This window comes from Nocardia sp. NPDC058705 (assembly GCF_042749305.1).
Lineage (GTDB): Bacteria > Actinomycetota > Actinomycetes > Mycobacteriales > Mycobacteriaceae > Nocardia.
Genome location: NZ_JBHYRN010000003.1, coordinates 57,672 through 114,394, shown reverse-complemented (window position 1 = coordinate 114,394; position 56,723 = coordinate 57,672). Strand labels below are relative to the sequence as shown.

Annotated in this window: 58 protein-coding genes (2 of these 58 cut by a window edge); 20 read left to right on the top strand and 38 right to left on the bottom strand. The window is 66.6% G+C overall.

Features of this window, described 5'->3' with window-relative positions; translation table 11 throughout:
* The 5 genes from ACFW6D_RS06000 to ACFW6D_RS05980 all read left to right on the top strand — a co-directional run.
* On the top strand, window positions 1–2,806 hold the 3' portion of the coding sequence (locus ACFW6D_RS06000; RefSeq protein WP_379325236.1) for a DUF6531 domain-containing protein. The gene continues 1,250 nt to the left of window position 1, outside the view; only the last 2,806 of its 4,056 coding nucleotides appear in the window; its start codon lies beyond the left edge, outside the window; its stop codon occupies window positions 2,804–2,806.
* Between the two features lie 938 nt (window positions 2,807–3,744).
* Window positions 3,745–4,620 (top strand): DUF6301 family protein, encoded by an 876-nt coding sequence (locus ACFW6D_RS05995; protein WP_379325234.1) that lies wholly within the window; start codon window positions 3,745–3,747, stop codon window positions 4,618–4,620.
* Window positions 4,584–5,066, top strand: coding sequence for an Imm50 family immunity protein (locus ACFW6D_RS05990; protein ID WP_379325232.1), 483 nt, complete (start codon window positions 4,584–4,586; stop codon window positions 5,064–5,066). Before ACFW6D_RS05995 ends, ACFW6D_RS05990 begins: the two co-directional genes overlap by 37 nt.
* Window positions 5,067–5,678: 612 nt before the next feature.
* Window positions 5,679–6,125 (top strand): hypothetical protein, encoded by a 447-nt coding sequence (locus tag ACFW6D_RS05985; protein WP_379325230.1) that lies wholly within the window; start codon window positions 5,679–5,681, stop codon window positions 6,123–6,125.
* A 53-nt stretch (window positions 6,126–6,178) separates the two neighbouring features.
* Window positions 6,179–6,637 carry a hypothetical protein gene (locus tag ACFW6D_RS05980; protein ID WP_379325228.1) on the top strand — a complete coding sequence of 153 codons (459 nt, stop codon included), beginning with the start codon at window positions 6,179–6,181 and terminating at the stop codon, window positions 6,635–6,637.
* A gap of 26 nt (window positions 6,638–6,663) precedes the next feature.
* Here the strand turns inward: ACFW6D_RS05980 and ACFW6D_RS05975 are convergent, their stop codons facing one another.
* Together ACFW6D_RS05975 and ACFW6D_RS05970 are read right to left on the bottom strand one after the other, a co-directional pair.
* Window positions 6,664–7,371, bottom strand: a complete 708-nt coding sequence (locus ACFW6D_RS05975; RefSeq protein WP_379325226.1) for a hypothetical protein — start codon at window positions 7,369–7,371, stop codon at window positions 6,664–6,666.
* Window positions 7,372–7,471: 100 nt separating this feature from the next.
* Complete coding sequence (locus ACFW6D_RS05970; protein WP_379325224.1) at window positions 7,472–7,846, bottom strand: hypothetical protein; 375 nt, start codon at window positions 7,844–7,846, stop codon at window positions 7,472–7,474.
* A 119-nt stretch (window positions 7,847–7,965) separates the two neighbouring features.
* Between ACFW6D_RS05970 and ACFW6D_RS05965 the strand changes: the two genes are divergently transcribed.
* Window positions 7,966–10,158, top strand: coding sequence for a dehydrogenase E1 component subunit alpha/beta (locus ACFW6D_RS05965; RefSeq protein ID WP_379325729.1), 2,193 nt, complete (start codon window positions 7,966–7,968; stop codon window positions 10,156–10,158).
* Window positions 10,159–10,161: 3 nt separating this feature from the next.
* On the opposite strand, the gene ACFW6D_RS05960 is transcribed toward ACFW6D_RS05965, so the two are convergent.
* Both ACFW6D_RS05960 and secG read right to left on the bottom strand, forming a co-directional pair.
* Complete coding sequence (locus ACFW6D_RS05960; RefSeq protein ID WP_379325222.1) at window positions 10,162–10,722, bottom strand: hypothetical protein; 561 nt, start codon at window positions 10,720–10,722, stop codon at window positions 10,162–10,164.
* Between the two features lie 56 nt (window positions 10,723–10,778).
* The gene (gene secG / locus ACFW6D_RS05955; protein WP_101468684.1) at window positions 10,779–11,012 is read right to left on the bottom strand and encodes a preprotein translocase subunit SecG; all 234 of its coding nucleotides are present in this window, start codon (window positions 11,010–11,012) and stop codon (window positions 10,779–10,781) included.
* Window positions 11,013–11,260: 248 nt separating this feature from the next.
* Between secG and ACFW6D_RS05950 the strand changes: the two genes are divergently transcribed.
* Window positions 11,261–12,127 (top strand): RNA-guided endonuclease InsQ/TnpB family protein, encoded by an 867-nt coding sequence (locus ACFW6D_RS05950; RefSeq protein ID WP_379325220.1) that lies wholly within the window; start codon window positions 11,261–11,263, stop codon window positions 12,125–12,127.
* Window positions 12,128–12,182: 55 nt separating this feature from the next.
* Here ACFW6D_RS05950 and ACFW6D_RS05945 read toward each other — a convergent pair whose 3' ends face one another.
* The gene (locus ACFW6D_RS05945; protein WP_379325218.1) at window positions 12,183–13,778 is read right to left on the bottom strand and encodes an MFS transporter; all 1,596 of its coding nucleotides are present in this window, start codon (window positions 13,776–13,778) and stop codon (window positions 12,183–12,185) included.
* Between the two features lie 228 nt (window positions 13,779–14,006).
* On the opposite strand from ACFW6D_RS05945, the gene ACFW6D_RS05940 reads away from it, so the two are divergent.
* Complete coding sequence (locus ACFW6D_RS05940; RefSeq protein ID WP_379325216.1) at window positions 14,007–14,513, top strand: MmpS family transport accessory protein; 507 nt, start codon at window positions 14,007–14,009, stop codon at window positions 14,511–14,513.
* Window positions 14,514–14,603: 90 nt separating this feature from the next.
* Entirely contained in the window at window positions 14,604–15,398 is a 795-nt protein-coding gene (locus ACFW6D_RS05935; protein WP_379325214.1) for an META domain-containing protein, read from the top strand.
* 65 nt (window positions 15,399–15,463) lie between these two features.
* Here ACFW6D_RS05935 and tpiA read toward each other — a convergent pair whose 3' ends face one another.
* The 7 genes from tpiA to uvrC all read right to left on the bottom strand — a co-directional run bounded on the left by tpiA (window position 15,464) and on the right by uvrC (window position 23,806).
* The gene (tpiA, locus tag ACFW6D_RS05930; RefSeq protein ID WP_379325212.1) at window positions 15,464–16,252 is read right to left on the bottom strand and encodes a triose-phosphate isomerase; all 789 of its coding nucleotides are present in this window, start codon (window positions 16,250–16,252) and stop codon (window positions 15,464–15,466) included.
* A 3-nt stretch (window positions 16,253–16,255) separates the two neighbouring features.
* On the bottom strand, window positions 16,256–17,470 hold the full coding sequence (locus ACFW6D_RS05925) for a phosphoglycerate kinase (RefSeq protein WP_379238798.1): 1,215 nt from the start codon (window positions 17,468–17,470) through the stop codon (window positions 16,256–16,258).
* A 5-nt stretch (window positions 17,471–17,475) separates the two neighbouring features.
* Window positions 17,476–18,492 (bottom strand): type I glyceraldehyde-3-phosphate dehydrogenase, encoded by a 1,017-nt coding sequence (gene gap / locus ACFW6D_RS05920; protein ID WP_378605850.1) that lies wholly within the window; start codon window positions 18,490–18,492, stop codon window positions 17,476–17,478.
* A 216-nt stretch (window positions 18,493–18,708) separates the two neighbouring features.
* Window positions 18,709–19,692 (bottom strand): DNA-binding protein WhiA, encoded by a 984-nt coding sequence (whiA, locus tag ACFW6D_RS05915; RefSeq protein ID WP_056810477.1) that lies wholly within the window; start codon window positions 19,690–19,692, stop codon window positions 18,709–18,711.
* Window positions 19,683–20,747 carry a uridine diphosphate-N-acetylglucosamine-binding protein YvcK gene (gene yvcK, locus ACFW6D_RS05910; protein WP_379325210.1) on the bottom strand — a complete coding sequence of 355 codons (1,065 nt, stop codon included), beginning with the start codon at window positions 20,745–20,747 and terminating at the stop codon, window positions 19,683–19,685. Before yvcK ends, whiA begins: the two co-directional genes overlap by 10 nt.
* The gene (gene rapZ / locus ACFW6D_RS05905) at window positions 20,744–21,700 is read right to left on the bottom strand and encodes an RNase adapter RapZ (protein ID WP_379325208.1); all 957 of its coding nucleotides are present in this window, start codon (window positions 21,698–21,700) and stop codon (window positions 20,744–20,746) included. Before rapZ ends, yvcK begins: the two co-directional genes overlap by 4 nt.
* A 120-nt stretch (window positions 21,701–21,820) precedes the next feature.
* Window positions 21,821–23,806, bottom strand: a complete 1,986-nt coding sequence (gene uvrC, locus ACFW6D_RS05900) for an excinuclease ABC subunit UvrC (protein ID WP_379325206.1) — start codon at window positions 23,804–23,806, stop codon at window positions 21,821–21,823.
* A 168-nt stretch (window positions 23,807–23,974) separates the two neighbouring features.
* Between uvrC and ACFW6D_RS05895 the strand changes: the two genes are divergently transcribed.
* Both ACFW6D_RS05895 and ACFW6D_RS05890 read left to right on the top strand, forming a co-directional pair.
* Window positions 23,975–24,385, top strand: a complete 411-nt coding sequence (locus ACFW6D_RS05895) for a hypothetical protein (RefSeq protein ID WP_379325204.1) — start codon at window positions 23,975–23,977, stop codon at window positions 24,383–24,385.
* Between the two features lie 281 nt (window positions 24,386–24,666).
* Window positions 24,667–25,161 (top strand): hypothetical protein, encoded by a 495-nt coding sequence (locus tag ACFW6D_RS05890; RefSeq protein ID WP_379325202.1) that lies wholly within the window; start codon window positions 24,667–24,669, stop codon window positions 25,159–25,161.
* Window positions 25,162–25,200: 39 nt separating this feature from the next.
* Here the strand turns inward: ACFW6D_RS05890 and ACFW6D_RS05885 are convergent, their stop codons facing one another.
* Window positions 25,201–25,893: an HAD family hydrolase gene (locus ACFW6D_RS05885; RefSeq protein ID WP_379325200.1), complete on the bottom strand. Its 693-nt coding sequence runs from the start codon at window positions 25,891–25,893 to the stop codon at window positions 25,201–25,203.
* Between the two features lie 170 nt (window positions 25,894–26,063).
* Here ACFW6D_RS05885 and ACFW6D_RS05880 point away from each other — a divergent pair, with 170 nt between their 5' ends.
* Window positions 26,064–28,016, top strand: coding sequence for a gamma-glutamyltransferase family protein (locus ACFW6D_RS05880; RefSeq protein WP_379325198.1), 1,953 nt, complete (start codon window positions 26,064–26,066; stop codon window positions 28,014–28,016).
* A 157-nt stretch (window positions 28,017–28,173) separates the two neighbouring features.
* Here the strand turns inward: ACFW6D_RS05880 and ACFW6D_RS05875 are convergent, their stop codons facing one another.
* From ACFW6D_RS05875 to ACFW6D_RS05855, 5 genes are all read right to left on the bottom strand, one after another.
* Window positions 28,174–28,662 carry a PH domain-containing protein gene (locus tag ACFW6D_RS05875; RefSeq protein ID WP_379325196.1) on the bottom strand — a complete coding sequence of 163 codons (489 nt, stop codon included), beginning with the start codon at window positions 28,660–28,662 and terminating at the stop codon, window positions 28,174–28,176.
* Between the two features lie 2 nt (window positions 28,663–28,664).
* Window positions 28,665–29,141: a 6,7-dimethyl-8-ribityllumazine synthase gene (gene ribH, locus ACFW6D_RS05870; protein WP_379325194.1), complete on the bottom strand. Its 477-nt coding sequence runs from the start codon at window positions 29,139–29,141 to the stop codon at window positions 28,665–28,667.
* A gap of 43 nt (window positions 29,142–29,184) precedes the next feature.
* Window positions 29,185–30,429, bottom strand: a complete 1,245-nt coding sequence (locus ACFW6D_RS05865; protein ID WP_379238787.1) for a bifunctional 3,4-dihydroxy-2-butanone-4-phosphate synthase/GTP cyclohydrolase II — start codon at window positions 30,427–30,429, stop codon at window positions 29,185–29,187.
* A gap of 159 nt (window positions 30,430–30,588) precedes the next feature.
* Window positions 30,589–31,260 carry a riboflavin synthase gene (locus ACFW6D_RS05860; RefSeq protein WP_379325192.1) on the bottom strand — a complete coding sequence of 224 codons (672 nt, stop codon included), beginning with the start codon at window positions 31,258–31,260 and terminating at the stop codon, window positions 30,589–30,591.
* A gap of 19 nt (window positions 31,261–31,279) precedes the next feature.
* Window positions 31,280–31,519, bottom strand: a complete 240-nt coding sequence (locus ACFW6D_RS05855) for a hypothetical protein (protein ID WP_379325190.1) — start codon at window positions 31,517–31,519, stop codon at window positions 31,280–31,282.
* Between the two features lie 341 nt (window positions 31,520–31,860).
* Between ACFW6D_RS05855 and ACFW6D_RS05850 the strand changes: the two genes are divergently transcribed.
* Complete coding sequence (locus ACFW6D_RS05850; protein ID WP_379325188.1) at window positions 31,861–32,331, top strand: hypothetical protein; 471 nt, start codon at window positions 31,861–31,863, stop codon at window positions 32,329–32,331.
* A gap of 1 nt (window position 32,332) precedes the next feature.
* On the opposite strand, the gene rpe is transcribed toward ACFW6D_RS05850, so the two are convergent.
* Entirely contained in the window at window positions 32,333–32,989 is a 657-nt protein-coding gene (gene rpe / locus ACFW6D_RS05845) for a ribulose-phosphate 3-epimerase (protein ID WP_378628313.1), read from the bottom strand.
* A gap of 99 nt (window positions 32,990–33,088) precedes the next feature.
* Between rpe and ACFW6D_RS05840 the strand changes: the two genes are divergently transcribed.
* Both ACFW6D_RS05840 and ACFW6D_RS05835 read left to right on the top strand, forming a co-directional pair.
* Window positions 33,089–33,511: an ATP-binding protein gene (locus ACFW6D_RS05840; protein WP_379325186.1), complete on the top strand. Its 423-nt coding sequence runs from the start codon at window positions 33,089–33,091 to the stop codon at window positions 33,509–33,511.
* Window positions 33,512–33,639: 128 nt separating this feature from the next.
* On the top strand, window positions 33,640–34,428 hold the full coding sequence (locus ACFW6D_RS05835) for an RNA polymerase sigma factor SigF (protein WP_379325727.1): 789 nt from the start codon (window positions 33,640–33,642) through the stop codon (window positions 34,426–34,428).
* Window positions 34,429–34,450: 22 nt separating this feature from the next.
* Here ACFW6D_RS05835 and ACFW6D_RS05830 read toward each other — a convergent pair whose 3' ends face one another.
* The 6 genes from ACFW6D_RS05830 to ACFW6D_RS05805 form a co-directional block, all read right to left on the bottom strand.
* Window positions 34,451–34,795: an MmcQ/YjbR family DNA-binding protein gene (locus ACFW6D_RS05830; RefSeq protein ID WP_379325725.1), complete on the bottom strand. Its 345-nt coding sequence runs from the start codon at window positions 34,793–34,795 to the stop codon at window positions 34,451–34,453.
* Between the two features lie 95 nt (window positions 34,796–34,890).
* Window positions 34,891–36,249 (bottom strand): RsmB/NOP family class I SAM-dependent RNA methyltransferase, encoded by a 1,359-nt coding sequence (locus ACFW6D_RS05825; RefSeq protein ID WP_379325723.1) that lies wholly within the window; start codon window positions 36,247–36,249, stop codon window positions 34,891–34,893.
* Between the two features lie 757 nt (window positions 36,250–37,006).
* Window positions 37,007–37,930 (bottom strand): methionyl-tRNA formyltransferase, encoded by a 924-nt coding sequence (fmt, locus tag ACFW6D_RS05820; RefSeq protein WP_379325184.1) that lies wholly within the window; start codon window positions 37,928–37,930, stop codon window positions 37,007–37,009.
* A complete protein-coding gene (gene def, locus ACFW6D_RS05815) occupies window positions 37,930–38,469 on the bottom strand; it encodes a peptide deformylase (protein WP_379325182.1) in 540 nt (179 codons plus the stop codon). Before def ends, fmt begins: the two co-directional genes overlap by 1 nt.
* Before the next feature lie 75 nt (window positions 38,470–38,544).
* A complete protein-coding gene (locus tag ACFW6D_RS05810; RefSeq protein WP_379325180.1) occupies window positions 38,545–39,564 on the bottom strand; it encodes an esterase/lipase family protein in 1,020 nt (339 codons plus the stop codon).
* Between the two features lie 62 nt (window positions 39,565–39,626).
* Window positions 39,627–40,304, bottom strand: coding sequence for a PadR family transcriptional regulator (locus ACFW6D_RS05805; protein WP_379325178.1), 678 nt, complete (start codon window positions 40,302–40,304; stop codon window positions 39,627–39,629).
* Window positions 40,305–40,390: 86 nt separating this feature from the next.
* Between ACFW6D_RS05805 and ACFW6D_RS05800 the strand changes: the two genes are divergently transcribed.
* Both ACFW6D_RS05800 and ACFW6D_RS05795 read left to right on the top strand, forming a co-directional pair.
* Window positions 40,391–41,959 (top strand): HD domain-containing phosphohydrolase, encoded by a 1,569-nt coding sequence (locus ACFW6D_RS05800; RefSeq protein ID WP_379325176.1) that lies wholly within the window; start codon window positions 40,391–40,393, stop codon window positions 41,957–41,959.
* A 42-nt stretch (window positions 41,960–42,001) separates the two neighbouring features.
* Window positions 42,002–42,394 (top strand): nuclear transport factor 2 family protein, encoded by a 393-nt coding sequence (locus ACFW6D_RS05795; protein WP_379325174.1) that lies wholly within the window; start codon window positions 42,002–42,004, stop codon window positions 42,392–42,394.
* A gap of 60 nt (window positions 42,395–42,454) precedes the next feature.
* Here the strand turns inward: ACFW6D_RS05795 and ACFW6D_RS05790 are convergent, their stop codons facing one another.
* The 8 genes from ACFW6D_RS05790 to ACFW6D_RS05755 form a co-directional block, all read right to left on the bottom strand.
* A complete protein-coding gene (locus ACFW6D_RS05790; RefSeq protein ID WP_379325172.1) occupies window positions 42,455–43,042 on the bottom strand; it encodes a TetR/AcrR family transcriptional regulator in 588 nt (195 codons plus the stop codon).
* A 50-nt stretch (window positions 43,043–43,092) separates the two neighbouring features.
* On the bottom strand, window positions 43,093–45,189 hold the full coding sequence (locus ACFW6D_RS05785; RefSeq protein ID WP_379325170.1) for a primosomal protein N': 2,097 nt from the start codon (window positions 45,187–45,189) through the stop codon (window positions 43,093–43,095).
* 14 nt (window positions 45,190–45,203) lie between these two features.
* A complete protein-coding gene (gene metK, locus ACFW6D_RS05780) occupies window positions 45,204–46,415 on the bottom strand; it encodes a methionine adenosyltransferase (protein ID WP_379325168.1) in 1,212 nt (403 codons plus the stop codon).
* A 236-nt stretch (window positions 46,416–46,651) separates the two neighbouring features.
* Window positions 46,652–47,869, bottom strand: coding sequence for a bifunctional phosphopantothenoylcysteine decarboxylase/phosphopantothenate--cysteine ligase CoaBC (gene coaBC / locus ACFW6D_RS05775; protein ID WP_379238772.1), 1,218 nt, complete (start codon window positions 47,867–47,869; stop codon window positions 46,652–46,654).
* 27 nt (window positions 47,870–47,896) lie between these two features.
* On the bottom strand, window positions 47,897–48,175 hold the full coding sequence (gene rpoZ / locus ACFW6D_RS05770; RefSeq protein ID WP_056810542.1) for a DNA-directed RNA polymerase subunit omega: 279 nt from the start codon (window positions 48,173–48,175) through the stop codon (window positions 47,897–47,899).
* A gap of 27 nt (window positions 48,176–48,202) precedes the next feature.
* Window positions 48,203–48,787 carry a guanylate kinase gene (gene gmk, locus ACFW6D_RS05765; protein ID WP_379325166.1) on the bottom strand — a complete coding sequence of 195 codons (585 nt, stop codon included), beginning with the start codon at window positions 48,785–48,787 and terminating at the stop codon, window positions 48,203–48,205.
* Window positions 48,788–48,793: 6 nt separating this feature from the next.
* Entirely contained in the window at window positions 48,794–49,114 is a 321-nt protein-coding gene (mihF, locus tag ACFW6D_RS05760) for an integration host factor, actinobacterial type (protein ID WP_056815410.1), read from the bottom strand.
* A 348-nt stretch (window positions 49,115–49,462) separates the two neighbouring features.
* On the bottom strand, window positions 49,463–50,053 hold the full coding sequence (locus ACFW6D_RS05755; protein ID WP_379325164.1) for a TetR/AcrR family transcriptional regulator: 591 nt from the start codon (window positions 50,051–50,053) through the stop codon (window positions 49,463–49,465).
* Between the two features lie 30 nt (window positions 50,054–50,083).
* On the opposite strand from ACFW6D_RS05755, the gene ACFW6D_RS05750 reads away from it, so the two are divergent.
* Window positions 50,084–50,428, top strand: coding sequence for a DUF6463 family protein (locus ACFW6D_RS05750; protein ID WP_379325162.1), 345 nt, complete (start codon window positions 50,084–50,086; stop codon window positions 50,426–50,428).
* Window positions 50,429–50,449: 21 nt separating this feature from the next.
* Here ACFW6D_RS05750 and ACFW6D_RS05745 read toward each other — a convergent pair whose 3' ends face one another.
* The 3 genes from ACFW6D_RS05745 to ACFW6D_RS05735 form a co-directional block, all read right to left on the bottom strand.
* Complete coding sequence (locus tag ACFW6D_RS05745) at window positions 50,450–51,106, bottom strand: response regulator (protein ID WP_379325161.1); 657 nt, start codon at window positions 51,104–51,106, stop codon at window positions 50,450–50,452.
* Window positions 51,097–52,221, bottom strand: a complete 1,125-nt coding sequence (locus ACFW6D_RS05740) for a sensor histidine kinase (protein WP_379325159.1) — start codon at window positions 52,219–52,221, stop codon at window positions 51,097–51,099. Before ACFW6D_RS05740 ends, ACFW6D_RS05745 begins: the two co-directional genes overlap by 10 nt.
* Window positions 52,222–52,429: 208 nt before the next feature.
* Entirely contained in the window at window positions 52,430–53,074 is a 645-nt protein-coding gene (locus ACFW6D_RS05735; RefSeq protein ID WP_379325157.1) for a DedA family protein, read from the bottom strand.
* A gap of 155 nt (window positions 53,075–53,229) precedes the next feature.
* On the opposite strand from ACFW6D_RS05735, the gene ACFW6D_RS05730 reads away from it, so the two are divergent.
* The gene (locus ACFW6D_RS05730) at window positions 53,230–54,333 is read left to right on the top strand and encodes a serine hydrolase domain-containing protein (protein ID WP_379325155.1); all 1,104 of its coding nucleotides are present in this window, start codon (window positions 53,230–53,232) and stop codon (window positions 54,331–54,333) included.
* Between the two features lie 69 nt (window positions 54,334–54,402).
* Window positions 54,403–55,098, top strand: a complete 696-nt coding sequence (locus tag ACFW6D_RS05725) for a class I SAM-dependent DNA methyltransferase (RefSeq protein WP_379325154.1) — start codon at window positions 54,403–54,405, stop codon at window positions 55,096–55,098.
* 51 nt (window positions 55,099–55,149) lie between these two features.
* Here ACFW6D_RS05725 and pyrF read toward each other — a convergent pair whose 3' ends face one another.
* Together pyrF and carB are read right to left on the bottom strand one after the other, a co-directional pair.
* Window positions 55,150–55,974, bottom strand: coding sequence for an orotidine-5'-phosphate decarboxylase (pyrF, locus tag ACFW6D_RS05720; RefSeq protein WP_379325152.1), 825 nt, complete (start codon window positions 55,972–55,974; stop codon window positions 55,150–55,152).
* Window positions 55,975–56,004: 30 nt separating this feature from the next.
* Window positions 56,005–56,723 carry the 3' portion of a carbamoyl-phosphate synthase large subunit gene (gene carB / locus ACFW6D_RS05715; RefSeq protein WP_379325150.1) on the bottom strand. 2,644 nt of this gene lie beyond the right edge of the window, so 719 of the gene's 3,363 nt are visible here — the last part of the coding sequence; its start codon lies off the right edge, out of view — the gene reads right to left on this strand; its stop codon occupies window positions 56,005–56,007.

Here is a 56,723-nt window from a genome sequence, read left to right as displayed (position 1 = left end):
GGTTCGGCCAGTGCACAACGGCACCCGCGCGACGATGACCCGCACCGAAACAGGCGCCTACTCCGTCCACGACCCCACCCGCGAACTCACCTGGAGTTTCCGACCCACCACAACCTCGACCACGTCGGAAACCCCCGTCGGCAACTATCCGATCACCGAGATCACCGACCGCCACCACAACCACATCCGATTCCACTACAACCCCGACAGCATTCCCACCCACATCACCCACTCCGGCGGCTACCGCGTCGACATCACCACCGACGACGCCCGCATCACTGCCTTGACCGTCGTCGGATCCCAACCAGACGGCACTACCTCAGCGGTCACGGTTCGTGAATTCGGTTACACCGCAGGTGATCTCACCGCGGTCACCAACGGTGTCGGTGCCACCACACAGTTCCGCTACGACGACCAACACAGGATGCTGTCGTGGCGTGATTCCCGCGGCACCGAAATGCACAACACCTACGACCGGACCGGTCGGGTGATCAAACAGGTCGGCACCGACAACATCCTCTCCGCCACCTTCACCTACGAACAGCTCCCCGAATTCGGTCGCACCCGCACCCACCACACGAACTCCCTCGGCGCCACCCAGGTTTTCGAGTTCGACGAAGACCTCTGCCTGCGCAACCTGATCGACCCACGCGGGGCGACCTCGATCACCGACTACAACGAGTACCGCCAACCGATCCGCCACATCGACGCCTACGCCAACACCACCGTCTACCTCTACAACGCCGATGGTGACCTGGTCCTGGTCCGCCGCCCCGACCAACAAGCCATCACCATCACCTACACGGCACCGCGTCGTCCGGCCGTGATCACCGATGTCGACGGCACAACGATCACCCGCACCTACGACGAGCACGGCAACCTGTCCACCGTCACCGACGCCGAAGGCGTCACCACCTCCTACACCCACCACCCGTGCGGTGCACCTGCATCGATCACCCTCTCGACCGGCGCTACCACCAACATCGACGTCGACCCGGCCGGGTTACCGATCCAGATCACCGAACCCGGCAACGTCATCACCACTGTCGGACGTGACCCGTTCGGTCGACCGGTCACACTCACCGACCCCCTCGGCAACACCAGCACCAGCCAATACTCGGTCGAGGGAAAGTTGCTGTCGCGCACCGATGCCGAGGGAGCCACGCAGTCGTGGACTTATGACGGTGAAGCGAACCTGCTCACCCATACCAACCAGATCGGCGCGATCACCCGCTATACCTACGGCACGTTCGATCTGGTCGCTACCCGCGAAACACCTGACGGCGCCGATACTTCCTACACCCATGACACCGAACGCCGCCTGACCACAGTCACCAACCCCCTCGGTGACACCTGGACCTACGAATACGACGAAGTCGGCAACGTCCGCGCTGAAACCGATTACAACGGCTCGGTCACCCGCACCGACTACGACTTACTCAACCGTCCCACCACCATCACCACCCCCACCGGAGTCGAACGCCGCCTGAGCTTCGACATTCTGGGCCGATTCACCGGAGTCAGCACCGACACCGGAGAATGGATCACCAACACCTACACCCCCACCGGGCAACTCGCCACAGCCCGAAACGGTCTGCACGACACCACTATCCACACCGTTGCGTTCGACCATTCCCCGGCCGGGCGAGTTCTGACCCAGCACGTCGACGGCCGACCGGTCACCTACGACTACGACGAGCACGGTCGCCGCGTCGGATATTCGACCCCGAGTGGTGCGTCAACCAGATACGAACGCACCCCGACAGGGCAGATCGCTGCCCTGACCACCAATGGGCACCGTTTCGACTTCACACACGACCACCTCGGCCGCCAAAATAGTTGGCACAGTGGCGGAATCGGTCAACACAACACCTACAGCCCCACCGGCCACACCATCAGTCGCGAACTCGTCCAACTCGACCCCCACACCAGCGCACCCACCCAACTCCTCGAACGCGACGAATACACCTGGCGCCCCGACGGCTACATCACCAGCCATACCACCACAACGGCTGCCATGACCCGCCGTCGCGACTACACCCTCGACGTCATCGGGCGCGTCACCCACATCGCCACTCCGAACCTGGGTGTCACAGAGCAATACAGCTACGACCCGCTGTCGAACCTCACCACCGCCGACATTCCGCCATCGCCGACACCGCCGGATCCTGTTTCCCCCGACCACAACCCGCCCGAACCCGCGACCGATCCGCGGTTCGAGTACCGCAACAACCTACTCATCCGCGCCGGGCGCACCCGCTACCACTACGACCCCGCCGGCCGCCTGATCCGCAAAGAAAAGACCCGGATCTCCCGCAAACCCGCGATCTGGCACTACCGCTACAACGCCTTCGACCAACTCACCGAAGTCACTACCCCCGACAACACAACCTGGCACTACACCTACGACCCCTTCGGCCGCCGAACCAGCAAACAAAACCACGCCGACAACACCCGCACCGACTTCGCTTGGGACGGCGTCCACCTCACCGAACAAACCACCACCACCCCCACCAGCGCCCAATCCCACACCTGGACCAACCACCCCACCACCCACGTCCCCCTCACCCAATCAATCGACGACCAATTCTGGGCCATCGTCACCAATCTCCAAGGCGCCCCCACCCACCTCACCAACCCTGCTACTGGCGAAATCATCTCAACAGCCACTACCACTCTCTGGGGTCAAACCGCCTGGACAGGCCCCAACACCCCCCACCGATTCCAAGGCCAACAACACGACCCCGAAACCGGACTCCACTACAACCACCACCGCTACTACGACCCCCAACCGGTCGATATTTGACCCAAGACCCACTCGGGCTCGTCCCCGCTCCGAATCCGGCGACGTATCCGCGAAACCCAATGCGTTGGTCGGATTCCCTCGGGCTGGCGCCTGATTGCGATGGCGGGATCGCTCTCGGCTTCAGCGACATCGACGGCGACCCGATGGCTCTACAGGACTTTGCCAGTTCAGTCGGGGCGCGGTCATATCATGACTGGCCCTCCCAAGGCGATGACTGGGTGAACGAATTTCAAAATTTTGTGCGAGATCCAGACACTCCGATACATTTCAACCTCGATGGACTCGAAGATCAAGAGTGGGTTACATCAGCTGGAAGAGCAAGAGGAACCGATCCAATATTCGACGGGCACGTAACACCGTGGGAATTGTCGTATATCATGGACAATCGCAGCACGATGTCGAACGTCTTCTTCTATCGCAACGGGAGCCGATATGACAACCCCTTTACCTGATCATCGATACACACGGGCCGACGGCAACCTTCCGATCCACTTCGAATTAAAATTCAGGCCGTGGCGCTACAACCTGTCTCTCTCAGAACTGGAGTTCCGCAGCTTCGACAGATCTCCGGATCCAACCTTTGTATCGATCAGATTCTTCAGCGTTTTCGCAATGCAAATAAAAACGGTATTCAAGTCGATAACGATTGATTGGGCCAACGAGTCACAGTCTCTGGATTTGCTTCATATTTCTGATATAGATGAATCCAAGTGGACTAGAGTTAAGTGTCTAGCGCTGAAATCTACCGGAGTGGACAGCCTGGTAGCCTGCACAAGCTACTCAATTCGAATTTACCCAGACGGATTCCCGTTGCCTACAGCACCTTCCAACAACCCGACCTGAAGCTCAATCGATATTCAAATGTATGTACTGTAAATAAATAGGGGCCAGTTGACGTGGGCGCTAGCGGTGTAATCGGAATCCACGAGCTCTTTAGGATGGTATCGCTCGACACCGTGCTTTGTTCGAACCGTTGCTTAGCTGGTGAGGTGAGTGTTGGAGATGTTGCGGTATATGGTGAACGCACCGATCGAACATTGGAACAGATACCAACGTTGTGGACTGTCGACCATATAAGCTACGTGCATACATCGATGGATTCGATACCCGAAGGTTTTTCCAGTGGAATGTGGTTTGTTGGCGAAGACGTAAACAAGTTGAGTGGATATGTTCAACTTTTCACGACGTCGCCTGGATCAGTGCCCGATATTCTAGTCCTTTCACAGATGGTCGACATGGCCCGCAGGCACAGTCACGAGTTGGCCGCAGCCGCGAGACGACTGACCAGTAAGCGCGAAATCGAGCGTAGGGTCGCCGCGAAGGTTGCCGTCGCATCCAAGTTTGACTGGACGTGGACCTGTGACAACATTCGACAATTCTGCGATATTGTTGGTTGGCATGAAACCTCCGAACCCGACGGGAGGTACTCGATCGAGGACGGGGGCGACCTGACTACTGACATAGACGTGCGATGGCCGCTGGCAAGTTTGAGGGTGAGTGAACGTACCGTCAGATACTGCGCCTTGAGAGCTATTGAAGTCTCACCTTTGCCTGATGACGATAGCGAAGTGACTGCCGGACGCATTCGGGAAGAATTCAACTCTCTGGCCCGCGTAATAGAGTCGATGATCGGTCCCTCGCTTCTTCTGCCCCCCGAAATGAATCACCATATTGAAGTGTCTTGGACATTTCCCAAGGTCGTCATACGTCTACGCATGTCGGCTCAGTGCGCCAGTGTTTGGATGGTGAACCCGCGCTATCTCGCCGAACTAGATCGATGGCGAATTCAAAGAACTACGGAGACGGACGGGTGAGTTGGGTCGAAGCCCTGACCGACTCGCGTAGTGTGCGAGCAATATTCGGATCACTCACTCCGTCGCTGGACGGCGTCGTGCTCCACGAGGCTCGCTTGCACCGTGACGGGCCAAGTGTATATCTGCGGTTCGATTTTTGTGAATTCCCGGTTGATCCGCCTAGAAAATGGGCAATCATGGGATACAACACGGTGCAACTCGAACTATGTCTGACCGCCGTTGAAAGTGTTGCAATATCGGGCTTTAGCACCGCATCCGTGATCGACCTAGATATATCTACGTATAGATGCGGTGAAAAGACGGTGGTGCGTGCCAGGACATCAGGAACTTCTACGACACACTTGGACATTGTCGCTGGTTTCGCATATGTATCGAAGATATCAGCCTACCTGAAAGATCCTTCTTCGTCGTGTTTCGTAGATGTGGACGAGAATTCGGATGCGTGAATACGTCGGGATGATCTGGATTGGAGACAAACCTGGAATCCGGCTGGAAATGCTGGCGACATCCCTCGATGCAGCGCGGGCACTCGTCGTTGCCACGTACGGCGAGGGGCACATAATTTCAATTTGGAATGAGGCCGACGCCTCCAAGCCTCGGCAGGGATGGTCCGCGGTAGGCTGAATTAACTAGGATTTCATGGAGTGAACTTCTGATGTCTGGATTCAATACGGTCCGATGGACCTCTGAGTGTGAGAATTGCGAGAAGCTCGTCGACCGAGAAGTCCAGTTCAGATATGGTCGCGTACGACAGTTCGATTATTCGGTAGGAGACTCGATCAACTGGGGGCCTGGACGCGGTTTGCTACGCGGCATCGGAGATCCAGAAGCGCGTTCCGCGCTGGTAGAAGGGTACGCATGTGAATGCTCGCACTGCCCAGTTCGAATTGGGTGAGTGCGAGGTTATGATAAAAAGTGACAGGATAGTCGGTGTTCGGAGTTTATCCGGATTATACAAATTCCGTGCTGGGGACACGATTCATCTGAATGTTGACTTCGAGTGATCCTGCTTGCCTGACGAAGAAACGGTCGCATGGACGGAATCACAGGGAGTTAGAATGATCACTATCGAAACGTATATCCGAAACGCGGAGGGAGAATTCCTGCCGCTAGGTGAGACTATAAGTATCTCATTCCAGGCCAATAGACGCATCTGCGGTGCGATCGACATGCAGGTTGGCTATCGACCAATTCTGAGACTGGACACGTGGGATGACATCGATGAACTCTGGGCATACATCGTCAGCATGACGGTAAAGTTCAAGAAGACGGGAAGGGCATGCACACTCTATCCCAGCCAAAGTACCTCGCTGATATTCGAGCGAATTGAAAATGGTCTGGTGAAAGTATCGTCGGGAGGCAGTACGAGGCGCGCAGCCGCACTGCCGGAATCGGAACTTCTGACTGCCGTCAAGACTGCAGGATATTCGTACTTCGATACCGTGGAAAGCTATTCCAATCAGGGGTATGCCAGGCAGTTCTCCCAGCTTTCACAACTGCCGTGATAACCGGCGAAGATACATCATCTATTGTTCCGTTCGCGCCAACGGCAGCTGTTGTGGCAACAATCGATCGATGGGCGACTGATTGGCCTGAGCTTCTGGTGTCGACAGACGCAGTCGACGGCTGGGTGGACTATGTTCCGTGGGTCGAAGGGCGACACCATTTCGGCGACCACAGTGGATCTATTTTGGTGGCCTTGACTCCCGAAATCGTAGAGCTCTGGGATGAATACGGATACGATGTGCCCGACGATTCGGTCGGTCCGATTGCGGTTTTTATCAACAAATGCACAGCTGACAGTTTCGATGTCAATCTGGAGACGGATCCACTCGGCCGACCGCAACCTCCCTGGTTCGATCCATTCCCCGTTGAGGTGATCGGCGCCGGTCGCCAATACATGGTCTATTGTCACGCCGGACAATTCGACGAAGTTCTCACAAATGGTCATAGGTCAGTTGCGTCAATCGTTGGTGACCTACCGGGACTGCTGACCTCGACCTGTGCAGAGGGCTGACGAACTGGTCACGCGGGCTCCGGAGGTCAGCCCAGGACTGCGCGGGGGTCGGGGAGGTACATGCCGGCTTTGCCGCGGACGGTGCTCCAGAGGGCGAAACCCATCACGGGGGTGTTTTGGGCGATCATTATTTGGCGGTTGGTGAGGTCGATGACGGCGGGGACTACCACGGTGCCGTAGCTCATTGCCTTGTTGGTGACGGCGCCGAAGCTGGCGGGGTGGACTCGGTCGGAGATCAGGGCGGCGACGGCGCAGGCGCCGCCTTTGACCGCGAAGGCGCTCGGGCGGCGGATCGAGCGGGCGAATTCGTCTACCTGTCTGGTGAATCCGGCGACGGTGGCGGGTGAGATCTCACCGGCGTGGCCTACGCAGACGGCCAGTTCGATCGGGTTGAGAGCGCTCTTGATCACCGCGCCGACGCCGATGAGGGAAAGGACCGGGCCCACCCAGTTTCGGCTGACCTGGAGTCCACCCATGGTCATGTGGTGGGTGACGGCGGCCAGGTAGGCCTGTACGGCCGGGCTCTCCTGGGGTGCGGTCGGCTGCGGGGGTTGCTGTGGTGCAGCGTAATTCGGCTGCGGTGCGCCGTACTGCGCGGGCGGCTGCTGGTGCTGCGGCGGATAGGTCGGCTGGCCGTATGGCTGCTGTGGATAGGGCTGCTGCGGTGGCGCACCGTAAGGCCCCGACTGCTGTGGATATCCCCACGATCCTCCCGGCCCACCTGGCACCGTCATAGCCCCTCCTCGCCCGTCCCACGTGAACACCGGACACTACCGGCTCCGCGAACCCGGCGACACATGCGCTCCGTGGATCAGCGGCCCAATCGTTGGGGACCTACGGATTTCGTGCCAACGCGGCGAACGCCGCACGCGCTGCCGCAACGACCGAACTCCACCGTGCATCACCTACGTACACCGAGTCCGACGCATCCCCCAGGTCGTCGATGAGCGGCGTCAACACGCGACCGAGGTTCACCAACGCGGCGGCTTCTTCGTCGTCGATCAGAATCGTGCCGATTCTGTCCCGGGGATCCGGGAGTACGACGCAATCGTCGTAGAGGGCGTGGATGTTCTCGTCGAGATCGTCGTAGAATCTCTCCTGGGGGAACCGGCGTTCCAGCCACACCCGTTGCTGGTACTCGGGGTCTGCCAGGGCTTCGAGTGCGGACAACACAGTTGCGCGCATCTGCGGGAATTGCACCGTGTCCATCAACGACCACAGTAGCTTTCTTGGCAGGCCGATGGTTCGGACGTCGGCTCTCCCTCGGGCGAGGAGTGGTCGCGGTGGCACTGGGTTCTGTTGATCTGGATGGGGCATTTCGGGGCGCGATGGGCAGTCTCCGGGTATCCGGCCGGGTCGACCCGCTCGATGCCATCGATGCCTCGTTCGGGATCGAGCTGTTCGAATCTCAGGTCGCCAGTAGGCATCTCGATCTGGCGGCTCGGCGGTTGGGAGCTGCTCGGCAGGGGTTCTACAGCATCGGATCGTCGGGGCACGAGGGCAATGCGGCGGTGGCGGCGGCGCTGCGGGTCGATGATCCGGCGCTGTTGCACTATCGGTCGGCGGCGTTCTTCGTGCAGCGGTGTAAGCAGATTTCGGGGCTGGATCCGATTCGGGATGTGCTGCTGGGGGTGGTCGCGGCGGCTGCTGATCCGATATCCGGTGGGCGGCACAAGGTGATCGGGAGTGCGGCGGCGTCGATCATTCCGCAGACGTCGACCATCGCTTCGCATCTGCCGCGGGCGGTGGGGTTGGCGTTCGCGTTGGATCGGGCTGCTAAGCAAGGGATTTCGTGTCCGTGGCCTGCGGATGCGGTGGTGGTGTGCAGTTTCGGGGACGCGTCGGCCAATCATTCGACGGCGGTCGGGGCCGTCAATGCGGCGGTGCATGCGTCTCATCAGGGGGTGCCGATGCCGCTGGTTTTCGTGTGTGAGGACAACGGGCTCGGTATCAGTGTGCCCACCGCGCCGGACTGGATCGAACGAGCCTATGGTCCGCGACCAGGGCTCACCTATATTGCCGCCGATGGATGTGATCTGCCTGATGTGCTCGGCGCTGCTGAAGACGCGGTGCATCTGGCCCGGACCTGGCGGGTGCCGGTTTTCCTGCACCTGCGGACGGTTCGGCTGGGTGGGCATGCCGGGTCCGATGTCGAGTCGGCCTATCGGGGCCCGGCCGACATCGCCGCTGATCTGGCTCTCGACCCGCTGCTCGGCACCGCCCGCTACCTGATCTCAGCGGGGGTCGCCGATGCGGGCGAGCTCCTCGATCGCTACGAACGCATCGGCGCACGCGTTCGCGAGACCGCCGATGAGGTGGTGCGAGAAGCACGGCTCGACTCCGCGGCGGCCGTGATCGCGCCGCTCGCACCCATGCATCCGGATGCTGTCCGCGACGACGTGGTCCGCCCTGTACAGCATGCCCACACGAACACCAGTGCTCACGAATCATCAACCACCGCAACAGGATCGACCTGCGACGCCGACTCCCTCGATCCGACGAACATGCCTCCCCGGATGACGCTGGCGCAAGCGATCAATCACACCCTTGGCGAACTCCTCGCCCGAGATCGCGATGTGCTGGTCTTCGGTGAGGACGTCGGCCGCAAGGGCGGGGTGTACGGCGTCACCAAAGGCCTCAGAAAACGGTTCGGTGCCCGTCGCGTCTTCGACACCCTCCTAGACGAACAGTCCATCCTCGGCACCGCCCTTGGCACCGGATTGGCCGGCTTCATCCCGATCCCCGAGGTCCAGTACCTCGCCTACGTCCACAACGCGGCCGACCAGATCCGCGGCGAAGCAGCGACTCTGCAGTTCTTCTCGAACGGTCGGTACCGCAACCCGATGGTCATCAGGATCGCCGGCCTCGCCTACCAGAAGGGCTTCGGCGGCCACTTCCACAACGACGATTCCCTTGCGGCACTGCGTGATATCCCCGGCATCGTAGTGGCGGTACCTGCCCGCGCCGATGACGCCGCCGCCATGCTGCGAACGTGTGTCTCAGCAGCAAGGGTCGATGGTCGCGTGTGCCTGTTCGTCGAACCGATCGCGCTGTACCACACCCGAGATCTGCACCCCGGTGACGAATCATGGCTGGCAGCACCGGTTTCCGACCACGTTCCGATCGGCAGTGCCCGTATCTACGGCGACGGCGACGATCTCACCATCGTCACCTTCGGCAACGGCGTACCGATGAGCTTGCGGACTGCGGATCATCTTGCCGCCCAGGGTATTCGGGCACGCGTCCTCGACCTGCGCTGGCTGAATCCGCTGCCGGTCGCCGATCTGATCCGCCACGCCGAAGACACCGGGCGGGTGTTGGTCGCCGACGAAACCCGCAGCAGCGGTGGAGTTTCCGAATCCGTCTACGCGGCACTGATCGACGCGGGCTACCGCGGTGCGCTCGCCCGGGTGACGAGTGCGGACAGTTTCATTCCACTCGGCCCCGCCGCCGACACGGTATTGCTCAGCGAGTCCGACATCGAAGTCGCTGCCCGCAAGGTCGTGGCGGCCGGACGTTAGCCGCTACGACAGCGAATACCGGTACCAGACACCGTCATACGGGCGATATCTCTCGTCGTACTCGCCCGACTTCGGCGGGGCACCGCCCGGTAGATAGGCGAACCCGGAACCACCGACGAATCCGCCGGGCGTTCGGAACAGGCAGCCACCGTCTTTCCGCTGGACGGCTTCGACGGTGAAGACGCCGATCCGATGACCCGCGGTTGTCTCGTCGCACGTCTGCGCGGCCTGCTCGAAATGCGACTTCGACACCAGCCACCCGAACTGTTCCGGCACACCGAACCAGCCCAGCAACCCGGTCAGCACCACTACCGCAGGCGCCACCGCCACCATGACGAACTGCCGGTACGCGATCATCCCCACCGCTGCGACCACGAGCCAGCACACGCCGAGCGCGAGCAGACCGAACAGCAGCGAGCCGGTCACCGACAACCTACCGTCGACCATGTTCTGCCAGAGCAGCCACAGACAATCGACGATGACCAGCCCGGTCACCCCGAAGATGATGATCGTCCACCAACGCGGCACCGGCCTTCGCAGTGGCGCTACTCCCCCATCGCCCATGTGGCCACGCTACCGGTTGCTTCCCCGGTGCGGCAGGCTACGACAGCAGGGCGGACTCAGGCGAACTTGATCTCGAGGCCGATGCCGAGGATCGCGATGAACCAGACGATGCCGACGAAGATGGTGATGCGGTCGAGGTTCTTCTCGACGACGGTGGAGCCCGACAGGCTCGACTGCACGCCGCCACCGAAGAGGCTGGACAGGCCGCCACCCTTGGCGCGGTGCAACAGCACCAGCAGCACCAACAGCAAGCTGGTGATCACAAGGAGGATATCGAGGAACAGCGACATGAGGTTCATCCTAGGTGGTGGAGGATCGACTGGTCTAATGGGGCACCGACGGGACGGCGTTCGGTATCGATCCCGCCCCAACGGCTCACCTGTCGACCACCCGGAGACTGCAGAGGACGGGAGCTCTCGAACCCGCAAGACCTGCCCCGAACACCGTGTGCCATGGACCGGGTTCGACCTGATCAACACGTTCAACACCTGGAAGAAAACCGAAGCCGCAGGCCGAATCTTCGCCGTCGACACCGACGGTGGCACCGAAATGCAGGTCACCGGATTGGCCTGGCGAACCGAGGTGTGCCAGCAGGTTTTCGAGGAGGATCAGCCTGACCGTCGAAGCATCCGATCTGCACCCCGCCCACCATCACCGACCTCGTCGACACGACGACGCCGATGGTTGGGTCGGGATCGATCGCGGATTGAGCGTGTTCGCGGTCGCCGCGACCGGCGACGGAACCGAGGTCGCCCGCGTCGATACCGCGCCGCGACCGTTGATCACCGGGTTGGATCGGCAACGTCGTCTGGCGAAGTCGGTGTCACGCAAACAGAAGGGCTCACACAACCGTCGAGACGCCGCTGCCCGATTAGCACGCCATCATCACCGAGTCGCCAACATTCGCCGTCATTTCGCTCATCAGGTCGCTAACCAGCTGGTCAAAACCCACGACCGGCTCGTGATCGAAGACCTGAACGTGACCGGAATGCTCGGCAACCGCCGTTTAGCTCGTGCGATCAGCGATACCGGATGGGCCGACTTCGCTCGCCTGTTGGCCTACAAACAGGGTTGGCGTGGTGGCATGGTGGCTATCGCGGATCGCTGGTATCCGTCGAGTAAACGCTGCTCGGCCTGCGGGGAAATCAACGCCGACTTGTCGTTGGCGGATCGAGTGTTCGTCTGTGGGTGCGGGTTTCGTGCTGACCGTGACCACAACGCGGCGATCAATCTCGCGCTGTGGCCGACAATGCAGCAGAACTTTTCGCGATCCCCGGACCCCCGAGCAGGAGGCCGGGTTACCAAAGTCCGCCGACGGGAAGGCGCTGACCGACACCTTACGGGTGCCGGTGAAACCGTCCCGGTTGACGCGGGAACCGAGGTCCACGCCACACTTGTGGCGTGAACCGACGACGCCCGAGAAGGGCGGTGTGTGAAACCAGACGGCTTTCAGACACGCTTTAACCAGGCTCGACGGCGACCAGGTGTGAGACGGTGTCGGGGCCTGCTGAGTACTGGGCGACGGTCTGTTCTATCTCGCGGTCGCGGGCGGTCAGGCGCACCTGGTGCTGGTGCATGTGCTCGGCCCAGGATCGCACGACGAAGGCTTCGACGAAGCGGTCGACGGTGCCGACGTCGCGGTAGAGCCGCCATTCCATCGCGCCCGTGCGCTGCCTCGAGCGCCCGACCAGCGCCATCGACTCGGTGAAGGTGGCGACGTCGGCGGGTGGCACGTCGTAGCCGCGCATCACCAGGACGGGGCCGTCGGCGGGTTCGGGCTCGACGACGAGTTGGGGTTCGGGCCAGAACGCCGCTGGGGAGAGGTCGATCTCCTCGACGTTGTGCCGGATCGGCCACCACAGGGTGCTCACGGCGCAGCCCGCCAGCATCACCGCGGCGATCAGCAGGGCGGTCACAGCACCGTAAGCCCCGGCGACCAGGCCCCAGAGCAGGGAACCGATCGCCTGACCGCCCATGAACACCAGCATGTACACCGACAGCCCGCGGGCGCGCACCCAGGCGGGCAGCAGCAACTGCATGGTCGAGTTCAGTGTCGACATCGCCAGCAACCACGCGAGTCCGGCCCCTACCAGCAGCACGAGAACGACCGCCACGTTGTGGACCAGTGCGGTCGCGACCGCACCCAGGCCGAACAGGATCGCGGCCAGCGAGAGTCGCTGGGTGGGGGTGAAGAGGATTCGAATCCGCGACAACCCGAGCGCGCCACACACCGCGCCGAGCCCGAGCGCGCCGAGCAGCAGACCGTAACCGGACGACGACAGTCCGAGCCGGTCGTGCGCGATCACCGGCAGCAGCGACCATACGGCGCTGGCGGGGGCGATGAACAGGATCGCGCGGAACAGCACCCGCCTGATCGCGGGGGCCGCGCGGATGAACCGGGTGCCCGCCTGCAACGCGGCGAGGGGCCGTTCACTGGGCAGCGGGCTCGTTCGCGTCGGCCATTTCGACACCAGCAGCACCGCGACGATGCCGATGAACGACACCGTGTTGAACCCGAATACCACCGTCGGCCCGGCCAGCGACACGATCACACCGGCCACCGCGGGCCCGACGGCGCGACCGATGTTCACACTCATGCTGCCCAGCGCGGCCGCCGAGGTGATCTGATCGCGCGGCACCAGTTCGGGCTGGATCGCCTGCCACGCGGGGGCGGTGAGGGCCTGCCCGCAGCCGAGCAGGAACAGCAGGCTGAGCAGGACCGCGGGGGTGGTGTGGCCGGTGGCGGTGGACACCGTGAGGGTGAGCGAGACCAGCGCCATGCCGGTCTGCGCGCCGAGCAGCAGCCTGCGGCGGTCCACCAGGTCGGCGAGCACGCCGGACGGGATCGACAGCAACATCACCGGCAACGTCAGCGCGGTCTGCACGAACGCCACCAGCGCGGCCGCGTTCGGTTGGTCGACCACCAGCCACTGCGCGCCGACCGTCTGCATCCAGGTACCCAGGTTCGACACCAGCTGAGCGATCCACAGTGCCCGGAACAGCGGCGACCGCAACGGCGCCCAGGTCGAGATCCGTTCCGCCGCGACGATGCCCACCCGACGAGCTTATCCCCGGCGACCACCGTGCCGCGCGCTGTGACCCCTGCTCCCACCGGTGCCCGCCCGTTGTGCAGTATCCCGGCGAACGGCCAGATACCTTGCGGCCCACGATAATAAAAGCGGCGATCGACCGATACGGTGTTATCTTCTGTGCGCTTTCGAGCGATCAGACTGCAGCTCCCGTTTCGTCCCGGGGGGAGCTCGTACGACACGGAGGAACGACCCATGAATGCCCCGCAGCAGCCGTATGGCCAGCAGCCCTACGGCCAGCAACCGCCTTACGGCCAGCAGCCTCCCGGCGGTGGCTACCCGCCGCAGGGCGGATACCCGCAGCCGCCACGCAAGAAGAAGGTGTGGCCGTGGGTGCTCGGTGGCATCCTGCTCGTGCTGTTGCTGATCGTCGGTGGTTGCGTCGCGTTCGTCGGCACCGTCGCCAACGAGATCGACAAGGAATCCAAGCGCACGATCGATGTCTCCTACGAGGCTTCGGGATCCGGCACCGCCACGGTGATCTACGTCGTCAAGGACGTCGATGTGGCGACCGAGTCCGACGTGGCACTGCCCTGGTCGAAGAACCTCGCGATGGACGGCATCGGCAAGTACGTCTCGCTGACCGTGATGCCCGGCCTCGACGGCGGCACCGTCAGCTGCAAGATCACCGTCGACGGCAAGGTGATCTCCGAAGACCAGGGCAGCGCGAGCGCCAACTGCCAGGGCACCGCGCACGAGTAGACCTCGCCTACCCGCCCCGAACACCCTCACCAATCGCCTGCCGTAGCGGCCGGTCGGTGTTCGGGGCGGCCCGTACGTACCATCGGCGTCATGCGGATAACCCTTCGACCACTCGCCACCCTCGCGATACCCCTCGCGATACTCAGCACAGTGGTGGCCGGGTGCGGATCAGCCGAGAAGGATCCGGTGGACGACACCGCCACACCGATGGGCAACACCTACATCTCCACCGAGGTCGTCGGCGACAAGATTCCCGGCGGCGGTCCGATGACGCTCAGCTTCACCGACGGCCGGATCTCGGCGACTTCCGGCTGCAACTCCGCCGGGGGCAGTGTCGACCTGAGCAACCACATCCTGCACACCTCGCCGCTGGCGGGCACGCTGATGGCCTGCCCCGGTGACCGCGCGAGCGCCGACGCCTGGCAGAGCACTTTCCTGGAATCCGATCCCACCTGGCGTCTCGACGGTGACCGGCTGACGCTGACGGGCAAGTCCGTCACCATCCATCTCACCGACAAGCAGATCGTGAGCCCCGACAAACCGCTGACCGGCACCACCTGGGTTGTCACCACCATGCTCACCCCGGACGCGCAGGTCCGTTCGACCGCGCTCGACGAGGCGAGCCCGACCCTCACCATCGGCGAGGGCGGCACCGTCAGCGGCACCGCGGGCTGCAATCGGATGACCGGAACCGCGGGCGTCGGTCCGGGCGAGGCTGTGACCTTCGCGATCGGCACCACCAAGATGATGTGCCCGCCGGAGGTGATGGAGGTCGAGCAGGACGTGCTGCGTGCCCTGGACGGGAAAACCACCGCCACCGTCGACGCCGACACGCTCACCCTGCGCAACGACAACGGCTACGGCCTCATCCTGCACGCACGATAGCGCCACGGAATGCGAAGGGCCGGAAACCTATTGGTTTCCGGCCCTTCGGTGTTCGAACTACCCGATCAGGGCAGCGGACCGCCCGCGGCGATCGCCGACAGGGTGGCGAACTCGTCACCCTTGAGCGAGGCACCGCCGACCAGCGCGCCGTCGATATCGGTCTGACGGATCAGCTCACCGATGTTCTTGGCGTTCACCGAACCGCCGTAGAGCACGCGCACACCGGCAGCGACCTCCTGGGAGGCCAGCTTCTCCAGCTCGCCGCGGATCGCGCCGCACACTTCCTGCGCGTCGGCAGCCGAGGCGACCTTGCCGGTGCCGATGGCCCAGACGGGCTCGTAGGCGATGACGACCTGCGAAATCTGTTCGGCCGTCAGACCTTTGAGCGAACCACGCAGCTGCTCGAGGTTGAACTCGACGTGCGTGCCCGCCTCGCGGACACCGAGACCCTCACCGATGCAGACGATCGGGGTGATCTCGTTCTTCAGCGCCTGCTTGGCCTTCGCCAGCACGGTCGCATCGTCTTCGTGGTGGTACTGACGACGCTCCGAGTGCCCGACCACCACGAAGGTGCAGCCGAGCTTGGCCAGCATCGACCCGCTGATCTCACCGGTGTAGGCACCGGAGTCGTGCGCCGAGACGTCCTGCGCACCGTAGGTGATCAGGAGCTTGTCGCCGTCGACGATCGACTGCACGCTGCGCAGGTCGGTGAACGGCGGGATCACCGTCACGTCGACCTTCGCGAAGTACTTCTCGGGCAGCGCGAACGCCACCTTCTGCACCAGCGAGATGGCCTCGAGGTGGTTGAGGTTCATCTTCCAGTTGCCCGCGATGAGCGGTTTACGTGCTGCCATCGCTCAGCCCTCCAGCACCGAAATACCGGGCAGCTCTTTGCCTTCCAGGTATTCCAGGGAAGCGCCGCCGCCGGTGGAGATGTGCGAGAAGCCGTCGTCGGGCAGGCCGAGCGCGCGCACGGCAGCTGCCGAGTCGCCGCCGCCGACGACCGTGAACGCACCCTTGGAGGTGGCGGTCACGATGGCTTCGGCGACACCACGGGTGCCGTTGGCGAACTTCTCGAACTCGAACACGCCCATCGGGCCGTTCCAGAACACGGTCTTGGCCTCGGTGAGCAGTGCGGAGAACCGGGCCACCGACTCGGGGCCGATGTCGAGGCCGAGCCAGCCGTCGGGGATCTCGGTCGAGGACACGGTCTTCGTGTCGGCGTCGGCCGCGAACTTGTCGGCGACGACGATGTCGACCGGCAGGTGCAGCACGTCGCCGAAGCGCTCGAGCAGGTCCTTGCAGGTGTCGATCATCTCGGCCTGCAGCAGCGAGCCACCGACCGGAAGTCCTTGCGCGGCAAGGAAGGTGAAGCACATGCCGCCGCCGATCACCAGGGTGTCGACCTTGGGGGCCAGCGCCTCGATCACGGCCAGCTTGTCCGAGACCTTCGAGCCGCCGAGCACGACCGCGTACGGGCGGGCCGGGTCCTTGGTGAGCTTCTGCAGCACCTCTACCTCGGCGGCGACCAGCGTGCCCGCGTAGTGCGGGAGCTGCTGGGCGACGTCGTAGACCGAGGCCTGCTTGCGGTGCACCACACCGAAACCGTCGGAGACGAACGCGCCGTCGTCGCCGACCAGTTCGACGAACGCCGCGGCCAGCTTGGCCCGCTCCGATTCGTCCTTGCTGGTCTCGCGCGGGTCGAAGCGCACGTTTTCCAGGAGCAGCACGTCGCCGTCGGTGAGGCCTTCCGAGCGCGAGAGCGCGTCGTAGCCCACCACGTCACCGGCCAGCTGGACGTTGCGGCCCAGCAGTTCGGCCAGCTTCGCCGCCACGGGCGCCAGCGAGAACTTGGCGTCGGGCTCGCCCTTGGGGCGGCCGAGGTGTGCCATCACGACCACCTTGGCGCCGGCCTCGACCAGCGCCTGGATGGTCGGAACCGAGGCGATGATGCGGCCCGGGTCGGTGATCTGACCGTTGTCGTCGAGGGGGACGTTCAGGTCGGAGCGCACGAGCACGCCCCGACCTTCGACACCCTCGGCCAGGAGATCCTGCAGTGTCTGAACAGTCATCGCGGTCAGAGCGACTTGCCGACGAGATCGACCAGGTTGGCCAGACGGTTGGAGTAGCCCCACTCGTTGTCGTACCAGGAGACGACCTTGACCTGGTTGTCGATGACCTTGGTCAGCGGCGCGTCGTAGATCGACGAGTGCGGGTCGGTGACGATATCACTGGAGACGATCGGGTCCTCGTTGTACTTGAGGATGCCCTTCATCGGGCCCTCGGCGGCGGCCTTCATCGCCGCGTTGATCTCCTCGATGGTGGCAGGCTTGGCCAGGGTCGCGGTGAGGTCGGTGACCGAGCCGGTCGGGACCGGAACGCGCAGCGCGTAGCCGTCGAGCTTGCCCTGCAGTTCGGGCAGCACCAGGCCGATGGCCTTGGCCGCACCAGTGCCGGTGGGCACGATGTTCAGGGCCGCGGCGCGGGCGCGACGCAGGTCCTTGTGCGGCGCATCCTGGAGGTTCTGGTCCTGGGTGTAGGCGTGAATGGTGGTCATCAGACCGTTCACGATGCCGAACGAGTCGTTGAGGACCTTGGCGATGGGGCCGAGGCAGTTCGTGGTGCACGACGCGTTGGAGATGATGTTCTGGCTGCCGTCGTACTTGTCGTCGTTGACGCCCATCACGATGGTGATGTCGTCGCCGGTGGCAGGCGCGGAGATGATGACCTTCTTGGCACCCGCGGACAGGTGGCCCTTGGCCTTCTCGGCGGCGGTGAAGATGCCGGTGGACTCGACGACGACGTCGACACCCAGCTCGGCCCACGGCAGTGCCGAGGGGCCTTCCTTGATCGCCAGTGCCTTGATGCGCTGCTCGCCGACCACGATGGTGTCGCCCTCGACCGAAACGTTCTGCGGCAGACGACCCAGGATCGAGTCGTACTTCAGCAGGGTGGCGAGAGTGTTGATGTCGGTGAGGTCGTTGACCGCGACGATCTCGATATCGGTCTCGCCGACGGCCTTCAAGGCCTCCACCGCACGGAAGAAATTACGTCCGATACGACCGAAGCCGTTGATACCTACCCGGACAGTCACGTTATCGCTCCTCAGCTTTCAAGCGGATTCATTCCGACGGTAACCACAGTAGTAGCCGCGTCAGCGTTCACGACAGCCACCTGTGAGTTGTGAGCTCCCCGGCCTCAGGCCTGCGGAGCCCCCAGAATAAAGGGCAGAGCGGTCATGCATGACCGCTCTGCCCTAATCGTCGAATTCGCCACACCTTGCGGCGCGAGGAGTCTGTCGCTGTTCCTACTACGCGTCGTCCAGGAGTTCTGCTGTCACCGCGGACTCGGTATCGGGGATGCCGAGGTCTTTGGCGCGCCGGTCAGCCATCGACAGCAAGCGCCGGATCCGGCCCGCGACAGCGTCTTTCGTCATGGGCGGCTCGGCCAGCTGACCGAGTTCCTCCAGGGAGGCCTGCCGGTGCTGTACCCGCAACCGACCCGCCGCGGCGAGATGTTCGGGGACGTCGTCGGCGAGGATCTCGAGTGCGCGTTCGACCCGAGCGGCCGCCGCGACAGCCGCGCGCGCCGAGCGACGCAGGTTGGCGTCGTCGAAGTTGGCGAGCCGGTTGGCGGTGGCCCGCACCTCGCGGCGCATCCGCCGTTCCTCCCAGGTGAGCCTGGTGTCTTGCGCGCCCATCCGGGTGAGCAGGGCGCCGATCGCCTCACCGTCGCGCACCACCACGCGGTCCGTGCCGCGCACCTCGCGTGCCTTGGCGGTGATGCCGAGCCTGCGCGCGGCGCCGACCAGGGCCAGTGCCGCCTCCGGACCGGGGCAGCTCACTTCCAGGGCCGAGGAACGACCCGGCTCGGTGAGCGAGCCGTGGGCGAGAAACGCGCCACGCCATGCCGCTTCGGCGTCACCGATGCTGCCGCCGACCACCTGCGCGGGCAGCCCGCGCACCGGACGACCGCGCACATCGAGCAGGCCGGTCTGGCGCGCCAGCGCCTCGCCTTCCTTCGACACCCGCACAACGTAACGGGAGGTCTTGCGCAACCCACCCGCGCCGAGCACATGCACGTCGGAGCCGTATCCGTAGAGCTCGAAAATCTCTCTGCGCAGGCGCCGGGCGATAGACCCCATGTCCACCTCGGCTTCCACGATCACCCTGCCCCCCACGATGTGCAGACCGCCCGCAAACCGCAGCAATGCCGACAGCTCCGCTTTACGCGAACTGACCTGCGACACCACGAGCCTGCTCAGCTCGTCCTTCACCTCGGCTGTCATCGCCACGAGACGCGCTCCTTTCCCACCGACCCCGAACGCTCTTCTGCAACACGGCGCACATCCGACGCGCTGTGTCGTCCCTCGACTCGAAGCCCAGCCAGTTGCGACCGCGGCGACCTGATCAGTTGATCCAGTGCGGCGGCAAGTTTTCCGGGATGATGCCGATCCGTTCCCGGCTCGGCCACATCGCAGAACGTTACCCGTGCGCGCAACTGTTCGGCGGCTCTTGCCACATGTTCCCGTTGCCGCCCCTCGGGCACCGACGCCGAGTCGACGAGCACGTCGTCGACCGCGAAATCCGGTGCGTGCTGGGACAATACATGGAGATGACGCTCCGCGGAAAAGCCGGCGGTCTCGCCGGGCTCCGCGGCCAGATTCAGAACGAGTACTTTGCGTGCCCCGGTACGCACGAGTGCGTCGTGCAATTGCGGCACGAGAACATGCGGAATGACACTGGTGAACCACGAACCCGGTCCCAGCACAACAACATCCGCGTCTTCGATGGCCGAAGTCGCCTCGGGGCTGGCGGGCGGATCGGACGGAATCAGCCGCACCCGCCGGACCTTACCCGGCGTGGTCGCCACCGCAACCTGACCGCGCACGCAGCGTCCGATGCGCGGATCCGATTCCAGGCCCGACACTTCGGCCTCGATGTCGAGCGGGATCGGCGACATCGGCAGCACCCGGCCGGTGATGCGCAGCAGTCTGCCCACCTCGTCGATCGCGGCGACCGGGTCGCCGAGGATGTCGGTGAGTCCGGCCAGGATCAGATTGCCCACCGAGTGCCCGGCCAGCGCGCCGGTGCCGCCGAAGCGGTGCTGCACCGTGGTGGTCCACACGCCGTCGGCGTCCTCGGACAGTGCGGCCAGCGCCATCCGTAGGTCTCCCGGCGGGAGCATGCCCAGTTCGGCGCGCAGGCGTCCGGAGGACCCGCCGTCGTCGGCGACGGTGACGACGGCGGTGATCCGCCGCGTCAGCCGTCGTACCGCTGTCAATGTCGCGTACAGCCCGTGTCCACCGCCCAGCGCGACAATGGCTGGGTCGGCTTCGGTTCCACTCATTCGCGCCCCAGATCCCGGTGCACGACGCGGACGACGTCCACCGCCGCGTCCCCGGCATCGGCACCGATTCGCTCGCCCAGTGCCTCGGCGATGGCGACGCTGCGATGTTTGCCGCCGGTGCACCCCACTGCCACGGTCATGTATCGCTTCCCCTCTTGGCGGTATCCGGTCGTCGTCAGGTCGACCAGGTGTTTGCCGGTTCGCAGGTAGTCCTGCGCGCCGGGCCTGCTCAGCACGTAGTCGCTGACCACCGACTCCTGACCGGTGTGTTCCCGCAATTCCGGAATCCAATGCGGGTTGGGCAGAAATCGCACGTCCAACACCATGTCGGCGTCGAGGGGAACACCGTACTTGAAGCCGAACGACTGCAGGGTCAGTTGCAGTGCGGCTGGCGCGCCTGCCCCGTAGGCCTCCTCCAGCTTGCGGTGCAACTGGTGGATGGACAGCTCGGTGGTGTCGATGACGAGGTCGGCGGCGCCCTTGACCGGGGCCAACCTGGCTCGTTCGGCGGTGAGTCCCGCACTCAGCGTTCCGTCCGGACTGTCGCTCTGCAGCGGGTGACGGCGGCGGGCGAAGCCGAACCGCCGGATCAGCACATCGTCGGAGGCCTCGAGGAACAGCACTCTTGTCCGGATGCCCGCGCCGCGCAACTCCTCGGTGACGCCGGAGAGCTCGCCGGTGAAGAAGCGGCTGCGCACGTCCATGACCAGCGCCAACCGCCGGATCGGCGGGTCGGCCGCGGCGCCTAGTTCGATCATCCGCCCGATCAGTTCGGGCGGTAGGTTGTCGGTGACGTACCAGCCGAGATCTTCCAGCACGCGCGCGGCAGTGCCGCGGCCCGCGCCGGACAAGCCGGTCACGATGACCACTTCTACTGGTTGCTGTGTGTCGGTGACCGTCCCGGACTGCCCGGGTGCCGCCCCCGCCTTGTTATTCGATTCGACGCGTGTCATGTCCTACCGGATCCGTTTCTGGGTGCCTTTCGATCATCCCGCACCGGTTCGGGTATCGGGCGCAGACACACAACGTACGGCACACGCAATGTTGCGTCCTGCGATAGGCGGCCGTCGTGCTTATGGACTGTTGAGTGCCGCGAGCACCGCTTTCGCCGTCGAGACGCCGATTCCCGGCACCGAGGTGATTTCTTCGACCGTCGCGTCCTTGATCCTGGCGACCGAGCCGAAATGGGTGACAAGGGCGGTGCGCCTGGTCTCGCCGAGGCCGGGCACCGAGTCCAGTGCCGAGGCGGTCATCCGGCGGGAGCGTTTGCTGCGGTGGAAGGTGATGGCGAAGCGGTGGGCCTCGTCGCGGACGCGTTGCAGCAGGAACAGGGCCTCGCTGTTGCGCGGCATGATCACCGGGTCGGCTTCGCCGGGCACCCAGACCTCTTCGAGGCGTTTGGCCAGGCCGATCACCGCGACATCGGTGATGCCGAGGTCGTCGAGGACCTCGGCGGCGGCGGCCACCTGGGGGGCACCGCCGTCGACGACGTAGAGGTTGGGCGGGTAGGCGAAGCGGCGGGGGCGGCCGGTGGTGGGGTCGATGCCGGGTCGCGAGGCGGGTTCGTCGACTTCGTCGGGTTCGATCTCCACCGGTTGTTCGCGGTCGCGGGCCAGGCGGGCGAAGCGGCGGCGGGTCACCTCGGCGATGCTGCCCACGTCGTCGGAACGGCCGTCGCCTGCGGCTTCCTTGATCGCGTAGTGGCGGTAGTCGGACTTGCGGGCCAGGCCGTCTTCGAAGACCACCAGCGAGGCGACCACGTCGGTGCCCTGTACGTGACTGATGTCGACGCATTCGATCCGCAGCGGGGCGCTGTCGAGTTCGAGTGCTTCCTGAATGTCTTGTAGCGCTTGCGATCTCGAGGTGAGGTCACCGGCGCGGCGGAGTTTGTGCTGGGCCAGCGCCTCGGCGGCATTGCGCTGGACCGTTTCGGCGAGCGCCTTCTTGTCGCCGCGCTGCGGGATGCGCAGCGAGACCGCGGAGCCGCGCATCTCGCTGAGCCACTCGCCGATCTCCTCGGCGTCGGCGGGGAGTTCGGGGACCAGCACTTCCCGGGGGACGACGATGGCCGCGTCACCGTTCTGGTCGGCCATGGCGGCCTGCTCGCCGTAGAACTGGGTGAGGAACTGTTCGACCAGGGCGGCGAGTTCGGTGCCGGATTCGGCGACATCGAGCGCGTCACCGGACTTGTCGACGACCCAGCCGCGCTGACCACGCACGCGGCCGTCACGGACGTGGAAGATCTGGACGGCGGCTTCGAGTTCGTCGGTGGCGAAGGCGATCACGTCGGCGTCGGTGCCGGTGCCCAGGACCACGGCCTGCTTTTCGAGTGCGCGGCGCAGGGCCTGCACGTCGTCGCGCAGGCGCGCGGCGTTCTCGAAGTCGAGGTCTTCGGCGGCCTCGTGCATGCGGCGTTCGAGGGCGCGCACCATCTTGTCGGTCTTGCCGGAGAGGAAGTCGCAGAAGCCCTCGACGATCTGGCGGTGCTCGTCGGCGCTGACCCGGCCCACGCACGGTGCGGAGCATTTGTCGATGTAGCCGAGCAGGCAGGGGCGCCCGATCTGGTTGTGCCGCTTGAAGACTCCGTTGGAGCAGGTGCGCGCGGGGAACACCCGCAGCAGCAGGTCGAGGGTCTCGCGGATCGCCCAGGCGTGGGCGTAGGGACCGAAGTAGCGCACGCCCTTCTTGCGGGCGCCGCGATAGACGAACAGCCGCGGGTATTCCTCGTTGAGGGTCACCGCGAGCACCGGGTAGGTCTTGTCGTCGCGGTAGCGCACATTGAACCGCGGATCGAATTCCTTGATCCAGTTGTACTCGAGCTGCAGCGCCTCCACCTCGGTGGACACCACCGTCCACTCGACCGAGGACGCGGTGGTCACCATCTGCTTGGTGCGCGGATGCAGGGAGTACACGTCGGCGAAGTAGGAATTCAGCCGACTCCGCAGGCTCTTGGCCTTACCGACATAGATGACCCGCCCGTGCACGTCCCGAAACTTGTACACACCGGGTTCGACGGGAATCGTGCCCGGCGCCGGCCGGTAGGTTGCGGGATCTGCCACCCATCCAGCCTAGCGAGGGGCTCCGACAGGTTCGCATCGCTGAGTGCACGGGCGGTGTTCTTTCGTCGAATGGTTCCAGCGACCACACCGCGCAGCGACAGGCTGGGTACACCGACAGCGCCCCTGTGTAGCGTGGGACCTCGGATTCTGTGCCTGAAAGGACGTCCGATGAGCAACGCCGCGCTGCCGCAAACCCATGACGACCTGTACAACGACGAGGCGACCCCACACGGGGTCATGCCCGGCACCGTGCGCGGTGCGCGCCTGATCGCGGCGGTCGCCGCCGCTGTCGGCGTGGTGCTGATCGCGATCACGGTGGCGCTGGGCGGCTCACTCGGTGCCCTGCTCGCCGGGTACCTGCCGTCCTTCGCGCTGGTTCCGCTGGCGCTATCATTCCGGGCCGCCGGTGACCTGGTACGTAAGGCAACAATCGGGGTCGCGGTATTGGCACTTCTGGTGTCCTCGACAGGTATCCTCACCGGTCTGCCGCCAGGGGCAGTCGGTATCGTCGCCAACGGAGCCGTCGCCGGGCTACTGCTGCGGCCCTCGGCCCACGCCTGGTTCACGCGCACGCGCTGACGATCGGCAGCCGACCCCGCACAACGACGAGCCGACCCGGTGATCTTGAATGTCCTTCGGGGGGAACGGAATCGCCGTGATGTCACTCCCCGATGATCCATCCGGAGAGGACAGCCGTGACCGGCCCCGAACACCACCCCGCCCTGCCGAATTCCGCACCGATCGATCCGCAGGCACCCCCGTATTCGACCGGTCAGGAACCGAGTGCCGGGATTTCGCCGCACCCGTGGACCGGCACACCTCACGGCTACCGCGATCCTGTCACGCAACACTCCTTCGCCATGAGGACCCGTGATGGCAGCTATGTCACCTACCCCGGCGATGCTGGGTATCCCGACGCGCCGGCGAGGCAGCACGACGGCGTTGCCGTCCACGCCTGGCCTCCCGTCGGCCCGCTCGACACCGGCGGTCCACGGTCGCCGCAGCGGATGCCCGGCAATGTCCGTGCCGCGCAGGTGATCTGCTGGGTCGGCGGCGGGCTCGGTATCGCGCTGGTCACCGCGCTCATCGTCGCCGATCTCCCGGATATGGCCGGCGCCGCGATCGCGGGCTTCCTGCCTTTTCTGTTCCTGGCGATTCTCGCGTTCGGGTTCACCAGCGGGGCCAATGGCATTCGCGGATGCGCCATCGCGGCCGCGTGCCTGCAGGCGCTGTGCGGGCTCGGATCGGTGGCACAGCCTGCCCCACCCGGACCGTTCGGCATGGTGGCAGGTGCCGCGATCGCCATCCTGCTGGCGCGAGAGTCCGCGCACGAGTGGTTCACCCGTCCGCACTGATCGAGTGCGTCGATCGCCCGTCCGGAGCCACCAGCGGGCTCAGCCCGACATGACGATTCCGTGGGCGGCCAGTGCGTCGATCAGGGCGCGCGGCCGGTCCGCCGTCGGCAATGCCTCGACGAGGGCGAAGTGGGCGCCGAGGGTGGTTGCGCCGCCGTCGGCTTCGGTGCTGTCGCCGATCATGAGGACTCGCTCGGGGGCTACGCCGAGTCGGTCGGTGGCGTCGCGGAAGATGTGCGGGTTCGGTTTGATGGCGCCTACTTCGTAGGACAGGGTCATCGAGCCGATCAGGTCGGTCCAGCCGTGTTTGTCGAAGGCCGGGCGGATGTCGAAGGCGATATTGCTGACGATGCCGATCGGGATGCCTTGGGCGGCAAGGGATTCCAGGACAGTGCCGGTGTCGCGGTACGGGGTCCAGGTGAGTGGGTCGATGAGGCGTTCGTAGAGACGCGCGGCCTGGGTGTCGGGGACGCCGGAGCCGCGCAGCACTTCGAGGTAGGCGTGGCGGTGTAGGGCGGGGTCGAGATCGCGGTTGTCCCAGGCGTGCTGACCGGCCGCGTCGAAGGTCATGAACTGCTCGACCGGGGCCGTCATCCGCCGCAGCACTTCGGCTTTCGCCGCCACGTCGAAGGGGGTGCCGTCGTCGCCGACGAGTTCGTCGGCCCAGGTCCGGTCGTCCTCCAGCCGGAAGACCGTGCCGGAGAAGTCGAAGAGCACCGCGTCGATATCCATGTGAGCCAGGGTAGCGAGGCTGCCGAGCGGCGACTGGCGGAAATCGGTCGGGGAACCGAAGATTCGCGTGCCCGTCATCGCGATGCCCGGCACCGTCGACGCGTCCTCGCGGTGGGTGCCGCGGCGGAAAAAGCTCGAAGGGTGTCGTACCCGCGAGTTACGCTGCCTACATGACGCCAAGGCGACGGACGTGGATCGGGGCCACGACGGCCGCAGTGCTCGCGGTGGGGGTACTGGCCGGATGTTCGACAGATGACACGAGGGCCGCGGAGTGCACCAGCACGCCCAACGGCACCCCGGTGTCCGCGGCGCCCGCGACCGGCGGGGGTGCGCCGACCTCGCAGAACCTCAGCACCAATCCCGAGATCGCGTCAGGGTACCGCTCGGACATGACCGCGGTGCGCACCAGCACCTACGCGGTGTCGACGGCCAACCCGATCGCCACCGAGGCCGCGTGCCGGGTGCTGCGGGCGGGCGGCACCGCCACCGACGCACTGGTCACCGCGCAGGCGGTGCTCGGGCTGGTGGAACCGCAGGCTTCCGGCATCGGCGGCGGTGCGTTCCTGGTGCACTACGACGCGAAGTCACGCACCGTCGACACCTACGACGGCCGCGAGACCGCGCCCGCCGCCGCGACCGAGAACTATCTGCGCTGGGTCAGCGACACCGACCGCACCGAGCCCGCGCCGAACACCAGGGCCAGCGGTCGTTCGATCGGCGTGCCCGGGGTGCTGAAGATGCTCGAACTCGCGCATCAGGAGCACGGGATGAGCGCCTGGAAGGAATTGTTCGATCCCGCGATCAGCCTGTCCGACAGCGGTTTCGAGATCAGCCCCCGGCTGGCCGGGCAGATCGCCGAATCCGCGAAGGACCTCGCCGCTGACGAGGCCGCACGCGGCTACTTCCTCGAACCCGACGGTTCGCCCAAAAAGGCGGGCACGGTTCTCACCAATCCCGCACTGGCGAAAACACTGTCGGCGGTCGCGACCGACGGCGCGAAAGCCCTCTACAGCGGCGCCATCGCCCAGGACATCGTCGAGGCGGCGGCCAGCACCGCGGGCGGACGCACCCCGAGCCTGCTGACCACCACCGACCTGGCGAATTACGAAGCCAAGAAACGCTCCGCGCTGTGTACCGGGTATCGCAAGTTCGAACTGTGCGGCATGCCGGCGCCGTCCTCGGGCGGTAGCACCGTCGCCGCGACGCTGGGCATCCTCGCCAATTTCGACCTCGCCGCGCTGCGCCCCCAGGAGCTCGACGCCAACGGCGGGCGCCCCGACGCGCGAGCCGTGCACCTGATCGCCGAGGCGGAGCGGCTGGCCTACGCCGACCGCAACAAGTACGTCGCCGATCCGGATTTCGTTCCGCTGCCCGGTAATTCGGCTCTGTCGCTGGTGCACCCGCAGTACCTGAAGGAGCGGTCGACCCTGATCGACCCGCAGCGCAGCATGGGCACCGCGAAGCCGGGCAACCTCGGTCCCGTACCACTCGGCAACGGCCCGCAGCCGCCCGAGCACGGCACCAGCCATATCTCCGTCGTCGACAAGTACGGCAACGCGGCCGCGATGACCACCACGGTCGAATCGGCGTTCGGGTCGTTCCATCTCGTCGACGGGTTCGTGCTCAACAATCAGCTCACCGACTTCGCCGCCGACCCCGTCGACCCGGACGGCACCCCCGTGGCCAACCGCCTCCAGCCCAACAAGCGCCCACGCAGTTCGATGGCACCCACCCTGGTCTTCGACCGCGACGACAAGGGTGATCGTGGCGAACTGAAGCTCGTCACGGGTTCACCCGGCGGTTCGGTGATCATCCAGTTCGTGGTGAAAACACTTGTGAATGTGCTCGATTGGGGCCTCGACCCGCAACAGGCGGTGTCCGGAGTGTCGTTCGGCGCGGGGAACACGCCCGTCACCGGCGTCGGCGGTGAGCATCCCGATATCAATGCCACCGACAACGGCGACCATGACCCGCTGGTCCAGAAGCTCCGGGAGATGGGCCACCAAGTCTCGGTCGCGCCGCAGTCCAGCGGACTCAGCGCGCTGCAGCACAACGGCAAGGACGGCTGGATCGGTGGTGCGGATCCGCGCCGAGAAGGAGCGGTCCTCGGCGACACCCGCTGAGCGTTCGCTATTTCGTCGCACGCACGGCGTACGGCCGATCGGGCGACGAATAGCGAACAGGCCGCCTCTGCGCGTACGCCTGCTGGCCGGTGGAGGTCTGGCCTTGCCCGGTGCACGCGAGCCAGACCATGGCCGGATGGGACGAACAGCGCGCTGTTCAGTCCTGCGGGGCGTAGCGGGCGCCGAGTTCGCGGACGCGCTCGATGGCATCGGCCGCGTGGGCCTTGTCGTTGGAGCGGATCGCCAACATCGGGACGTAATCGTCGTCGGCGAGTTCGAGGCGGGCCCACGATTTGCGGTCAGGAAAGGTCGCCCCGCGGATGTAGGCCCACGGGTACACCTGCTCGCCCAGGATGTTGCGCACCGCGACGCCCTCGCTACCCGCGCGCACGCGCGGACGGGTCAGCATCAGGACCGCGCCCGCACCGACCACCCCGATCAGAATCATCGCGACCTGATCGGCGACCCGGAAGTTCACCCCGGTCGACCCGGTCCGCAGCAGCAGCCCGCCCGCGGTGAACGCGATCACGATGACAACGGCGACCACGATGGCGGTGCGGGTGGCGCGGCGCGGCCGCACCTCGAACTCCCAGCCCGCGTCGTGCTCGGGCGAACTACCGCGCCGCCATGTTCGCACCACCGGCACGGTTACGCCGATCGCAGCGCGCGCAAGGTGAGCGCGGCGTCGAGAGCGGCGGCACAGGCCTGCTCACCCTTGTCCTCCGCCGAACCGGGCAGTCCGGCCCGATCGCGCGCCTGCTCTTCGTCGTTCGTGGTGAGCACACCGTTGGTGACGGGGGTCGCCGCATCGAGCGAAACCCGGGTCAGACCAGCGGTCACCGCATCGCACACGTACTCGAAATGCGGTGTGCCACCACGGATCACGACACCGAGAGCGACAACGGCATCGTGCGTGCGAGCGAGCTCCTGCGCGACGACCGGCAACTCCATCGCACCGGCACAACGCACCACGGTCACATGCTCGACACCGGCTTCCTTGGCCACCCGCTCGGCATTCGCCACGAGCGTGTCGCAGATCTCGGTGTGCCAGCGCGAGGCGACGATGCCGAGTTTGACGTCTGCGGCCTGCGCCAAGGCGAAGGTCGGAACACCCGTGCCGCTCATCGTTACTGCCTTTCGAAAGTAGTGATCACTGCGCGGTTTCGGATCACTGCGCGGTTTCGCCCAGGTCGAGATCGTCGAGGCCGACCAGGTCATGGCCCATCCGGTCCCGCTTGGTGCGCAGGTAGTGCAGGTTCTCGGCATTGGCGCGCAACGGCATCGGAACCCGCTCGGTGATCGCGAGGCCGTAACCGTCGAGGCCGACCCGCTTGGCCGGGTTGTTCGTGAGCAGCCGCATCGAGCGGATGCCGAGGTCGACCAGGATCTGCGCGCCGGTGCCGTAGTCGCGGGCGTCGGCGGGCAGGCCGAGGTCGAGATTCGCGTCGACGGTGTCGCGGCCGGAGTCCTGCAGCTGATAGGCCTGCAGCTTGTGCATCAGGCCGATGCCGCGACCCTCGTGCCCACGCATGTAGAGCACGACGCCGCGACCCTCGAGGTCGACCATCTCCAGCGCGGCGTCCAGTTGCGGGCCACAATCGCAGCGCAGCGAACCGAAGACGTCACCGGTCAGGCATTCGGAGTGCACGCGCACCAGCACGTCCTCGCCGTCGCCGATGTCGCCGCGCACCAGCGCGACATGCTCGGGCTCGTCGAAGATGCTCTGGTAACCCACGGCCTTGAAGTCGCCGTGCGCGGTCGGGATCCGGGCCTCGGCCACGCGCACGACATGCTTCTCGTGCTTGCGCCGCCAGGCGATCATGTCGGCGATCGAGATCATCGCCAGGTTGTGCTCGTCGGCGAACACGCGCAGCTCGTCGGTGCGGGCCATGTGCCCATCGTCCTTCTGACTGACGATCTCGCAGATCACGCCCGCCGGACGCAACCCGGCCATCCGGGCCAGATCGACCGCGGCCTCGGTGTGACCGGGCCTGCGCAGCACGCCGCCGTCCTTGGCGCGCAGCGGCACCACGTGGCCGGGGCGGGTGAACTCGTCGGCCTTGGCCTCGGCACTGGCCAGTAGGCGCATGGTGACGGCCCGGTCGGCGCCGGAGATGCCGGTGGTGATGCCCTCGCGCGCGTCCACCGACACGGTGTAGGCGGTGCCGTGCTTGTCCTGGTTCATCGCGTACGCGGGCGGCAGACCGAGGCGGTCGCAGTCGTCGGCGGTCAACGGCACGCAGATGTAGCCGGAGGTGTAGCGGATCATGAACGCGACCAGCTCCGGGGTGGCCTTCTCGGCCGCGAAGATGAGGTCGCCTTCGTTCTCCCGGTCCTCGTCGTCGATGACGACAACAGCCTTGCCGGCCGCGATATCGGCGACCGCGCGCTCGATGCTGTCCAACCTGGTCACGTCTGCTTGCTCCGTAATTTTGGCGGCCGGGGCCGCGTGTTTCTCGGCCCTGGGGGCCTCGATCTTCCCTCCCGGCGGGCACTCCTTCGTCGCACCCTCTGGTCAGTCCAGATCGAGGCGGCCGAGAAACTGCCTATGGGATGGCAATGACTTCCTACATTACGGCGTGGTCCTCGGTCGTTCCGTGAGGCCCGGCACCGTTTGTCCGCAACCTCGCTGGGCGAGGCGTTCTACGTACTTCGCGATGACGTCTACCTCGAGGTTGACCGTGGCGCCGACAGGGGCGGTGCCGAGGACGGTCAGGGCGAGGGTGGTGGGGATCAGGGAGACCTCGAACCAGTCGCGGGATCCGTCGGCGTTCGGTTCATCGTCGATGCCGAGCGCTGACACGGTGAGGGAGACGCCGTCGACGGTGATCGAGCCCTTCTCCACGACATAGCGGGCGATGGCGTCGGGCAGGGAGATGCGGACGATCTCCCAGTTCTCCGACGGGGTGCGGCGCAGCACGGTGCCGGTGCCGTCGACGTGGCCTTGCACGAGGTGGCCGCCGAGGCGGCTGTTGAGGGCGGCCGCGCGTTCGAGGTTGACCGGGGATCCGGGGGCCAGGCCGCCGATGCTCGAGCGCTTCAGCGTTTCGTCCATGACGTCGACGGTGAAGCTGTCGCCGTCGACCACATCCACGACGGTGAGGCACACGCCGTTGACCGCGATCGAATCGCCGTGTCCGGCATCGGAAGTCACCAGCTTGCCGCGGATCGTCAACCGGGCGGCGTCGGTCAGCGCCTCGGTGGCCACGACCTCGCCGAGCTCCTCGACGATCCCTGTGAACATGCCTGACTCCCTTGTCGCGTCATCCGTACTCGTTCGGCCCAACAGCGGGTGCGTGGCCGCTATTCCCGCACAGCCGCGCGGCTTCGTCGCACAGCCGCGCGGCTTCGTCGCACAGCCGCGCGGCTTCGTCGCACAGCCGCGCGGCTTCGTCGCACAGCCGCCCGGCTTCTTCGCACAGCCTAGTGGCGTGGTCGGTGAGCCCGGGGCGGGGGCCGAACCCGACCGCGCGCAGCACTCGGTCACCGAAAGCGATCAGCAAGGCATCGATTCAGCGGCAAAGGGGTATCGACATGACTCAACACCGCCGTTAATCATTCCGGCGGTTGTCGTTCAATCCAATTTCCGGCGAACCGGTCCACGCATTCATCCGGCCGTCTTAACCTGGTATTACCCGCCATGACGAACTGGAAACACGGTGAGTGGAATGCTTGCGCCCACCGCACCATTGACGCAATATTGTTACGTCAACGATTCCTGCTGTTCAACCAGATGTCGGGGCCTGGAACTGCGGGTATCGGGAGTTCGCCCCAGGGATAGTCCACCACTCCAGGAAGACAACACTGTGGGTTACAAACGGTTCGCAATACGTGGGGGTGCCGCATGAGCACATTGATCGATTCGACGCTGGAAATGCGCTGCGTGCGTTATCGGCGCGAGTTGCACCTACCGGCCAAGATCGATTTCGGGTCCCGGCGCATTCTGCTCCAGATCGGCGCGCACTACGGCGCGGTCACCATGCCAGGCGATCTGGGTGAGCGAGTACAGGCCCGGTTGCGCGAGGCGGGGATCGCAGGCCCGGTCGTCGATCACCCGCGCGCGCGGCGCTGGACGTTCCTCACCGGCCCGTGCCGACCCGATTCCGTCACCGCGACCGCGTCGGCGGAGCTGTTCCGCCTCTACGCGACCGTCGCCTGCACGGGCAGCCAGATCGTGCTGCCCTCCCCCGACGACGAGCGCACCGGTTACCGCACCTGGGTGCAGGCACCCGAAGCCGGCGACCAGCGGCCGCCGGTCCACGCCGTCATCGACGCGGCGCGGGCGCTGGGCACCCGCAAGCTCCGCTCGTTGTGATTCAGGGCAGCCAGGCCGAGGTGGCCAGGTTGCGCAACTTCTGCACAGCGGCACCGGGGTCGGCGGTGTTGTAGACGGCCGACCCGGCCACGAAGCAATCGATCCCGGCCGCCGCGGCCTGCTCGATGGTGTCGTCATTGATGCCGCCGTCGATCTCGACGACCAGGTGAAGTTCGCCCGAGTCGACCAGGTTGCGCACGATCCGCGCCTTCTCCAGCACGCCGGGAATGAACGACTGCCCGCCGAAACCGGGTTCCACGCTCATCACCAACAGGGTGTCGAATTCGCGCAGGATCTCCAGGTACGGCTCGATCGGGGTGTTCGGCTTCACCGACAGCCCGGCCCGGCCGCCCGCGGCGCGGATGTCGCGCGCCACCGCGATCGGATCGTCGGTCGCCTCGGCGTGGATGGTGACGTTGTAGGCGCCTGCCTCGGCGTAGCTCGGGGCCCAGCGGCCCGGATCGTCGATCATCAGGTGGCAGTCGAACGGGATGTCGGTGGCCTTCAGCAGGCTCTGCACGATCGGCAGACCCAGTGTGAGGTTCGGCACGAAGTGGCCGTCCATGACGTCGACGTGTAGCCAGTCGCAACCCTCGACAGCGGCGGCCTCGGCGGCCAGATTCGCGAAGTCCGCGGACAGGATTGACGGGGCGATCATCGGCTGGGACGGACGGGAGAACGTCGGAGTGGACACAGCGCGCAAGTGTAGCGACGGCAATGGTGATTGCCCTGCCGGGTTATGGGTAGCCTTCTCAGGGTGACCAATTTTTCGGCGGAACAAGGGCCCTTCGGCGCCCCGGTGGAGATTCGTGTGGCAGCCCAGCTGACGCAGCTGCCAATCGTGCGCGGACTGGCCGAAACACTGGTGCTACTCAGTGATTTCACCCTCGACGAGGTGGCCGATGTGCGCCTGGCCGTGGACGAAGTGTGCTCGACGATCATCGCGATCGCAGGCCCGGATACGCTGCTCACCTGCGAATTCCTTGTCGGTGACAACGAATTGCAGGTGCGCGTGGACGGCGTCGCGGGCACACAGGGCATGCCGGATCAGCGCAGCTTCGGGTGGCATGTGCTGCGCACACTCTGTGACGAGGTCATTGCCGACCAGCGCGACTTCGACGCGACCGTGTCCGGGTATCCGACGACGGTCCGATTCCGTCGGGTCCGGGGGAAGGCGTAGTGCACGGCGAGGAAAAGCAGCCCGACCAGCACGATCTCAGCGAACCCGACATCACCGACTCCCCTGCCGTGGGTTCGGACCAGCCTGCTGAGCCGGACAAGGCCGAGGCAGCCCTCGAGCAGGAAGACATCGCCGAGGAGGAGACCGAGACTCCGGAACCGGTGTCCGGGTACGACGATGTCAGCGCGCTGTTCGAGCGGTTGGCGGCGACCGAGCCCGGCAGCGTGGCGCATGCGGTGGCGCGCGACGCACTGATCAACCGCTGCATCCCCCTGGCTGACCACATCGCGCGCAAGTTCAGTGGGCGCGGTGAACCGTTCGACGATCTGTCGCAGGTGGCGCGCGTCGGCCTGGTGCACGCGGTGGACCGGTTCGATCTGAGTCGCGGCTCGAACTTCCTGTCGTTCGCGGTGCCGACGATCATGGGTGAGGTCCGGCGGTACTTCCGGGACAACACCTGGGCGATGCGGGTTCCGCGGCGCGTCAAGGAAACTCACCTGCGCATCGGCGCGGCAGTGGATCAGCTGTCGCAGCGGTTGGGGCGCTCGCCCACTGCCAAGGAGATCGCCGCCGAACTCGACGTCGACCCCGATGAGGTCACCCAGGCGGTGATCGCGGGCAACGCCTATCAGCCTACGTCGATCGACGCGGCCTCGATCGGGCGTGACAGCGACGCCTCGCTGCTCGACACCCTCGGCGAGGAGGAATCGCAGTTCGACCGGGTCGAGGAGTACATCGCGGTGCGCCCGCTGCTGGCGGGCCTGCCCGAGCGCGAGCGCCGCATTCTGACCATGCGGTTCTTCGAGTCGATGACGCAGACGCAGATCGCCTCGCAGCTGGGGATCTCACAGATGCACGTGTCCCGGATTCTCGCGAAAACCCTTGCGCGCCTGCGTGAATTGTCCGAACGGGACTGACGCGTACCAGGACAACGACGTCCTACGCGCTCTCCCTTGCGCGCCGCAGTTTCGCGGGAGCGCGCAACCACCAGGCACTGTCGATCAGTTCGGCGAGCTGTTGCCGGTCGACCACATCGAGGTCGATGAGAATGTACGGGTGCCCGTCGTAGTGCGGGGTCGTGTAGAAGGACGGGTCGCCGGAAGCCAGCAGCGCCTCCTTTTCCGCGGGCTCGCAGAGCAGCACAAGGCCGCCTTCGGCTTCGTCACGTAGTCGGGCGAAGCTTTTGCCGCCGACGTTCAAGCCCGGACTGCGCCACCAGGTGCCTTCCTCCACACTCGGCAGCTCCGTCGCCATCGCCACCACCTGTTCCCACGTCATCGCCATCTGCCAATTCTCCTCCGCGGCGAGGGCTGTGCGCTTGGACAAATGGAACGGCGCCGTCCCCCTGTGTGGGAAACGGCGCCGTCGTCGTGTCGCGGTTACTTCTTGCGCAAGGTCGCCAGGAACATGGCGTCGGTGCCGTGGCGGTGCGGCCACAGCTGCGCGGACGGGCCGTCGCCGAGATCGGTGACGCCGGGCAGGAATTCGCGACTGTCGAGTTCCTCGGCTCCGGTGCGACGGACGAAATCGGCGACCACGGACACGGTTTCGGCCAGATGCGGTGAGCAGGTGGAGTACACGACGACACCGCCCGGACGCACCAGATCCCATGCGGCGGTGAGGAGTTCACGCTGCAGGGTGACCAGCTCCGCCACATCGGCGGGGGTGCGCCGCCAGCGGGCTTCGGGGCGGCGGCGCAGGGCACCGAGACCGGTGCACGGCGCGTCGACGAGCACGCGGTCGTAGCCGGGGGTCAGGCCGCTGTCGCGACCGTCGGCGACGTGCACGGTGACGGGCAGGTTGCGGGTGGATTTGCGGACGAGTTCGGCGCGATGCTCGGCCGGTTCGACCGCGTCGACGGTGAACAGGTCGATCGCGGCCAGTGCGCCGAGCAGCGCCGCCTTACCGCCGGGACCCGCACAGAGGTCGAGCCAGCGGCCGTTGTCCGGGCCGTCGAGGGGTGCGCGGGTGAGGGCGAGCGCGACCAGCTGGCTGCCCTCGTCCTGCACCGAGGCGATGCCGTCGCGGACCGGTTCCAGCAGACCGGGATCGCCACCGTCGAGGTACACCGCGTACGGCGACCAGCGGCCCTCTTCGCCACCGGTGACCAGGGCCAGTTCTTCGGAGGTGATCTCGCCGGGGCGGGCGACCAGGTGCACGACCGGGCGCTCGTCGTCGGCCTTCAGGAGTTCGTCGAGCTCGCCTGCCTCGGCGCCGAGTGCGTCGGCGAAGGACTGGGCGATCCACTTCGGATGCGCGTGTTCGAAGGCGAGCTTGCCGACCGGGTCGGCGGGTGCCAGCTCGGCGATCCATTCCTCGTGGGTCTTCTCCCCCGCCCGGCGCAGCACGGCATTGACGAAACCGGCACGGCCCTGGCCGAATTCGGCGCTGGCCAGATCCACGGAGGTGTCGACGGCGGCATGCGCGCTGGTGCGGGTCCGCAGCAACTGGTAGACGCCGAGGCGCAGGATGTCGAGGATGGGGCCGTCGATTTCGTCGACCGGGCGGCCCGCGCACGCCGAGATCACCGCGTCGAGTTGGCCCTGCGAACGGCTCGCGCCGTAGGTGAGCTCGGTCGCGAAGGCGGCGTCGCGCCCACTGATCTTGCGCTCGCGCAACAGTTTCGGCAGCGCGAGGTTGGCATAGGCATCGCGCTCGCGCACGGCACGCAGCACGTCGAGGGCTACCTCGCGTGCCGGGTCCACGGGTTCGCCGCGGCGCTTGCGCGGGCTGGGCACGCTGGGATCGGGACGTTCGGGACGGCGCTGAACGGGCGCCTTACCCGCACCGGCATCCCGGCCGGACGCACCACGACCCCGCGAATCCCCTTCGCGCGCACCACGATCGGGACGCGATGCACCACGATCGGATCGTCCCTCACCGGAACGTCCAGTACCTGAGCGACCTGCGCCACCACGCTGCTCGGCCGCGCCACCACGCTGCTCGGCCGCGCCACCACGCTGCTCGGCCGCGCCACCACGCTGCTGGGCCACCTCGCCTCGCTGCGCGGGCGCCTTCGCACCGCCGAAACCTGGACGGTCGTCTTCGCGACGAGGGGCACCGGATCGCTGCGCATCGCCACGCTGATTGCCCACGTCACGACTCTGGGCGCGGTCACCCGCACCACGGCCGAAGCCGGGGCGGTCATCCGCGCGGCGTGGTCCGCCGGATCGGTTGCCGCCGTCGCGGTCGTCGCGGCGGGGGCGATCGGCGCCACCCCGGTCGTCACGGCCGGTCCAGCGGTCGCCGTCGGCGCGGGGGGTGGTGGTGCCCTTCGCAGCGCGGGCGGCCCAGCCGCCGTCGACGTTCTTGCCGGTGATCTTGCGGTCCTCGCGGGGGCTGCCCGGTTTGCCGGTGGGCTTGCGGTCCTCACGGGGGCCGACACCCTTCGCGGCGTCGGCTTCGCGACGCCTGCGGCGGTCAGAGGCACTCATGCCTGCACCTCTCGGTCACTGGGCTCCGAAACCATGGCAGCTGCGTCAATCGGGCGCTCGCTCATCCGATCACCGTGCCGGGGGCGAGGCGGGCGCCGCGGGCCCAGTCGAGGGCGTTCATCATTTTCTTGCCGGGGGGTTGGACCTGCCCCAGGCGGACCGCTGTGGTCGATGTTCCGACGAAGACGCCGGATTTGCGCACCTCGATCTCGCGTTCGGGCAAGGTTTCCTCCACCATTTCCACCGGGCCGAGTTTGAGGCGCAGCCCGTTCACCTCGGTCCATGCGCCGGGCGCCGGGGTGACGGCGCGGATGTGGCGGTGGATGGCGAGTGCGGGTTCGTCGAACCCGATCCGTCCCGCCTCCACGGTCACCTTCGGTGCGTAGGTCACGCCGTCGTTGGGTTGCGGAATCGCTTGCAGCGACCCGTCTTCCACACCGTCCAGGGTCTTCTCGAGCAGCACCGCTCCGGCTTCGGCGAGCCGAGCCAGCAGTTCGCCCGCGGTATCGGTGAGCCCGATCTTCTCGGTCATCACTCCGTACACCGGGCCGGTGTCAAGGCCCGCTTCGATCAGGAAGGTCGAGGCGCCGGTCATGTCGTCACCCGCGTCGATGGCCGCCTGCACGGGAGCCGCCCCGCGCCAGGCGGGCAGCAGCGAGAAGTGCAGGTTGATCCAGCCGTGCGCGGGGATATCCAGGACCTGCTGCGGCAGCAGCGCACCGTAGGCGACGACCGGACAGCAGTCCGGCGCGAGTTCGGTGAGCGCGGCGACGAATTCGGGGTCAGCGGGCTTGCGCGGTGTGAACACCGGAATGCCGTGTTCGTCGGCGAGCTGCCCCACAGGCGAACGCAGGAGCTTGCGGCCACGGCCCGCGACCGCGTCGGGCCGGGTGACCACCGCGACGACCTCGTGGCCTTCGCTCTCGATCAGTCGGCGCAGCGACGGCACCGCGGGTTCGGGGGTGCCCGCGAAAACTACCCGCATCAGCGACCACCGCCCACACCGCTGGATTCGCGCACGGTGATCCCGGCGCGGAACCAGTCGGATTCGCGGATGGTGCGCATCGCGTCCTTGCGGTCGGCCGGTTCGAGGCGATTGATGAACAGCACGCCGTCGAGGTGATCGTGTTCGTGCTGCACGCAGCGCGCGAGCAGACCGTCGGCCTCGAATTCGACCGGCGCACCGGTGACGTCGACCCCGGTGACCCGCACGCGCGAGGCACGGCGGACGTCGTAGCGCACGCCGGGAATCGACAGGCAGCCCTCCGGACCGACCTGTTCGTCGGCACCGATGGCCGACCATTCCGGGTTCACCACGTGCCCCGCCGCGTCGCCGGTGTCGTAGACGAACACCCGCAGCCCGACCCCGATCTGCGGTGCGGCCATCCCGACCCCACCGTCGTCGTGCATGGTCTCGGTGAGATCGGCGACCAAGGTGGCGAGGTCGGGTCCGAACTCAATGACCGCGTCGGCACGCGAGCGCAGGATCGGGTCGCCGAACAGGCGAACGGGCTGAATGGTCACGGCGGCTCCCGGGAGGACGAATTGCGGTCGTCCCAGTCTAGAGACCTCGCGAGGCGCTTCCGTCCAGCCCGGCCGTCATGAGTTGCCCGCGATGATCACCTCGGGGATGCCGGTGCCGAGCGGAACCGGCTTGCAGACCGGGGCGGGTGCCCGGACGGGATCGAGAACGCGCAGCAGCAACTGCTGCACGAACGGGTCGTAGACCAGGTGGAAGTGGCCGGTCATGTCCTGCGCGCACTCGTCCTGCAGCACGATGTTCTCCGCTCCCGCACCGCGTAACGCGATGTTGGAGAACGGCTGGATCATCTCGTCGACCCGGCTACCGACGGTGACGTAACGGACACCGGGCACGGTGTCACCGCCCGCGTTGAGTTCCACCATCAGCGGTTCGCCCTGCGCCTGCTGGACCGCCGCCGTCGAGGTGACTCGCGCGAAGACGCCCATCATGCCCGGCACGGCCTGCCCCACCGGCACCAGTCCGTACATGACCCCGCCGTAGCTGGGCGAGGCCAGGCCGACCCAGGTGCCGACCTTCGGCGCGCCGCCGAGCTTGTTCACGTAGAACCGGCTGACATTGGCACCCTGCGAGAAGCCGACCAGATCGACCTTGCTCGCCTTGGTCGCGACGAGTACATCGTCGACGAACGCGGCGAGCTGCGCGAAACTGATCCGCATGTCCTCGGTGCCGTAGGTGTCGGCGCCCGGCGCCCCGCCGTAGTTCAGTGCGAAGACGCAGTAGCCCGCCGAGACCAGTTGCGGTCCGATGCCCGCCCAGTCGGAGTACGCGCTCGAGTCGGTGCCGTGCACGAGCACGACCGGCCGCGGATGCTCGGCGCTCGGGGTACAGCCGAAGTTGTTGAGGCCCAACGGAACCGAGTCCGGATGGGCCTTGATGTAATGGGCAGCGTCCAGATGATCGGACTGCGCCGGACCGGCTTGTAGCGGAATGACAGCGGGCCGATAGCCCGCAGGTTCAGCGGCGGTGATCGGCGCGACGGACACACCGATCACCGCCGTGCAGGCGAGTACGGTGACCGACACCGCTGCCCGCAATCGTGATGTTCCCCAACCCCACAACGCATCCAGTTGTTCCATATCCCAATGATTTACTCCATCGGTACGACAACCGCACGTCGGGCCGGGCTAACACGGCGCCCTCACTTCTCGGGGGTTGCGTCGTCCTCGGTGTTGACATCGTCCTCGGCGAGGATTCGATACAGCGCCCGACGAGTCTCGGCGAGCACCTCGGCCGCCTTCGCCGCCTGCTGCGCGGTGCCGACCTGGGCCACCTGACCGACCGCGCCCATCACCTGTCCGACCAAGCCGCGCAGGTCGAGCGCCTGGGCGCCGACATCCTGGCGAACCTCGGCCCACGGGTCGCCGAGATCCTCGCGATGGGTCTCGACATAGGCCTTGCCCTCGTCGGTGAGCTGCGCGGTTTTGCGACCGGCCACCTTCTCGATGAGCACCAGACCCTCGTCCTCTAGCTGGGCCAATGCCGGGTAGATGGACCCCGGGCTCGGGCGCCAGACATCGTCGCTGCGGTCGCGGATCCGCTGGATCAGTTCGTAGCCGTGCATGGGGCGTTCGACGAGCAGCAACAGCACCGCGGCCCGCACGTCACCGCGCCTGCCCCGCCCGCCGCGGCCGCGTCCACGACCGAAGCCGGGGCCGAATCCCGGTCCGAAACCCGGGCCGAAGCCGGGTCCGAACTCGGGGCCGTGCCCGTGGCGGCCGCCGTGGCGGAACTGCTGGCGGTCGGGACCGAATTCCCGCGGGCCCGGTCCGCGACCGCGCCGGAAGTGTCCGAATTCTCGTTGATCTTGGTTGTGCATGACAGCCTCCTCGGGCCCTCTCGTTGTTCTTGGCACTATCGACGATATATCGGCAATGCATCGAGTGCAAGGAGTAATCTGAATTCGTGACGGACCCACCCCTTCGGCTCGCCGAACTGGTCGCCTCGCTGTCACTGGCCACCGACCTCGGACTCGGCCAGCCGCAGGAACACGTCCTGCGCCAGACCGTTCTGGCCGTGCGACTCGCGCAGGCCGCGGGGCTGTCCGAGGCCGATCGCGCCGCCGCCTACTACGTCTCGCTGCTGGCATGGGTGGGCTGTGTCGCCGACTCCCCCGAAATGGCGCGCTGGTTCGGTGACGATCTGCGGATCCGGGCCGACAGCTACGACATCGACAAGACCGGGCTGCCGATGATGGGGTTTCTGCTCGGACACCTCGCCGAAGGTGCCTCCCCGCTGCGCCGGATCGCGACGACCGGCCGTTTCCTCGCGGGTGGGGTGCGCGACACGATGGACTCGTTCCTCACCCACTGCCGCACCGCGGCCGATATCGCCGAACGCCTCGATATGCCCGATGCCGTTCAAGCGGCGCTGCCGCAAGCCTTCGAACGCTGGGACGGCCACGGCGTACCCGGCGGATTGCGGGGCGAGGCGATCACTCCGGTGATGCGGGTCGTGCACATCGCCGATGACGCCGAAGTCCATGCGCGCGTGGGAGGTATCGACGCGGCGGTCCGAATGTTGTTGTCGCGCAGCGGAACAGAATTCGACCCCGACTTGGTCGAACTGTGCACGCGAGACGGCGGGGCGTTGCTCGACGGGCTGGACCAGGTCGATGCCTGGCAGCAGGTGATCGACGGCTGCGCGGCGTTGGACAGACCGATCCCGGACTCCGAACTCACCGATGTGCTCACCGTCTTCGCGGACTACTCGGATGCGAAAGCGACCTGGTTCCTCGGCCATTCGCGTGCTGTCGCCGACCTGGCCGAAGCCGCGGCCCGCGAGTACGGCCTGCCCGCCGACCAGGCAGTCACCGTGCGACGGGCGGCCTTGGTGTGTCGCCTGGGCACCATCGGCGTCTCGACGGGAATCTGGAACAAACCGGGACCGCTGACCGCGTCCGAACGCGAACGGGTGCGGATGGTGCCGTATCTGACCGAGCGGGTGCTGGCGCGCAGTCCGCACCTGGCGGCGCTGGCGGGCCCGGCGTCGATGGTCTACGAACGGATGGACGGATCCGGGTATCCGCGTGGGCTCACCGGGTCGATGCTGCCGCCCGCCGCGCGAATTCTGGCCGCCGCCCAGATGTTTCGCGCGCTCGGCGAGGACCGACCACACCGACCGGCCGTCGATCCCGACGAGCGCGCGCGTGTGCTTCGGGCCGAAGTGACAGCGGGGCGACTCGACGGCGACGCGGTGGCCGCCGTCCTGGCCGCGGCCCAGGGCCGACGACCGCGCAAACGCGCGCAGATCGCCGGACTCACCGCCCGCGAACTCGACGTCCTCGCGCTGCTGGTGCGCGGCCGTTCGACCCGCGAGATCGCCCACTCCCTCGGCATCAGCCCACGCACAGCGGGCAGCCATGTCGAGCACATCTACACCAAGATCGGGGTGCACAGCCGCGGGTCGGCCGCGGTGTTCGCGATGCGCCACGGCCTGCTGCCCGAGGAAGATCAGCCGGCAAAGATCGGGTGATCACCCGATGTTCGATATCGGCGCAGGTCGCAGACTTTTCCCATGACTACTTCGACCCCCACCCCGCAGGTGACCGCATCGGTCGCCGACCTGTTTCTCGCCGCGCTGATCCAGCGCGACTTCACCACCATGGCGTCCTATCTGGCCCCCGAGGTCACGCTGCGTGGCCTCATCCCACCCGGCCCGTTCACCGAGGTCGGCGCCGATCCGGCGATCGAGCGCTTCCGCGGCTGGTTCGGCGGACCCGACGACTTCGCCGTCGTCGATTCCGGCCGCGATCGCGTCGGCGACAAGCTCGCGATGCACTGGCGGGTCCGGATGCGCCCGACCAACGGGGCCCCTCGCCTCGCCGAACAGCGCGCCTTCCTGACCACCGCCAACGGCACGATCACCAGCATCGACCTGGTGTGTACCGGCTGGCAGCCCGCCGAGTGAGTCGGCGCCCGACAAGACCGGTGCGGTTTCGCCGGGCGCTTCGAACCCTCCGACCTGCCGCTACTTCCGCGCCAGCTCGTCGATCCATCGCTCCAATCGCGCACCCTCGGTGACCATCAGTTCCGGGTCACGGAAGGTGTTGGCGAGCAAGGAGATTCCCTGGTAGGCGGCGACGAAGGCGATCGCGAGTTCGCCTGCGTCGTCGCGACCCAGCTGCGCGAACTGCTCCCTGGCCCATTCCACCAGCAGCCCGATCACCCGGGCGGGCTCGCCGCCGAACGCATCCTCGCGCTTGTCGAGTTCGGCCGCGAGCGAGCCGGTCGGGCAGCCGAATCGGGCCGCCATCTCCCGCTGTTCGACCCAGCTGCGGACCATCGCCTTCAATTTGTCGGCCGGTCCCGGCAGCTCCGCCAGCTCGGCGACCGCACCCGCCAGCACTTCGGCGTGGAGCTCGATGACCGCGGCGATGAACTGATCCTTGGTCTTGAAGTAGTAGTAGACGTTGCCGACCGGCACGTCGGCCTCGCGCGCGATATCCGCGATCGTCGTCTTCTCGATCCCCTGCTGGTAGAACACGCGCATCGCCGACTGCACCAGGCGTTCGCGCTTCCCGAGCTTGGGGCTGACCTGCGCCTCCGATTCAGTCATGCAACTAACTATAGGCAGTCGGCGCTCGCACTCCGGCGGCTGCACGCCGATCACCCGATATCGACCGGGTCGACCTGCACCCGCAACGGCGCATCCGACCGATGTGTACTCCGCACCGCCTGCGCCGCCGCCAGCGCACGAGCCAGCGGACCACCCTCGGACCGACCCACCCGCAACAGCATCCGCTCGACTTCGGCGGGCGCGTCACCGCCCGAGAACGGCTTACGGGCGGTGGGTGGCAACGGCACCGGCCCCAAGATCTCGGTGCCTTCGGGAAGTGTTGCGGCATCGAGCAATTCGGCGATGGAACCGGAAGTCCCGTCCACCGCCGCCAACCGAACCGCGGGCGGAAAGCCCACCTCGGCTCTGGCTTCGAGTTCGGCGGCAGCGTGGTTGACCGGATCCCAGCGAACCAATGCCTGCACCGTGGGCAACGAGGGCTCGGCCATCACGATGACCTGGCCGCGCGGGCGAACCAGGGCGGCGGCACCCATCCAGCGACGCAGGGTGTCCTCGCTCGCGCGCAGGTCGGCGCGACCGAGCAGCGCCCAGCCGTCGAGCAACAGCGCCACCCCGTATCCGCCGGGGACGACAGGTTCGGCACCGACCGTCGCCACGACGACCTGGGCGCCGGGTTCGACGGTGTCGAGCATGTCCCCACCCCCCGACGTGCGAATGGGAACCCCGGAAAACGCGCGCCCGAGTTCCTCGGCGGTCCGACCCGCCCCGATCACTGTCGCCCGCAGCGCCCGGGCGCCACACGCTTGACAGCGAAACGCCGCCTCGGTGATCCCACACCACTTGCACTGCGGGCTGGCCGCTTCACCGTGGGTGGAATGCGGCAACGCCAACGGGCCGTTGCAGTGTCGACAGCGTGCGGGCGTGCGGCATTTCGCACAGGCCAGCGACGGAACATAGCCGCGTCGCGGCACCTGAACCAGCACCGCCACGTTCTCCTTGATCGCCGAACGCGCGGCCGCGAACGCCACCCCAGGCATGCGCACCGACCGCGCCAGCGCATCACGCTCCAACGCGAAATCGCTGTCGCCCGGCGCGCTGATCCGGGGCGCCACCTCACGCAACACCTCACGGGGGGCGAGAAGATCACGCGCCCAACCGGATTCGACCACCGCCTGGATCTCCGCGGTCCGCGCGAAACCGGCGGCGACGAACGCGGCACCTGTCTCGTGGGCGCGCAACATCGCCACTTCACGGGCGTGCGGATAGGGCGAGCGCGGCTCGGCGTAGGTGTCGTCACCGTCGTCCCAGATCGCGATCAACCCGAGATCCCGCGCCGGCGCGAACACCGCCGCCCGTGTCCCCACCACGATCCGCGCCTGCCCACGCAACACCGCCAACCACCGCCGATACCGCGCCGCGGGCCCCAACCCCGCCGACAGTCCGACCGCCGAATCACCAACCAGCGCAACACATTCAGCGAGCAGCCGATCGAGATCCCGCTGATCCGGCACCATCAACACCGCACTGCGCCCACTCGCCGCCACCGTCGCCGCCAACTCCGCCAGCCGAGCTGCCCAGTCCTCCCCCGGCAACGCCTGCCACGCCGCGCGCGCCCCTTTACCCTGCGCCAACGCCTCGACGAATGCCGTTCCGTGCACGTATCTACCCCATGCCGAGGCATCGACGATTCTCGCTGATTCCGCTGCGGCACTGGATGATTCGTGAATTTCGGGCGGCATCTCATCGCCGAGAGTCTTGTCGCCGTCCGGCGCGGATACTTTCGGCTTCTTCGCGGTGTCGGACTTCTTGACACCTCCCGTTTCGGTGCGAGCGTGGCGCGGCGGAATCGCCAGGCGCAGCACGTCGGCGCGTGTTCCGGCATAACGGGCGGCGACCGCGGTCGCCAGGCGCAGGATGTCCGGGGTGAGGACGCGTTCGGGTGAGACGATCCGTTCGAGGGGCATCATCTTGCCGTTGTGGTCGCTGCGGGGCAGACGTTCGAGGAGGTAGCCGTCGACGAGGCGCCCGGCGAAACGGACGCGCACGCGCACGCCCGGTTGGGCGATCTCGTCCAGTTCGGCGGGGACGAGGTAGTCGAAGTCGCGGTCGAGGTGGGCAGGCGAAAGCAGCGGGAGCACCCTCGCGATGGGGTGTCCCGCTGCTGTCGATGAATCGTCCGCTGGCACGCGGTCCGTGGGTATTACAGGCCGACGGCCGCGCGCAGCTTGTCGGCGCGGTCCGTGTGCTCCCAGGGCAGATCGACGTCGGTGCGGCCGAAGTGACCGTAGGCCGCGGTCGGTGCGTAGATCGGGCGCAGCAGGTCGAGATCGCGGATGATCGCGCCCGGACGCAGGTCGAAGACCTCGGAGATGGCGGTGGAGATCTTGGTCGGGTCGATCTTCTCGGTGCCGAAGGTCTCGACGAACAGGCCGACCGGGGCCGACTTGCCGATCGCGTACGCGACCTGCACCTCGACGCGGTCAGCCAGGCCCGCGGCCACGACGTTCTTGGCGACCCAGCGCATGGCGTAGGCGGCCGAGCGGTCGACCTTCGACGGGTCCTTGCCGGAGAACGCGCCGCCACCGTGGCGGGCCATGCCGCCGTAGGTGTCGACGATGATCTTGCGGCCGGTCAGGCCCGCGTCACCCATCGGGCCACCGAGCACGAACTTGCCGGTGGGGTTCACCAGCAGCCGGAAGTCGGCGGTGTCCAGGCTCGGCATGTTCAGATCGGCGAGCACGGCCTCGACGACCTTTTCGCGGATATCGGGCGCCAGGAGGTTGTCCAGGTCGATATCGGCGGCGTGCTGGGTGGAGATGACGACCGTGTCGAGGCGGACCGGACGGTCACCGTCGTATTCGATGGTGACCTGGGTCTTGCCGTCGGGACGCAGGTAGGGCAGCACACCCGACTTGCGGACCTCGGTGAGCTTGCGCGACAGGCGATGCGCCAACGCGATCGGCAGCGGCATCAGCTCGGGCGTGTCGGTGCAGGCGTAGCCGAACATCAGGCCCTGGTCGCCCGCACCCTGACGCTCGATCTCGTCGTCGGAACCGCCGACGCGCGCCTCGTGCGAGGTGTCGACACCCTGGGCGATATCGGGCGACTGGGCGCCGATCGCGATGTTGACACCGCAGGAATTACCGTCGAATCCCTTTGCGGAGGAGTCGTATCCGATCTCGAGGACCTTCTCGCGCACGATCCGCGGGATGTCGGCGTAGGCGGAGGTGGTGACCTCGCCCGCGACATGGACCTGCCCGGTGGTGACCATGGTTTCCACCGCGACCCGGCTGCTCGGGTCCTCCGCGAGCAGTGCGTCGAGGATGGAATCGCTGATCGCGTCACAGATCTTGTCCGGATGCCCCTCGGTCACGGACTCACTGGTGAATAGCCGACTACCTGTCGTACGCACAGTTATTCCCTCTCCCTCAACGGGTTACTCGTTCGGCTTGTGACGGTAACTTCTCGGTGTTACCGCGCAACCCTTCTCATCAAGACTATTCCAAACCACCGACATGGTGGCGAGTAAACACCAAGCCACACCGCGAACACCCGCACCGGCGGTACACTGCGCGACCACCGTTGCCGTGCAACAGTTTTCGCGCCACACAGACGCGGAGCACCCGCTCAGCCCCAGCTGTCAGGACCTCAGCGCAGCAGCGGGACCAGCGCGTCGAGCACCCGGCTGGCCAGCAGCGCCTTCGATCCGTGATCGAGCGCGGCCTCGGTACCGTCGGCGCCGAGCAACCAGCCGTCGTTGGTGTCGACCTCGAACGCCTTGCCCTCGCCGACCGCGTTCACCACGAGCAGATCGCAGCCCTTGCGGGCCAGTTTCGCGCGCGCGTGGGTGAGCACGTCGCCGTTGTCGTCACCGGTCTCGGCGGCGAAACCGACGATCGCGGTACCGGCCAGGCGTCCCTCGGTGCGGGCGTCGACCAGACCGGCGAGGATGTCCTCGTTCTTGGTCAGGGGGATCACGTCGGGCTCGTCAGCGCCCTTCTTGATCTTCGCTGCCGCCACATGGGTCGGACGGAAATCGGCGACCGCGGCCGCCATGATCACCGCGTCGGCGCCGAGCGCGTGCTTGTCGACCGCGGTCTTGAGCTGGTCGGCGGTGGTGATGTGGACCAGCTCGACCGCGGCGGGCGGCGCGAGCTCGATGGTGTTGCCCGCGATCAGCGTCACCTGGGCACCGCGCTGGGCGGCGACCCTGGCCAGGGCATAGCCCTGCTTACCGGAGCTGCGGTTGCCGAGGAAGCGCACGGGGTCGAGGGGTTCCCTCGTGCCACCGGCGGTGATCACCACGCGGCGACCGGTCAGGTCGCGGGGCAGCGCGTCGGCACGTTCGAGCAGCAGCGAGGCCAGACCGAAGATCTCCTCCGGCTCCGGCAGCCGTCCGGGACCCGTATCGGTGCCGGTGAGCCGGCCCGACGCGGGTTCCATGACATTGGCGCCGTGCGCGCGCAACGTCGCGACATTGGCCACCGTGGCCGGATGCTCCCACATCTCGGTGTGCATCGCGGGCGCGAACAGCACCGGACATCGGGCCGTCAGCAAGGTGGCGGTGAGCAGATCGTCGGCGCGCCCCTGGGCGGCGCGCGCCATCAGATCCGCGGTGGCGGGGGCGATGACGACGAGATCGGCCTCCTGGCCGATCCGGACATGCGGCACCTCGGGCACGTCGGCGAACACCGTGGTGTGCACCGGCTGCCCGGACAGCGCCTCGAAGGTCGCTTTGCCGACGAACTGGAGAGCGGACTCGGTGGGCACGACCCGCACCTGATGTCCGGTCTCGGTGAAACGGCGAACGAGGGCACACGCCTTATAAGCGGCGATGCCCCCGCCGACCCCGACGACGATCCGCATGGTCTTACGCCTCCGGAGTAGAGATTGTCACTCGCCCTCGGTGTGTTCGAGCAGGTCGGAGTGGATTTCGCGCATGGCGACCGACAGCGGCTTCTCCTGCAGACCCGGCTCCACGAGGGGGCCGACGTACTCGAGGATGCCGTCACCGAGCTGGTTGTAGTAATCGTTGATCTGACGCGCGCGCTTGGCCGCGTAGATCACCAGGGCGTACTTGGACGACGTGCGCTCGAGCAGCTCGTCGATCGGGGGGTTGGTGAGGCCGATCGGGGTGTCGTACGCGGGTACTGCGGTGATGTCTGTACTCACTAGGAGTGGCTCCTGCGGGTTAGTGGGTCAAGAACTCGAATTTGTGCTAACGAACAACGATACCAACTGCTCACAAGCAGTGGTTACCTCGCTGTTCACGATGACCGTGTCGAACTCGTCACGGGCCGCCAATTCGACCCGGGCGGTCTGGAGCCTGCGCTCGATCACCTCGGGTGTCTCGGTGCCGCGCGAACGCAACCGCGAGACCAGTTCTTCCCAGCTCGGCGGCGCGAGAAACACCAGCAGTGCCTCCGGCATCGCCTGCCGGACCGACCGTGCACCGGCCAGGTCGACTTCGATCAGTACTGAAAGTCCGCTCGCCAGCGCTTGGCGCACCGGGGCGGCGGGGGTGCCCGATCGCTGCAACCCCCCATGGATGTCTGCCCATTCGAGCAGTTCGTCCGCCGCGATCATGGCGTCGAACTCCGCTCGGGAAACAAACCGGTAATCGCGACCGTCGACCTCGCCGGGACGGGGGTCCCTTGTCGTGGCCGACACACTGAAAACCAGCTCGGGCAGGCGTTCCCGCACGCACCGCACGACCGTGGATTTACCCACGGCCGAGGGGCCGACCAGTACTACCAGCCGGCCCTTCCGCGTGTTTTTGTCCACCAGACTTTAGGCGTCGAAGTCGAAGCGGGTGAGCAGCGCGGCGCGCTGCCGGGCACCGAGACCACGGAGACGACGCGTAGGCGCGATCTCCAGCTCGGTCATGATCTCCGCCGCCTTGACCTTGCCCACCTTCGGCAGAGCCTCGAGCAGCGCAGAAACCTTCATCTTGCCGAGAATCTCATCGGACTCGGCATCGGTGAGAACCTGCTTCAAGTTCGTTCCACCGCGCTTCAGACGCTCCTTGAGCTCTGCCCGAGCGCGGCGAGCGGCAGCCGCCTTCTCCAGAGCAGCGGCGCGCTGCTCATCAGTCAGCTGGGGAAGGGCCACGGGTTCCTCCGTCTCATCGTTCATTGCCAGATCTACCGCCGGTTACCCGGACGGTCTGTGCGACCGTACCCACGGTGCGCGCCGATTGCGAACCCGACCCCCAGGTCAGGGCGGGATTACGGATGCCGTATGGCGCGCGCGGACTCGATGCGGTGACCGCTGATTCTTCCGTCACGATCGTACCGCCGAATCAGGAAAATGTATCCCCACCTGCGGTTATACCGATATGGGCGATGATAGCCACCAGGTAGCGTGAGCGTCGAGTTGCCCCCTGGCAAACCCGGTGGGGCGCGACCAGCGGATTTCCTGAAAAAGCCCGCGTGTCGCCCGATTTCGCACAGCGTGTCGTCATGCGCGGGCCCGAAACTCGTCGAGAACCGCCCCCGAAGCGGTCGCCACCACGTCGTCGATCCAGTCCGGAATCGGGGCCGCGCGGGCGATGTAATCGCGCACGAGTCCGTACGGAATCGCCTTCACGGCGGCGCCCGCGACGGCCAGCGAGCGGTCGTCGGCGTCGCCGAATTCGGTCACGACGGCGGTCAGCAGCGCGGCGTTCATGTCGTCGTTGACACCGGCGATCTCGGCCCGCAGATCGTCCGGGCCGACCTCGAGGAGTTCGTCGCGATGGAACATCTTCATCGCCCGCGCCTCGGTCGGGTGCGCGCGGCAGTAGCGCGGCAGGAACGTGGCGGCGGCCAGCAGTGGCGCGGGCCCGGTCAGCGCTGCGATGAAGCCCTCGTGGAAGCGGCGGATCGATCGCAACCACAGGCGGGCGAGGAGTTCGTCACGTGAGGCGAAACGCACATAGATCGACCCGGAGTGCACGCCGGCCGCGGCGCCGATCGCGGTGACGGCCGGTCGGGTGATCGCGGGGTCGACCAGCAGGTCACGGGCCGCGTCGAGTACCTGCTCGTCGGCGAAAAGGCGAGGTCTTGCCACCGGGTCAGCCTAGTGGCACAGTTTATGAATATGGATTCAAAAACGAGATTCCCGCTCGCCGGGGCACTGATGATCTTCATCGGGACGGTGCACACCGCGCTCGGTGTGGCGCTGTTCACCGCCGACGATCACGACATGGAACTCACGTTCTGGTTCACCGAGTTCGGGGTGCTCGCTGTCGGTTTCGGTGTCGCGATGATCGCGCTGGAACGCGCGCTCGGGTACCTGCCGGGTTCGGTGCTGCTCGCGCTGGGCGTGGTCACGGTGTCCGGGCTGGCGTTCATGCCGCTGTCGGGGTTCCTGACGGTGCTGCTGCCCCTCGGCATCGGCACGTACGGCTGGTGGCGGGCCCGCGACGAACGCATCGCGGCCTGAGGGGCGGCCACGCTGGGCGCGTCACGCCTGTGTCGCGCCTGCTCGCAGGTGTTGCAGGATGGCGAGGACGCGCCGGTTGTGCGCCTCGCCGACCGGGAGGTCGAGCTTGGTGAAGATCGCGTTGATGTGCTTTTCGACGGCGCTGCGGGTGACGTAGAGCTGGGCGCAGATCGCCGCGTTACTCAGGCCCTGCGCCATGAGTTCCAGGACCTCGCGTTCGCGCTCGGTGAGTCGGTGCAGTGGTGAGTCGGCGCGATTGTGCAGCAGGAGCTGGCGGACCACTTCCGGGTCGAACGCGGTGCCGCCCGCGCCCACTCGGTCGACGGCGTCGAGGAACGAGCCGATCGCGGCGACCCGGTCCTTGAGCAGGTAGCCGATGCCGCCGGTGCCCGTGAGGAATTCCGCCGCGTGCCTGCGCTCGACGTACTGCGACAGCACCAGGATCGCGATGCCCGGCTGGTCGCGGCGGATTTCCAGGGCCGCTCGGATGCCCTCGTCGACGTGGTCCGGCGGCATTCGCACGTCGGCGATGACCAGGTCGGGTGGACGGACACGCACGGCGGCGAGCAGTTCGGTCCCGGTGCCCACGGAATCCACGATCTCGTGCCCCTCGGCGGTGAGCAGCTGCGCCAAGCTCTCGCGCAGCAGCGTCGAATCCTCGGCCAGGGTTATCCGCACGGAACCTCCACGGTGATGATCGTCGGGCCGCCCGGCGGGCTGCCCACTGTCATGGTGCCGTCCAGGGCGGTGACGCGGGTGGCGATGCCGGTCAGGCCGTGTCCGGCGGGGTCGGCACCGCCTTGTCCGTCGTCGTGGACTCGCAGGCGCAGCATCCGGCCGTCGCGCTCGACTTCGACCTCGATGGCGGTGGCCCCGGAGTGCTTGATGGCGTTGGTGATCGCCTCGCTGGCGGTGAAATAGCAGGCCGATTCGGCCGGGCGGGGTGCGCGTTCGTCGAGGTCGACGGTGAGGCGAGTCGGAATCGGAGTCCGGTCGGCGAGGGCTTCGAGGGCGGCGTGCAGGCCGTCACGGGCGAGCATGGCCGGGTAGATCCGCCAGGAGACCTCGCGCAATTCGTCGAGGATATGGCCGGTTTCGGTGATCGCGCGGCGCTGCAGTTCACCCCGCCCTTGCTCGTCGGTCGCCCGGTCCATCCGGCCGAGCAGGATCGACAGGGCAACCACCCGCTGCTGCACGCCGTCGTGCAGATCGCGTTCGATCCGGCGTCGTTCGTCGTCGATCACCTCGACCACCTCGGCGCGGGTGGTGGTGAGCTGGGCGACCCGCTGGGCGAGTTCGTCCTGCCCCGGGCGAGTGCTGCGCCGCAGGCACCAGGCCTCGGCGCGCACCACCCCGAGCAAACCCTGTACGGCGAGGAAGCACAGCACCGCACCGGGAAGTGCCAGCACCGCGACCGTCGCCCAGGTGACCTGACCCGGTTCGGTCGCGTCGATGATCGGCACCGCGTCCCCTGTAGACGCGCCGTAGACAACCGCCACCGCGACGATCACACCCAGCGCCGACAGTGCCAGCACCAGCGCACCGAGCACGCCGACGAGCGCTCGGACCGCTAGATATCCGGCGGCTCGCGCTCCACTCGGCGCACCGGTCGACCGCACGCCGAGCAGTTGGGTGAGGCGCTTGTGCTCCCCCTCCGCGATCCGATCGGTCAGCCCCGGGGCGATCGGCGTGGCAAGCACACCGAACAGGTCGAGCGGCACGGTGACAACTCCGAACAGATATCCCACGACCGCGGTGGCTACGCGAGATGATCGCGCCCGGGAGGTGCTCATCGCCCAATTCTCGCGTGCCACGGGCACTCCGACCACCCGAGCCTCGCTGACGTCGATTTCGCACCGACCCGCGACCAACTCGGCGGCACCAACGCCGACTTCGACCGCCCGCCGACCACCGTGCCAGGACCGCCGCCGAGGCAGAGCCGACGCGCGAGCATCGGAAGCCGGGCCGCACGATCATCCTGACCGAGCTGCGCTGCTGGTCTCATCGGCCGCTGGTCGGCTGCGCCTGCCGCACGCGCCGGACGACGAACACGGTCGCGGCCACAAGCACGGCGGCGATCACGGCCTTCTGCAGGATGCCCGCGTAGGTCTCGACGGCGTGCCAGTTCTCGCCGAGGTAGTAGCCGGCGAGGACGAAGATCGCGTTCCACAGGAAGCTGCCTGCTGTGGTCAGGAGGGTGAAGCGGGCCAGTGGCATGCGTTCGACGCCGGCGGGGATGGAGATCAGGCTGCGGAAGATCGGGATCATGCGGCCGAAGAAGATGGCTTTGTCGCCGTGGCGGGCGAACCATTCCTCGGTGCGGTCCAGGTCGGAGAGGCGGACCAGGGGTAAGTGGTCGACAATGCGGCGCAGGCGGTCCCGGCCGAGGGCGGCGCCGAGGCCGTAGAGGGCAAGGGCGCCGACGACCGAGCCGAGCGTGGTCCAGAGCAGGACCTCGGCCAGGCTGAATCGGCCACGACTGGCGGTGAAGCCTGCCAGGGGCAGGATCACCTCGCTGGGCAGTGGCGGGAAGAGGTTTTCCAGTGCGATCGCGATGCCCGCGCCGAGGCCACCGAGTTGTTCCATGAGGTCGACCGCCCAGCCTGCGATGCCGGTGAGTTCGGTCGAAGTGCCTGTTGTATCCATGCTTTCGACGCTAGGAATCAGACGGCTCGCGATCAGTAGCGTCAGCCACCCGGCCGGTGTGGTGCGACCGCAGGCTCGGGGTGGGGTTTTCCGCACCCCTCTTGCGGGGTGCACACCCTCGCTACGGGGTATCCGGCCCCATAGCGTCGAAAGGTATGCGACAGAGACTGTTTCGGGCCACACTGGTCATTCTCGGCACCGTGCTGACGACCATGTCGGTGGCCGCTCTCGTCCTCGTGACGGCACGATGGCAGGTCGTCGGGGACACAGTGGCGGCTGCGGCCCGCTGGCACGACACCGACGTGGTGCTGCGAATCTCCGACGGCGAACAGCAGCGCGAATGGCACCACGAAGGCAGCGCGGACGGACAGGCGACCACGCCGGGCCCGCACAGCAGGTTCCGGATCGGCAGCATCACCAAGACCTTCGTCGCCACCGTCGTGCTGCAACTCGTCGATGAGGGCAGGGTCGACCTGGACGGTTCGATCGCCGCACAGCTGCCCGATCAGATCCCCGGCGGTGACCGGATCACGGTGCGGCAGTTGATGAATCACACCAGCGGGCTCTACGACTACATGAAGGAACCCGGCATGTCGACGAACCGCTGGCGCGGCGACGACCGGTTCCGCAGCCACGCGCCCCGCGACCTGCTCGCCACCGCGGTCCGCCACGACCCCTATTTCGCACCGGGTGCCCGTTTCCGCTACTCGAACACCAACTACGTCGCCCTCGGCCTGCTGATCGAGCACGTGACCGGCCACCGCTACGGCGACGAGATCCGCGACCGCATCCTCACACCGCTACGACTGACCGCCACCACCGTCCCCGGCAACGACCCGCGTATCCCCGCACCCGCCCTCACCGCACACCGCGACATCGACGGCGCGGGCCGAACCGACGTGACCGAGATGAACCCGTCCCTGGACTGGGCCGCAGGCGAAATGCTCTCCACAACAGCCGATCTCGATGCGTTCTTCGCTGCCCTGCTGGGCGGGCGGCTGATGAGTCCGGCCGCGCTGGACCAGATGCGCGAAACAGTTCCGATGGGCATGGGCTTCCACTACGGTCTCGGCCTCCAACGCTTCGAGCCGCCGTGCGGGGACGATCTGTGGGGGCACGGCGGTGAACTGCTCGGCTACGTCACCTATGCGTTCCGGTCGACGGGCGGCAGATCGATGACCATGGTCGTCGGCTCGGCGGGTTCCTCGGACGCGTTCTCGATGTTCGCCACGGTCACAGCGACGTACTGCCTCGCCTGAAGCTCACGATCGGCGACCGCGGCGAAAAACCCGTTTCGCATCCTGCGGGCCGCCGGAATAATCGGCGCGATGGAGTTCAGCGATTTCGATGCACGCGGATACCGCACCGTGGATGTGCGCACCGGCTATGGCGAATGGGTCGCCCATTATGAGCAGACCGTCGAGGACGCGATGGATCTCGCACTGCTGGACCGGCTCGAAGAGCCGTCGTGGGGTGCGGTAAAACGGGCGGTCGACCTCGGCTGTGGCACGGGCAGGACCGGACAGTGGTTGCGGGACAAAGGGGTCGGTTCCATCGACGGGGTCGATCTGACGCCGGAGATGCTGGCCGTAGCGCGGCGCCGTGGCGCGCACGACCGGCTCATCGAGGCCGATGCCGCAGCCACCGGTCTCAGCGATTCGGCCTACGACCTCGTCATTTCCTCGCTGGTCGACGAGCATCTCGCCGATCTGCGACCGCTGTACCGGGAGGCATGGCGGCTGGCGACCCCGAAAGCGACCTTCGCCCTGGTCACCTTCCACCCGCACTTCATCATGGCTTCGGGCATGCCGACGCACTACACCGCCGACTCCGGCGAATCGGTGGCCATCACGACCAATGTCCATCTCATCAGCGACCACGTCACGGCGGCGGTGAACTCCGGCTGGCGGTTGGCCGAGTTGCACGAGCGCGTCATCGACGACGAATGGGTTGCGCTGAAACCGAAGTGGGAGCGCTTCCGCCATCACCCGATCTCGGCCGCCTATGTGTGGCGCAAGGACTGAACAGCGACGGAGCCGGAGTGGTAGTCCACTCCGGCTCCGTCACACCAGGTTTCAGGCCTGGAGGAAAGCGAATGCTTCCTGCAGCTCAGCTGTTTTGCCGCACAGCGCCGTCACCGACGGACCCGCGTTGAGGATCTCGCGGGACACGGCGGGCACGACCCCTGACAGGTTCGCCTCGGGGACCAGGGCGCGGATGGAGTCCGCTCCCCCGCCCTGAGCGCCCACGCCCGGCATCAGGATCGGGCCGTTGAGGGCCGACAGATCAGGTGCCTCGGTGAGTGTCGCACCGACGACCACGCCGACTGAGCCGAAACCGGGTCCGGCGTTGCGGGCGGCGGCTTCGTCGACCATCGTCTGGGCGATCGTGCGCCCGTCCGGGGCGGCGATCCGTTGCAGTTGCGCCCCTTCGGGATTCGAGGTCGCCGCGAGAACGAAAACGCCACGGTGATTGTCCTTCGCCAGACTCAGCGCCGGATCGAGGGATCCGAAACCGAGGTACGGCGAGACCGTCACAGCGTCCGACCCCAGGGGTCCGTCGCCGAGCCAGGCGTGGGCGTAGGCATCCATGGTGGAGCCGATGTCGCCGCGCTTGGCATCGGCCAGCACCAAAGTGCCCGAGGCACGCAGCACCGAGATGGTGCGTTCGAGCACCGCGATGCCGCCCGACCCGTAGGTCTCGAAAAACGCGACCTGCGGCTTCACCAACGCGACACGACCGTCGAAGGCTTCGACACAGATCTCGGCGAAGGCCTCGAGCCCGTCGACGTCTTCGGTCAGGCCCCACGCCCGTAAGAGCGCCGGATGGGGATCGATGCCGACGCACACCGGGCCGAATTCGCGCATGGCGTGCTGCAGTCGGCTACCGAACGTCGTCATCGATCCTGCTCCTGGTTGTCGTCATGGTGTTCAGCCACGCAGCTTCGAGTGCAATTCCTGCAGCGAGCGCACCCCGATGCCACCGTTGATACTGGCCTCGATGCCCTGCACCGCCGCCGCCGCACCTTGCACGGTGGTGATGCACGGGATGTTCGCGCCCACCGCGGCGGTGCGGATCTCGTAGCCGTCCACGCGGGGGCCCGAGTTGCCGTAGGGGGTGTTGAACACGATGTCGATCTCGCCGTCGCGGATCTGCTCCACGATGGAGGCTTCCGGCATGCCGGTGGCCGGATCGGTGGCGTCCGGGTCGGAGTGCTTGCGCACCTGTTCGCACGGAATGCCGTTGCGGCGCAGGGTTTCCGCGGTGCCCTCGGTGGCGAGGATGCGAAAACCAAGATCATGCAGGCGCTTGATCGGGAACACCATGGCGCGCTTGTCGCGGTTGGCGATCGAGACGAACACGGTGCCTTCGGTGGGCAGCGAGCCGTAGGCGGCGGCCTGGCTCTTGGCGAAGGCGGTGCCGAAGTCGGCGTCGATGCCCATGACCTCGCCGGTGGACTTCATCTCCGGGGAGAGCAGTGAGTCCACGCCGGAGCCGTCGGCGCGACGGAACCGGTGGAAGGGCAGCACGGCTTCCTTGACCGCGACCGGCGCGTCGAGGGGCACGTGGCCGCCGTCGCCCTCGGGCGGCAGCATGCCTTCCTTGCGCAGGTCGGCGATGGTGGCGCCGAGCATCACGCGCGCGCAGG

Coding starts and splice junctions, on each gene's coding strand:
- yvcK (WP_379325210.1), bottom strand. CDS start 20,747: ATGAGTGGAACCGAAGCCGACCCAGCCATTGTCGCGCTGGGCGGTGGA.
- ACFW6D_RS05795 (WP_379325174.1), top strand. CDS start 42,002: ATGACTACTTCGACCCCCACCCCGCAGGTGACCGCATCGGTCGCCGAC.
- ACFW6D_RS05850 (WP_379325188.1), top strand. CDS start 31,861: ATGAGCACATTGATCGATTCGACGCTGGAAATGCGCTGCGTGCGTTAT.
- tpiA (WP_379325212.1), bottom strand. CDS start 16,252: ATGGCAGCACGTAAACCGCTCATCGCGGGCAACTGGAAGATGAACCTC.
- ACFW6D_RS05935 (WP_379325214.1), top strand. CDS start 14,604: ATGCGGATAACCCTTCGACCACTCGCCACCCTCGCGATACCCCTCGCG.
- ACFW6D_RS05730 (WP_379325155.1), top strand. CDS start 53,230: ATGCGACAGAGACTGTTTCGGGCCACACTGGTCATTCTCGGCACCGTG.
- ACFW6D_RS05740 (WP_379325159.1), bottom strand. CDS start 52,221: ATGAGCACCTCCCGGGCGCGATCATCTCGCGTAGCCACCGCGGTCGTG.
- rpe (WP_378628313.1), bottom strand. CDS start 32,989: ATGATCGCCCCGTCAATCCTGTCCGCGGACTTCGCGAATCTGGCCGCC.
- secG (WP_101468684.1), bottom strand. CDS start 11,012: ATGTCGCTGTTCCTCGATATCCTCCTTGTGATCACCAGCTTGCTGTTG.
- ACFW6D_RS05830 (WP_379325725.1), bottom strand. CDS start 34,795: ATGGCGATGACGTGGGAACAGGTGGTGGCGATGGCGACGGAGCTGCCG.
- ACFW6D_RS05975 (WP_379325226.1), bottom strand. CDS start 7,371: ATGACGGTGCCAGGTGGGCCGGGAGGATCGTGGGGATATCCACAGCAG.
- rapZ (WP_379325208.1), bottom strand. CDS start 21,700: ATGACACGCGTCGAATCGAATAACAAGGCGGGGGCGGCACCCGGGCAG.
- ACFW6D_RS05735 (WP_379325157.1), bottom strand. CDS start 53,074: ATGGATACAACAGGCACTTCGACCGAACTCACCGGCATCGCAGGCTGG.
- ACFW6D_RS05985 (WP_379325230.1), top strand. CDS start 5,679: ATGATCACTATCGAAACGTATATCCGAAACGCGGAGGGAGAATTCCTG.
- ACFW6D_RS05880 (WP_379325198.1), top strand. CDS start 26,064: ATGACGCCAAGGCGACGGACGTGGATCGGGGCCACGACGGCCGCAGTG.
- fmt (WP_379325184.1), bottom strand. CDS start 37,930: ATGCGGGTAGTTTTCGCGGGCACCCCCGAACCCGCGGTGCCGTCGCTG.
- ACFW6D_RS05965 (WP_379325729.1), top strand. CDS start 7,966: ATGGGCAGTCTCCGGGTATCCGGCCGGGTCGACCCGCTCGATGCCATC.
- pyrF (WP_379325152.1), bottom strand. CDS start 55,974: ATGACGACGTTCGGTAGCCGACTGCAGCACGCCATGCGCGAATTCGGC.
- ACFW6D_RS05890 (WP_379325202.1), top strand. CDS start 24,667: ATGAGGACCCGTGATGGCAGCTATGTCACCTACCCCGGCGATGCTGGG.
- ACFW6D_RS05805 (WP_379325178.1), bottom strand. CDS start 40,304: ATGCACAACCAAGATCAACGAGAATTCGGACACTTCCGGCGCGGTCGC.
- ACFW6D_RS05925 (WP_379238798.1), bottom strand. CDS start 17,470: ATGACTGTTCAGACACTGCAGGATCTCCTGGCCGAGGGTGTCGAAGGT.
- ACFW6D_RS05995 (WP_379325234.1), top strand. CDS start 3,745: ATGGTATCGCTCGACACCGTGCTTTGTTCGAACCGTTGCTTAGCTGGT.
- ACFW6D_RS05860 (WP_379325192.1), bottom strand. CDS start 31,260: ATGTTCACAGGGATCGTCGAGGAGCTCGGCGAGGTCGTGGCCACCGAG.
- ACFW6D_RS05750 (WP_379325162.1), top strand. CDS start 50,084: ATGGATTCAAAAACGAGATTCCCGCTCGCCGGGGCACTGATGATCTTC.
- ACFW6D_RS05990 (WP_379325232.1), top strand. CDS start 4,584: ATGGCGAATTCAAAGAACTACGGAGACGGACGGGTGAGTTGGGTCGAA.
- ACFW6D_RS05790 (WP_379325172.1), bottom strand. CDS start 43,042: ATGACTGAATCGGAGGCGCAGGTCAGCCCCAAGCTCGGGAAGCGCGAA.
- ACFW6D_RS05895 (WP_379325204.1), top strand. CDS start 23,975: ATGAGCAACGCCGCGCTGCCGCAAACCCATGACGACCTGTACAACGAC.
- ACFW6D_RS05940 (WP_379325216.1), top strand. CDS start 14,007: ATGAATGCCCCGCAGCAGCCGTATGGCCAGCAGCCCTACGGCCAGCAA.
- ACFW6D_RS05810 (WP_379325180.1), bottom strand. CDS start 39,564: ATGGAACAACTGGATGCGTTGTGGGGTTGGGGAACATCACGATTGCGG.
- ribH (WP_379325194.1), bottom strand. CDS start 29,141: ATGAGCGGCACGGGTGTTCCGACCTTCGCCTTGGCGCAGGCCGCAGAC.
- ACFW6D_RS05960 (WP_379325222.1), bottom strand. CDS start 10,722: ATGGGCGATGGGGGAGTAGCGCCACTGCGAAGGCCGGTGCCGCGTTGG.
- ACFW6D_RS05970 (WP_379325224.1), bottom strand. CDS start 7,846: ATGGACACGGTGCAATTCCCGCAGATGCGCGCAACTGTGTTGTCCGCA.
- ACFW6D_RS05885 (WP_379325200.1), bottom strand. CDS start 25,893: ATGGATATCGACGCGGTGCTCTTCGACTTCTCCGGCACGGTCTTCCGG.
- ACFW6D_RS05725 (WP_379325154.1), top strand. CDS start 54,403: ATGGAGTTCAGCGATTTCGATGCACGCGGATACCGCACCGTGGATGTG.
- coaBC (WP_379238772.1), bottom strand. CDS start 47,869: ATGCGGATCGTCGTCGGGGTCGGCGGGGGCATCGCCGCTTATAAGGCG.